This window comes from Pseudomonas sp. NPDC085632 (genome assembly GCF_044541255.1).
GTDB lineage: Bacteria > Pseudomonadota > Gammaproteobacteria > Pseudomonadales > Pseudomonadaceae > Aquipseudomonas.
In genome coordinates this window covers 1-44,681 of the sequence record NZ_JBITSX010000055.1, presented here as the reverse complement: position 1 = coordinate 44,681, position 44,681 = coordinate 1, and the positions used below count along the sequence as shown (strand labels likewise).

The window sequence follows — 44,681 nt, the reverse complement described above, 5'->3', positions numbered from 1 at the left end:
AAAATTTGGCCCGTTCTCGCAAGGAGGACGTGATTTTCTCCCTGCTGAAAAAGCACGCGAAAAGCGGCGAGGAAATCTCCGGTGATGGCGTGCTGGAGATTCTCCAGGACGGCTTCGGCTTCCTGCGCTCCGCTGACGCTTCCTACCTGGCCGGCCCGGACGATATCTACGTCTCGCCAAGCCAGATCCGCCGCTTCAACTTGCGCACCGGTGACACCATCGTTGGCAAGATCCGCCCTCCGAAGGAAGGCGAGCGGTATTTCGCCCTGCTCAAGGTCGACACGATCAACTTCGATCGTCCCGAGAACGCGAAAAACAAGATTCTCTTCGAGAACCTGACCCCGCTGTTCCCGACCGTGCGCATGAAGATGGAAGCCGGTAACGGTTCCACCGAAGACTTGACCGGTCGTGTGATCGACCTGTGCGCCCCGATCGGCAAAGGCCAGCGTGGTCTGATCGTTGCACCGCCGAAAGCCGGTAAAACGATCATGCTGCAAAACATCGCAGCGAACATCGCCCGTAACAACCCTGAAGTTCACCTGATCGTGCTGCTGATCGACGAGCGTCCGGAAGAAGTAACCGAAATGCAGCGCACCGTGCGCGGCGAAGTGGTTGCCTCGACCTTCGACGAGCCGCCGACCCGTCACGTGCAGGTTGCCGAAATGGTGATCGAGAAGGCCAAGCGCCTTGTTGAACACAAGAAAGACGTGGTGATCCTGCTCGACTCCATCACCCGTCTGGCCCGTGCCTACAACACCGTGATCCCGAGCTCCGGCAAGGTTTTGACCGGTGGTGTCGATGCCCACGCCCTTGAGAAGCCAAAACGCTTCTTCGGTGCGGCGCGTAACATCGAAGAAGGCGGCTCTCTGACCATTATCGCCACCGCGCTGGTTGAAACCGGCTCGAAGATGGACGAAGTGATCTACGAAGAGTTCAAGGGTACCGGCAACATGGAACTGCCTCTGGATCGCAAGATCGCCGAGAAGCGCGTGTTCCCGGCCATCAACATCAACCGCTCCGGCACCCGCCGCGAAGAGTTGCTGACGGCCGACGACGAACTGCAGCGTATGTGGATCCTGCGCAAGCTGCTGCACCCGATGGACGAAGTGGCTGCCATCGAGTTCCTGGTCGACAAGCTGAAGACGACCAAGACCAACGACGAGTTCTTCTTGTCGATGAAGCGCAAGTAATACGCAAGCCGCTTGAAAAGAAGCGCCCGAAAGGGCGCTTTTTTTTGCGTCGGATTATTTGTATATGGATTGAAATGTACGCTGCTGATAACTTTCGCGCTTTCCAGGGCTTTGTATCCAGAACGAGAAAGGTTTTTCATGCACACGTTTGGCAATCGCCGTGATATCGACGGATTAAGGGCTCTGGCAGTCATCCCCGTTGTACTGTTTCATTTCGGATTCAGTACGTTCAGCGGCGGTTTTGTCGGCGTCGATGTTTTCTTCGTCATTTCCGGGTTCCTGATCACTTCGATCCTGTTCCGTGAAATCAGCGCGCAGCGCTTCAGCTTTGTGGATTTCTGGGGGCGTCGGGCCCGGCGCATCCTGCCGGCATTGACCGTGATGGTGCTGGTTACACTGGCATTGGGTTGGCTGCTGCTGACGGCGAAGGACCTTGCCGAGCTAGGACGTACGATTCGTTATCAGTCCTTGTTCATTTCCAACATTCTGTTCATGCGCGACCACGGCTACTTCGAACCTGCTTCGGAGCTCAAGCCATTGCTGCATACCTGGTCGCTGGCGGTGGAAGAGCAGTACTACATCTTCTTCCCGTTGATGATGGTGCTGATGATGCGCTACGTCCGTCACTGGCGCTGGATGCTGTTCGCCGTGCTGCTGGTTTCGTTTGGCCTGAACATCGTTTACATCGAGCGCCGACCTGAATTTGCGTTTTTCGCTCTGCCGACCCGCGCCTGGGAGCTGCTCTGCGGTGCCATGTTGGCGGTTATGCCTGTGCCAAAACACGTTGCGCGGCCGTGGCTGCGTGAGTCCGTCGGCGTCGCCGGGTTGGCGGCGGTGTTGTTGGCGGTGTTCAGTTTCGACAAGACCACGGTGTTTCCCGGCTGGGCGGCACTGTTGCCGGTGCTGGGCACAACGGCACTGATCTGGTCAGGTGCACAGGGCACAACGTTGGCCGGGCGCCTGCTGAGCCTGCGGGTGCTGGTGTGGATCGGTCTGCTTTCCTATTCTCTTTACCTTTGGCATTGGCCGGTTTACGTCTATGCCAACGCGATCTCCATTGACGGCATCCAGCCGCTGGAGGCGCTCGGCTGGATGGCATTGGCGTTGGCTCTGGCCTGGCTGAGCTTGCGCTATATCGAGCTGCCTTTTCGTGAGAAACGTGTGTTTGCCAGCCGTAACTCGGTGTTGGTCGGTGGGTTGGTCTCGATCACTGTTCTGGTGATTACCGGCTCGGTGATTCGCTCGGCAGACGGTGTTCCACAGCGTCTGACCGGCAAAGCGCTGGAGTACGCGCAGTCCCGGGAGTGGAAAGCCGGGCAAACCGAATGCATGCAGTTGAGCACGGACAAGGCGCTGGACAAGGTCTGTCGGGTGGGTAGCGATCAAGAGGTCGCCCCGACAAAGATGTTCTGGGGTGACAGTCACACCGCGGCCTTGTTGCCGGCCATTGCAGGCACTGCCGGTCGCGATGCACAGCCGGTCTGGTTGTACAGCCTGACGGCGTGCCCGCCGATTGTCGACGAGCACCTGCGCCAGCAATGCAAAGACTTCAACAAGCGCAACATGGCGCTGGTGCTTGAGCGAGGGATCAAGGACGTGGTCCTGGCGGCGAACTGGAGTCTGTACATTTATGGTCGCGAAGATGGCGACGGCGATAAACAGTTCCTGCTCGATCGCAAAGACAACAGGGCACAAGCCGAACAGCGTCTGGCCGCAGGGCTCAAGGCTCAAGTGGCTGAACTGCGCGCGGCAGGTGTGCAAGTCTGGCTGTTCAAGGAGGTGCCGCTGCAACACAAGAATTACATCGACCGCCTGACCAGCCTGGCGCGCATCGGGCGCTCGGCTGAAGGCCTCGGTCGCCCGCTCAACGAGCATCTGGCGCGCCAGCGGTTCTTCAGTGATTTGTTTGGCGCGATGAGTGCCGCGGATTCTGGTGTGCACGTCATCGATCCAACGCCGCTGATGTGCAAGGAAGGGCTCTGCGCCATCGATGTCGACGGCCACTCGCAGTACAAGGATGCCGACCATCTTTCCGACGTCGGCAGTGCCCGACTGAGCGCGTTGTTTGCGCCGATCCTGCTGGGCACGAGCCACAATTGAGCGATGCCGGACACTGACGGGCTGCTGTTTGCCCGTCAGAGCAGGTAGGATGTACGCCTATTTTGAGGGTGCCATCGTCAATGAAATTCAAGGATCTTCGGGATTTCGTGCAGCAGCTTGAGCAGCGCGGAGAGTTGAAACGCATCCAGATTCCCGTCTCGCCGGTGCTGGAAATGACCGAGGTGTGCGATCGCACGCTGCGGGCCAAGGGCCCGGCGTTGCTGTTCGAAAAGCCCACCGGCTACGACATCCCGGTGCTCGGCAACCTGTTCGGCACCCCTGAACGGGTGGCGATGGGCATGGGCGCCGAGTCGGTCAGCGAACTGCGCGAAATCGGCAAGCTGTTGGCTTTCCTCAAGGAACCGGAGCCGCCGAAGGGCTTGAAGGACGCGTGGTCGAAACTGCCGATCTTCCGCAAGATCATCTCGATGGCGCCGAAAGTCGTCAAGGATGCGGTGTGCCAGGAAGTGGTCATCGAAGGCGACGACGTCGATCTGGCGATGCTGCCGGTGCAGACTTGCTGGCCCGGCGATGTCGGCCCGCTGATCACCTGGGGCCTGACCGTCACCAAAGGCCCGAACAAGGAACGCCAGAACCTCGGTATCTACCGTCAGCAAGTGATCGGCCGCAACAAGGTGATCATGCGCTGGCTCAGCCACCGTGGCGGCGCCCTCGACTTCCGCGAATGGTGCGAGAAGCATCCGGGCCAGCCGTTCCCGGTGTCCGTGGCCCTTGGCGCGGATCCGGCGACCATCCTTGGCGCCGTGACGCCAGTGCCGGACAGCCTGTCCGAATACGCTTTCGCAGGGCTCTTGCGCGGTAACCGCACCGAGCTGGTCAAGTGCCGTGGCAACGACCTGCAAGTGCCGGCCACCGCCGAGATCATCCTCGAAGGCGTGATCCATCCCGGCGAAATGGCCGATGAAGGCCCGTACGGCGACCACACCGGTTACTACAACGAAGTCGACAGCTTCCCGGTGTTCACCGTCGAGCGCATCACCCACCGGATCAAACCGATCTACCACAGCACCTACACCGGCCGTCCGCCGGATGAGCCGGCGATCCTCGGCGTGGCGCTGAACGAAGTGTTCGTGCCGATCCTGCAGAAGCAGTTCCCGGAAATCACTGACTTTTACCTGCCGCCGGAAGGCTGCTCGTACCGCATGGCCATCGTGACCATGAAGAAGTCGTATCCGGGGCATGCCAAGCGCGTGATGCTCGGTGTCTGGTCGTTTTTGCGACAGTTCATGTACACCAAGTTCGTTATCGTTACCGACGACGATATCAACGCCCGCGACTGGAACGACGTGATCTGGGCCATCACCACGCGCATGGACCCCAAGCGCGATACGGTGATGATCGATAACACGCCGATCGACTACCTCGACTTCGCCTCGCCGATCTCCGGCCTGGGTTCGAAAATGGGTCTCGATGCCACCCACAAGTGGCCGGGCGAAACCACTCGCGAGTGGGGCCGCGTGATCGTCAAGGACGACGCCGTCACCCAACGGATCGATGCCCTCTGGAATCAGTTAGGAATAGATTGATGCGTGTAACCCTGCAGCCCTCCGGAGCAGTGCTTGAGATACAGCCCGGTGAGCGGATTCTCGATGGTGCGCGGCGCCTGGGCTACGAATGCCCGCAAAGCTGCCGCAACGGCAATTGTCACGTGTGTGCGGCGCTGCTGGTTGAAGGTAGCGTCGCGCAGGACGGCAAGGTGCACGACCACGGCGAGTTCTACACTTGCATAGCCGAGCCGCTGGAAGACTGCATCCTGCTCTGGGATGGCGTGCTCGCGCTGGGAGAACTGCCGGTGCGCAGCCTGTCGTGTCAGGTCATCGAATGCCGCGACGTCGGTGGCGACACCTGGCGCGTGCGTCTGCGGGCGCCGGCGGGCAAGCCGCCGCGCTATCACGCCGGGCAGTATTTGATGATCGAGCGCGAGAACGGCGAGAAGTCGGCGTTCTCCATGGCCTCGGCACCCCACGGCGGGCGTGATCTGGAAATCCATGTGCTGGCGCGCGAAGCCAGTGCACTGAGCCTGATCGAGCAGCTGCAACGCAACGCGATGGTGCATGTCGAGCTGCCATTCGGTGACACGCATCTGGCCGAGCTGCCGGAAGGGCCGCTGGTGCTGATCGCCGCTGGCACCGGCATGGGCCAGATTCACGCCTTGATCGAACACTGCCGCGCCAACGGCTTCAAACACCCCGTGCATCTGTACTGGGGCGTGCGCCGTCCGGAAGATTTCTATGAGATCGAACACTGGGACGAATGGCTGAAGTTGCCCAACCTGTTCCTGCACAAAGTCGTCAGCGATCAATGTGGCTGGGAAGGGCGCTGCGGCATGCTGCACGAGGCGGTCTGTGAGGACTTCCCTGACCTGAAACCGCTGCACGTCTACGCCAGCGGCTCGCCGGCCATGGTCTACGGCACGCTCGATGCCTTGGTCGAAGCAGGGATGGACGCCCATCAAATGCGCGCGGACGTGTTCGCGTACGCTCCCCGCTCCTGAATCCGTTATAACTCTCTATATAGCCGATCGGTATTTATGTAATTGCATAAATACCGCTAGGTTATATATCAATCAGGCAATCAATTAAGAACTGTGCCATGGCACTCAAATTGCCTTAAAACATATGTGCCTTATTGTTACAGCGGTGCGTTCTATTAAGTAATTCTTCACCCGCGGGGAGCTGAACGCTATTCGCCATGAGCGCCATTGAAAACGTTTTTCTGAATTTGAATTACCCTCCGCGGCTCGATCTTGGGCCGCAGCTGACGCACGAACAACTTATCGCTTCCATGCAATCGACCATGGCACGCCACAAGGGCGGGCCGGTGTGGCTGTTCGCGTATGGTTCGCTGATCTGGCGGCCGGAATGTTCGGCGGTGGAGCGGGTACGCGGACGGGTGCATGGCTACCATCGTGGCTTGTACCTGTGGTCGCACGAGCACCGCGGTACGCCGGAAATGCCCGGTCTGGTATTTGGTCTGGATCGTGGTGGTTCGTGCAGCGGCTTCGCTTATCGCTTGCCGGAAGACAATCTCGACGCTGCGCTGTACGCGTTGTGGAAACGCGAGATGCCGGTGCCATCCTATCGGCCACACTGGCTCAACTGCCGTCTCGCCGACGGTAGCCAGGTGCAGGCCTTGGGATTCGTGTTGGAGCGACACCTGCCCAGCTATGCCGGCAACTTGCCGGATCACGTGCTGAGCCAGGTGTTCGAAAGCGCCAGCGGGCGTTACGGCACCACTCGCGATTATGTCGAGCAGACCGCCCACGCCCTGCGCAGCCACGCCATGCCAGATCGGAATCTGGAGGCGCGGCTCAAGCGCTGTAAATCACAGGCCGATCAAGCGACTGCTTCGCGGCTCTGACTGGCGACTTGCTTGTGCCACAGCGTCGGGGCGAGGAAGGCCATCGACAGCAGGCAAGCGCCCACCAGCAGCACGAAACCGCCATCCCAACCGAAATGGTCCACGGTGTAGCCCATTGCGGCACTGGCCGCGACCGAGCCACCGAGATAACCGAACAGGCCAGTGAAGCCCGCAGCAGTGCCGGCGGCTTTCTTCGGTGCCAGTTCCAGCGCCTGCAGACCAATCAACATTACCGGGCCGTAGATCAGGAAGCCGATCGAGAACAGCGCGATCATGTCGACGGTCGGGTTGCCGGCCGGGTTCAGCCAGTAAACCAGCGTCGCCACGGTCACCAGAGCCATGAACACCATACCGGTCAGGCCACGGTTGCCACGGAAGATCTTGTCCGACATCCAGCCGCACAGCAGCGTGCCCGGGATACCCGCCCACTCGTAGAAGAAATAGGCCCACGAGGTTTTATCAACGGTGAAACCCTTGGCTTCCTTCAAGTAGGTCGGTGCCCAGTCCAGCACGCCGTAGCGCAGCAGGTAGACGAAGACGTTGGCCATGGCGATGTACCAGAGCATTTTGTTGCGCAGCACGTATTTGACGAAGATCTCTTTCGCGCTGAATTCGTCTTCGTGGCTGGCGTCGTAGCCTTCCGGGTAATCGTTCTTGTACTTCTCGATGGGCGGCAGGCCGACCGATTGCGGGGTGTCGCGCATGGTGATGAAGGCAAACACTGCCACGCCCAGCGCTACCGCTGCCGGTACGTAGAACGCCGCGTGCCAGTCGTTGAACAAGCCCATGCCGAGCAGGAACAGCGGGCCGATCAGACCGCCGCCGACGTTATGCGCCACGTTCCATACGGACACCACGCCGCCGCGTTCCTTCTGCGACCACCAGTGCACCATGGTCCGGCCACTTGGCGGCCAGCCCATGCCCTGAGCCCAGCCATTGATGAACAGCAGGATGAACATCATGGTCACGCTGGACGTTGCCCAAGGCGCGAAACCGAAAATGAACATCACCCCGGCCGAGACCAACAGGCCGAACGGCAGGAAGTAGCGCGGGTTGGAACGGTCGGACACCAGGCCCATGAGGAATTTCGACAGGCCGTAGGCGATGGCAATCGCCGACATCGCCAGGCCCAGATCACCGCGGCTGTAGCCTTCGTCGATCAGGTACGGCATGGCCAGGGAAAAGTTTTTGCGCAGCAGGTAATAACCCGCGTAGCCAAAGAAAATACCGGCGAAGATCTGCCAGCGCAGGCGTCGGTAAGTGCTGTCTATTTTTTCTTCAGGCAATGGAGCCTGATGTGCGGCAGGTCGAAAGAAAGCAAACATTCAAGAGCTCCAAATTTCTTGTTTTGACTGCGGATGCGAATGTTACAGTTTCGTTACCGAAAATAGCACCGGTTCGCATCGAGCAAATAGCGGAAAATGTTGGAAGTCGCGCGTTCCTTTACGAACCTGTCGCTCAGCTGTAAGAACAGGGCGTTTTTGTCGCTCTATGAAGGTTGTGTCTTAGACTCACGCTCAGTGAATTAACTGATCGCAGAGATAAACGATGGCTCCGAATGCGCAGGTTATTGCCGAGGTTGTTGATGGTGGCCGTCGTCACCGTTTCGGTGCTGGTGCTGAGTTTCGCCCACGGAGCTGGCGCATCGGGACTGCGCAATACCATCGTACTGATCGTCCGCCATGCGGAAAAACCTGACGTGGGTCGAGAGCTTAACGCGCAGGGCCAGCAACGCGCCGCCGCGTACGCCGACTACTTCACCCCGCTGAAACTGGGTGACGAAACACTCACCCCGCAACGCCTGATCGCCACCGCTGACAGCGCGCAAAGCATCCGGCCCCGGCAAACGCTGATCCCACTGTCACAACGCCTGCAACTGCCCATCGAACAGCCGTTCGCCAATAACGACGTCGACCAACTGGTCAAGCAACTGCGCGCCAGCAATCAGGCGAAAACCGTGCTGATCGCCTGGCACCACGGCCACATCAATAAACTCATCGCCGCATTCGGCGGCAATGGCCCGGCACTGATCGGCCAGCCGAAGTGGCCGGTGGACGTTTATGACTGGCTGATTGTTTTGCGCTTTGATGACAAGGGGCAGTTGATGAAGTCTCATAGTCGGAAGGTTCAGGAACAGTTGATGCCCGGTGACGTTAGCGTCGCAAACGGCAGCTAAACATCCGTCAGAAAAATTACCTGCGACCATTCGCGCATCGGGTTCGCCCGGTTTCCCCGGGGGATCAGGGAAATGTCCTGCATGCAGCGGCGAAGCTGCGCCATTCAGTTAAAAGTCATTGCTCAGTAACCTTTGTGTCGTTGCCGGAGAGGGCAACTCACTAGGGAAGGGCAGGATCATGCGCTGGTTTTTTGCTGGGCTTTTGTTGGTAATCGGCGGTTCTGCGCTGGCATCAGAGGTGTTTTTGATACCGGAAAACAATCCCAAGCCGATTTATCCTCTAGAGCTGCAAAGGGCGGGTGTAACGGGCGAGGTGAAGGTTAGTTTCATCGCCAGTGCGGATGGCTCAGTCAGCGAAGTCAGCATTCGAGAGAGCACTCACCCTGAGTTGGCCGATGCGGTTCGAAACGCGATAGCGCAGTGGCGTTTCAAACCCTGGACGGTTGAAGGGAATAAACCTGAACAGCAGGAAGTCATCGCGCCGATGATTTTCAGGCTCGATCTCGATCAGCCCATTCACGTCAATCAGCAGCTGAAAACCCTGCGATGCCATACGATGAATGAAAATCTCGCCAACATTGCAGAGTATTCATGGATCGATTCAGCGGTGTTTGCACAAATTCGTGCCTATCTTTCGAACGTCTTCCATAAAACCCAGCTGCCGGATGAACAGCGTCTGGCGATAATTGCCAAGATGAATCGGCAGGTTGGGACGATCGTCAGGGCTTGTCGGGAGAGTCCGACGCGCAAACTCATAAGCCTGTTATCGGCGGAGATTCGTGAATTGCTTTGATAACAAAGGCCAGAGCGATCGAACCGGGCATTCTGACCTTCGTCGATAGGTAGCTCAGCGCACTTGCACCACAATCTTGCCCACCGCCTTGCGCTGGCCAAGATCATTGATTGCCTGCGCTGCATTGCTCAGCGGATAGACCTGCGACACCAGCGGTTTCAACTTGCCCTCGGCAAACCAGCCGAATAACTGCTGGAAGTTCGCCGCGTTGTCCTGCGGCTGGCGCTGGGCGAAGGAGCCCCAGAACACCCCGAGCACCGCCGCGCCTTTGAGCAGGGCGAGGTTGACAGGCAGTTCCGGAATCCGACCGCTGGCGAAGCCGACTACCAGCAGGCGGCCGTTCCAGGCGATGGCGCGGATGGCCTGGTCGAACAGATCGCCACCCACCGGGTCGTAGATCACGTCAGCGCCCTGACCATCGGTGAGGCGTTTGATTTCCTCCTTGAGGTTGGCTTCGCTGTAATTGATCAGCTCATCGGCACCGGCAGCTTTGGCCACCGCGAGTTTTTCGGCGCTGCTGGCGGCAGCAATCACGCGTGCGCCCATGGCTTTGCCGATCTCCACGGCGGCCAGACCGACGCCGCCGGAAGCACCGAGCACCAGCAGGGTTTCCCCCGATTGCAGGTTGGCGCGTTGTTTGAGCGCGTGCATCGAAGTGCCGTAGGTCATGCTGAAGGCGGCGGCGATGTTGAAATCCATCGATGGCGGGATCGGCAGGACGTTGTAGCCCGGCACGGCGACTTGTTCGGCGAAGCTGCCCCAGCCGGTCAAGGCCATGACGCGGTCACCGACCTTGAGGTGGCTGACCTTTTCCCCGACTTCGCGCACTACGCCAGCCGCTTCGCCACCCGGCGAGAACGGGAAGGGCGGCTTGAACTGGTACTTGCCCTCGATGATCAGCGTGTCCGGGAAGTTGACCCCGGCGGCGTGCACGTCCAGCAGGATTTCGTTCTTCTTCAGGGCGGGGCTGGCGACGTCTTCCAGCACCAGCGATTCGGCAGGGCCGAAGGCTTTGCACAGCACGGCTTTCATCAGGGCTATTCCTTTGGGAGTGATGGCCGATAAGTGTAGGTGTGTCAGTCAACGGGTCAACGAGCATGCCCGACCCTGATAGTCAGCTATAAGCTTGTGCTTGCGCGGCGGGTCGTTATGCTAGGCCGCAAACCGGATAAGGAGCGAATTGTGAAAGCGTGGATCATGTTGTTGCTGGCCCTGTCTCTGCCTGTGGCAGCGCTGGCCGAAGAAGCCAAAGAAGGCGAGGCGCCGAAGGTTAGCTACATCACCCTGAGCCCGCCGTTCGTAGGTAACTATGGACTCGATGGCACGCCGAAACTCAAAGTCTACAAAGCTGACGTGGCGCTGCGTGTGACGGGCGAAGAGTCGGCGAAACTGGTCAAGGCCAACGAACCGTTGATCCGCAATCAACTGGTGGCGCTGTTTACGCAGCAGACGACTGAGGCGATGGGCAGCATTGAAGGTAAAGAGAAGCTGCGTCAGGAAGCGTTGAAGCAGACCCAGCAAGTGATGAATGACGAGACCGGCAAGCCGGTGGTTGAGGATCTGTTGTTCAACAACCTGATCATTCAGTAACTCTTCTGCTGTCCGGGCGGGCCTCATCGCTGGCAAGCCAGCTCCCACAGTACCTGCGGTGAAACACAATAATGTGATCGCCGCAGAACCTTGTGGGAGCTGGCTTGCCAGCGATTGCATTTTGGCAGGCGCCAATGAATCAGGGTTTCAGCGCAATCACCGCCGCCCATTGCTCCGCCGTAACGGGCATCACCGACAATCGTGAACCCTTCTGCACCAACGGCATCTCCGCCAGCGCCGTCTGCTGCTTCAGATAATCCAGCTTCAGCACTCGGGCAAACGTTTCGACGTGCTCGACATCGATCGCGCTCCAGGCATTTTTCTCCGCTGTAGCCTTCGGATCGAAGTAATGACTTTCCGGCTCCAGTGCGGTGGGATCCGGGTACGCCGCTTCGATTATTTTGCCGATCCCGGCAATTCCCGGCTCCGGGCAGCTGGAATGGTAGAAAAAGAACTCATCGCCCACCGCCATCGCGCGCAGGAAATTGCGCGCCTGATAGTTGCGCACCCCGTCCCAGCGCGCTTTGCCGAGTTTTTCCAGACCTTTGATCGAGAGTTCGTCGGGCTCGGACTTCATCAGCCAATAGGCCATGGTTTTTTGCTCCTGAAACGGTCATTGGGCAGGTTGTCGGGCAATTTTATGACAAACCGACAGTCGGTTGACGTCAGCGTTTGCGCGCAGGTTCACGTTGTCGCAAAATGCCGGCCTTTAAAGCTTGACGCTGCTGCACGGCCTACAAACGGAAACCGCTGCTGTCATCGTGATGATGTGCCTTGAGGGGGGCAATCGATGAAACGCAAACCGGATTTACTATGGACTTTGGTAATTTTGTTTGGCCTGGGCGTCGTGACCACCGGTTACGCGCAGAGCCTGTGGGCCAACAAGGCCGATGCGCCGATCGAAGTCGCGCAACAGGTTCAACAGTCGACTGCCTTCAAGCGCTGAACTGCACGCCCGACGCCGCTGATCTGTGCGGCGTCCTATCCCGCGAAATACCACGCCTTGTCGCTGACCGTGCCTTGTAACGGTACATCCCAGCTCGCCTGCGCCAAACGCTCTACCTTCTGACATTCATGGGCCAGCCCCAGCAACGTCGGTTTGCGCCATTTTTTACGACGGGCCAGATACGCCAGACTGCGATCATAGAAGCCGCCGCCCATCCCCAGTCGTCCGCCGACATCGTCAAACCCTACCAATGGCAACAACACCAGATCCAACGCCCAGACCTTGCGTTGCTGTGCCAGATTGGCCCGTGGCTCGAGAATGCGGAAGCGGTTGGGTTTGAGTTTTTCCCCGGGACGAATGCGCTGGAAAACCATCTTGGTCCGCGGCCAGGCGCTGAGCACCGGCAGGTAGGTCGCTTTGCCACGACGCTGTGCTTCACGCAACAGCAAGCGCGGATCAATTTCACCGTCGGTGGGTAAATACAGAGAGATATGTCTGGCCCGGCGAAAGTGCGGGTCTTGCGCCAGTTGCCGGTACAGGTCTTTGGCGGCCTGGCGTTGCTCGCTTTTGCTCAGTGAGCGGCGTGCCTTGCGCAGCAGGCGGCGGAGTTGCGGGCGGGGCAGCAGCGCGGGTTCAGTCATGGTTCGGCTTCGGCAGGTTGGACGAAAACGTACGCATAAAAAATCCGATGTCGGTTTTCACCGACATCGGATTCGAATCAGGCTCCCCGGATGAACCGCTGTCAACTTAGCCCTTGAACCCGAAAGTTCAAGGTGGAAGATGCAGTAGACTTTAAGGCTTTCCGTCTAGCGGACATGCACACCAGCCCAACGTGCAACTTCCAGGGTAGTGCGAATCGGCTCAGGGACATCGTCAACTGGCAAGCACCCCAGGGAGTGCCGCGAGTATACCGCAAGCGGCCAGTCGAATCAGCCCTTGGTGGTGTTCTGATCGTCGGCGAGCACCAGATCGACACGATCGAGCAAGTCGCGCACCTGTTCACGGGTCGAACCGCTGGCCTGGATATCCGGGCGCTCTTCTTTGTGCAAGAGGTCGTGAGTGATGTTCAGCGCGGCCATCACGGCAATGCGGTCGGCGCCGATGACTTTGCCGCTGCTGCGGATCTCGCGCATCTTGCCATCGAGGTAGCGGGCGGCACTGACCAGATTGCTGCGTTCTTCCTGCGGGCAGATGATCGAATACTCTTTATCGAGGATCTGCACGGTGACGCTATTGCTTGAACTCATGAGTCTTGCTCCAGGGCCTTGAGGCGCGAAATCATCGATTCGACCTTACGCCGGGCGATTTCGTTTTTTTCAATGAGGTGAGCGCGTTCCTCGCGCCAGGTTTTTTCCTGAGCTAGTAAGAGTGCGTTTTGACTCTTTAGTTGCTCGACTCGGCCAATCAGCAGTTCGAGTCTGGCCATCAGCGCTTGCAGGTCGGTGTCTTCCATTGTGTCCACTGGGTCGGAGTCTGTCTGATGGGATAGCTGGCGGACAGCCTTTAATAGTCTTGGCGAGTCTGTCGATGTAGGATACAAGGCCTTCATTCTAGACATAGCGCCGTCTGGCGCCTAGCTGCCCATGACCATTGCGAATTCCCCGTACCAAGCCTTTGCCACCCTGCTGACCTCCAGCGGCCATAACGTCTCGCCTGCCGAACTGCACGGCGTGCTGCTCGGGCGCAGTTGCGCCGGTGCCGGCTTCGACAACGAAGGCTGGCTGATCGACGCCGCCGAACTGCTCGAAGGCGACATCCAGGACAACGTCCGCAACGCCCTGATCGGCCTGCAAGAGATGGTCAAAGGCGAGCTGACCGGCGACGACGTCACTGTCGTTTTGCTGCTGCCGACCGATGACGCGCCGCTGGCCGACCGCGCCGCTGCACTGGGCGAGTGGTGCCAGGGCTTCCTCAGCGGTTTCGGCCTGAACTGCCGCGACAGCAGCATGCTCAGCACTGAAGCCACCGAAGTGCTACAGGATCTGGCAGCGATTTCTCAGGTGCAAGACGCCCTGGAAGAATCCGAAGACGGCGAAACCGACTACATGGAAGTCATGGAATACCTGCGCGTTGCGCCGCTGCTGCTGTTCTCGGAAACCAAGAAAGCCGACGTGCCGCCAGCCGCCAAGCCGTCGCTGCATTAATCGCGTGCCAGGGAAAGCCATCTGCCCATGACCCATATCCCGAAAGCGGAATACAGCCGTCGCCGCAAGGCCCTGATGGCGCAGATGGAACCCAACAGCATCGCGATCCTGCCCGCCGCCGCGGTGGCGATTCGCAACCGCGACGTCGAGCACGTCTACCGTCAGGACAGTGACTTCCAGTACCTCAGCGGTTTTCCCGAGCCGCAAGCTGTCATCGTCCTGATGCCCGGCCGCGAGCACGGCGAGTACGTGCTGTTCTGCCGTGAACGCAACGCCGAACGCGAATTGTGGGACGGCTTGCGCGCAGGGCAAGAGGGCGCGATCCGCGACTTCGGTGCCGACGACGCTTTCCCGATCACCGACATCGACGACATCCTCCCGGGCCTGATCGAAGGTCGCGACCGGGTGTATTCGGCGATGGGCAGCAACCCCGAATTTGATCGTCACCTGATGGACTGGATCAACGTGATCCGCTCCAAGGCGCACCTCGGCGCCCAGCCACCGAACGAATTCGTTGCCCTGGATCATCTGCTGCACGACATGCGCCTGTATAAATCAGCGGCAGAAGTGAAGGTGATGCGCGAAGCCGCACGGATCTCGGCGCAAGCCCACATCCGCGCGATGCAGGCCAGTCGGGCCGGGCTCCACGAGTACAGCCTCGAAGCCGAACTCGATTACGAATTCCGCAAGGGCGGGGCGAAGATGCCGGCCTACGGCTCGATCGTCGCCGCCGGGCGCAACAGCTGCATCCTGCATTACCAGCAGAATGACGCGCTGCTCAAAGACGGTGATCTGGTGTTGATTGACGCCGGTTGCGAGATCGACTGCTACGCCAGCGACATCACTCGCACCTGGCCGGTCAACGGCAAGTTTTCACCCGAGCAGAAAGCGATTTACGAATTGGTGCTGGCCTCGCAGGAAGCTGCGTTCACCGAAATCGCCCCGAACAAGCACTGGAATCAGGCGCACGAAGCCACGGTTCGAGTCATTACCACGGGGCTGGTGAAACTTGGTTTGCTGCAGGGTGAGGTCGACGAGTTGATCGCCAGCGAAGCCTACAAAGCGTTTTACATGCACCGCGCTGGTCACTGGCTGGGCATGGATGTACACGACGTCGGCGAATACAAGGTCGGCGGCGAATGGCGCGTGCTGGAAGTCGGCATGGCGCTGACCGTGGAGCCGGGCATCTACATCGCTCCGGACAATCAGAACGTCGCGAAGAAATGGCGCGGCATTGGCGTGCGCATCGAGGATGACGTGGTCGTGACCAAAACCGGTTGTGAAATCCTCACCCACGGCGTGCCGAAAACCGTCGCTGAAATCGAAGCGCTGATGGCGCAAGCAAGGACACACGCGGCATGAGTCGAGTCAATCTGGCAATTATCGGTGGCGGTCTGGTCGGCGCCAGTCTGGCGTTGGCCTTGCAGGCCGGCGCCAAGGCGCGTGGCTGGAAGATCGTCCTGATCGAGCCATTCGCCCCCGGCGACAGCTGGCAGCCGAGCTATGACGCACGTTCGTCGGCGCTGTCCTTCGGTTCGCGGCAGATTTATCAACGGCTGGGCGTGTGGCAGGAAATCTCCCGCCGCGCCGAGCCGATCAAACAGATTCACGTCTCCGACCGTGGTCGTTTTTCCACCGCGCGCTTGTCGGCGATGGAAGAGGGCGTGCCAGCGCTCGGTTATGTGGTGGAAAACGCCTGGCTCGGCCAGTGCCTTTGGCAGCACCTCGATAAAGACGTGATCACTTGGCGCTGTCCGGCGGAAGTCACGCGCATGGAACCGCTGCCCGATGGCTATCGCCTGACCCTCAACGATGAAACCACCTTGGAATGCGACCTCGCCGTGCTCGCTGATGGCGGTCGCTCCGGTCTGCGCGAACAGTTGGGCATCAACGTGCGCAAACGTCCGTACAACCAGAGCGCGCTGATCGCCAACATCACCCCGAGCGAAGCGCACAACGGCATGGCTTTCGAGCGCTTTACCGACGAAGGGCCGATGGCGCTGCTGCCGTTGCCGGAAAACCGCTGCGCTTTGGTCTGGACCCGTCTGGGTATGGACGCGCAGCGTCTGGCCGATTTGAGCGAGCGCGATTTCCTCAGCGAATTGCAGGGCGTGTTCGGTTATCGCCTCGGCACGCTGAAGCAGGTTGGCGCGCGGCATTTGTATCCGCTGACGCTGGTCGAGGCCGAAGAACAAGTGCGCTCGCATCTGGCCGTGCTCGGCAATGCCGCGCATAGCCTGCACCCGATTGCCGGGCAGGGTTTCAATCTGTCGCTGCGTGACGCCGATGCCTTGGCCGCTGCGCTGCTGGCCAGCGATAAGCCGCTGGGCGACTTCGCCACGTTGCAGGCGTATCGCGAGCGTCAGCGTCTGGATCAGGACCTTACCGTCGGTTTCTCCGATCAGGTCACGCGGCTGTTTGGCAGCACACAACCGCTGGTTTCGTTAGGGCGCAACATCGGTTTGCTCGGTCTCGACCTGTTGCCGCCGGCCAAACGCTGGTTTGCGCGTCAGGCCATGGGGTTGGGAACGCGTCCGGATGCTTAAGTGGTTGACCGCTAAATTCGGCAAGGCGCGATTGATGCGCTGGGTGATGACGTTCTACCCGCCGTACCTCGGCGCTGGTGTTCGGGTTCGGCACATCAGCGATGACTTCCGCGACGTGCAAGTGTCGATGGGCCTCGGCTGGTACAACCGCAATTACGTCGGCACGCAGTTTGGCGGCAGTCTGTACTCGATGGTCGATCCGTTCTTCATGCTGATGCTCATGGAAAACCTCGGATCGAAGTACATCGTCTGGGACAAGGCCGCTGACATCGATTTCATCGCCCCGGGCAAAGGCCCGGTGTTCGCCCGGTTCAGCATCGACGAGACCTTGCTCGCCGAGATCCGCCGGCAGACCGCCAATGGCGACAAGTACCTGCCGCAGTTGCAGGTCGACATTCATGACGGCGCCGGCAACCTCGTGGCGCGGGTCGGTAAAACCCTTTACGTGCGGCTCAAGCCGCAAGCGAGACAGGCCTAAAGCATGGAAATGCGCGCAGATCTGCTGATTGTCGGAGCCGGAATGGTCGGCAGCGCCCTGGCGCTGGCGTTGCAGGACAGCGGGCTGGAAGTGCTGTTGCTCGACGGCAGCCCGCTGAGTGTCAAACCCTTCGACGCCGAAGCTGCGTTTGAACCGCGGGTGAGCGCTTTGTCGGCGGCGAGCCAGCGGATTCTTGAACGCCTCGGCGTGTGGGATGGCATCGCCAAGCGCCGCAGCAGCCCGTACACCGACATGCATGTGTGGGACGGCAGTGGCACCGGGCAGATTCATTTCTCGGCGAGCAGCGTGCATGCCGAAGTGCTTGGCCATATCGTCGAAAACCGCGTGGTCCAGGATGCCTTGCTTGACCGTTTGCACGATTGCGATCTGGGCATGCTCGCCAATGCGCGGCTGGAACAAATGCGTCGTTCGGGCGATGACTGGCTGCTGACGCTGGCCGATGGTCGTCAGTTGCGTGCGCCGCTGGTGATTGCCGCCGACGGTGCCAACTCGGCGGTTCGTCGTCTCACCGGGATGGCCACGCGCGAGTGGGACTACATGCACCACGCCATCGTCACCAGCGTGCGCAGCAGCCAGCCGCACCAGATGACCGCGTGGCAGCGTTTTACCGATCACGGGCCGTTGGCGTTTCTGCCGCTGGAACGTGACGGCCAGCAGAATTGGTGTTCGATCGTCTGGTCGACCACGCCGGGCGAAGCCGAGCGCTTGATGGCGCTGGATGAAGCGGATTTCTGCCGGGAGCTGGAGCGTGCCTTTGAAGGTCGTCTCGGCGGAGTGATCAGTGCTGATCCACGCTTGTGCGTGCCGCTGCGTCAGCGTCATGCCAAGCGTTATGTGGCGGAAGGTCTGGCGCTGATCGGCGATGCGGCGCACACCATTCACCCGTTGGCGGGGCAGGGTGTGAACCTCGGTTTTCTCGATGCGGCGGTGCTGGCGGAAGTGCTGTTGCAAGCAGCCGAACGCGGTGAGCGCTTGGCGGATGTGAAGGTGCTGAGCCGTTACGAGCGTCGGCGCATGCCGCATAACCTTGCGCTGATGGCGGCGATGGAAGGGTTTGAGCGGTTGTTTCAGGCGAATCCGTTGCCGGTGCGTTGGTTGCGTAATGCCGGGTTGAAGCTGGTGGAGCAGATGCCGGAGGCGAAGGCGTTATTTGTGCGTGAAGCTCTCGGGTTGACCGGTGATCTTCCGGCCCTCGCCAAAGCCTGACATATCCATCGAGGCTGATGGCCTATTCGCGAGCAAGCTCGCTCCCACAGTGTTCGGTGTGAAACATCAATGTCAGGTACACCGAAAACCTTGTGGGAGCTGGCTTGCCAGCGATGGCGGCGGCAAAACCAACACTAAAATAAAGCTGTGCAACATCTGGTAACTCCTTCAAAAAGAGTTCGATTGAGGTGGTAAATGTGAGTCCTTATCATTTGGCCCACATTTTCCGACCGAGAGACCACTCCCATGTTGGCACCCAAGCGTCTTCTGACCGCACTGGCCCTGACCCTGATTGGCAGCACCACGGCCCAGGCTGCTGATGAGGTGGTGGTTTACTCGTCGCGCATCGATGAACTGATCAAACCGGTCTTCGATGCCTACACCGCCAAGACCGGGGTGAAGATCAAGTTCATTACCGACAAGGAAGCGCCGCTGATGCAGCGCATCAAGGCCGAGGGTGAAAACGCGACCGCCGACCTGCTGCTCACCGTCGACGCCGGCAACCTCTGGCAGGCCGAGCAAATGGGCATCCTGCAGCCGTTCACCTCGAAAACCATCGACGCCAACATTCCGCTGCAATATCGCTCGTCGACTCATGCCTGGACTGGTCTGAGCCTGCGCGCACGCACCATCGCCTACTCCACCGAACGGGTGAAGCCGGGCGAACTGACCACTTACGAAGCACTGGCCGACAAGAACTGGGAAGGGCGCCTGTGCCTGCGCACGGCGAAGAAGGTCTACAACCAGTCGCTGACCGCGACCATGATCGAAGTCCACGGTGCCGAGAAGACCGAGAAGATCCTCAAGGGCTGGGTTAACAACCTCTCCACCGACGTGTTCTCCGATGACGTTGCGGTGCTCGAAGCGATTAACGCCGGTCAGTGCGACGTCGGCATCGTCAATACTTACTACTACGGTCGCCTGCACAAGCAGAAACCGGAGCTGCCGGTGAAACTGTTCTGGCCGAACCAGGCCGATCGTGGCGTGCACGTGAACCTGTCGGGCATTGGCCTGACCAAGCATGCGCCGCACCCGGAAGCGGCCAAGGCTTTGGTCGAGTGGATGACCACACCTGAAGCGCAGAAGATTTTTGCTGACGTGAACCAGGAATTCCCGGCCAACCCGGCGGTGGCACCTTCGGAAGAAGTGGCGGCGTGGGGCAAGTTCGTGGCCGACACCTTGCCGGTGGAAGTGGCGGGCAAGCGTCAGGCTGAGGCGATCCGGATGATGGATCGGGCGGGTTGGAATTGAGGCTTTTTCGATAAATTTGTCTGCTTCAAGATCCAGCCCCTCACCCCAGCCCTCTCCCCAAGGGAGAGGGGGGAAAGGGAGACGATCTGAGTTGGATTCAAATCCTGAGTTCGACTCGATGTTTCAGGTCGGCGTAAATCGACGGAGCACCTCGGTCAGTCCCCTCTCCCTTTGGGAGAGGGTTAGGGTGAGGGCAACAATCCCAACCTGAAACACCCAAGCCAAGAACACCCCACTCCCTCCAGAGATTCAAAAGTGGCCCACCCCGCCCAACGCCGCTGGTACCCCATCGTCTTCGCCATCGCCGCGCTGGTGCTGTTGCCCCTGAGTGTTCTGCTGCTGTCCTGGCAGACCATCGATCAACAAATCTGGTCGCACCTGTGGGAAACCCAGATGCCACGCCTGCTGGGCAATACGCTGACGCTGGTCGTTGGCGTCGGCGTCGGCGTAACACTGCTTGGCGTCAGCCTCGCCTGGCTCACCAGCCTCTGCGAATTCCCAGGGCGACGCTGGCTCGACTGGGCGCTGATGCTGCCGTTCGCCATCCCCGCGTACGTGCTGGCTTTCGTCTTCGTCGGCCTGCTCGATTTCTCCGGCCCCGTGCAAACCTTGCTGCGTGAATGGTTCGGCACAGGCCTGCGCCTGCCCCGTGTGCGCTCCACCGGCGGGGTGATCATCGTGCTGGTGCTGGTCTTCTATCCCTATGTTTATCTGCTGGCGCGCACCGCGTTTCTCGCGCAGGGCAAAGGTCTGATGGAAGCCGCGCGAGTACTCGGCCAATCGCCGTGGCAAGCCTTCTGGCGGGTGGCGTTGCCAATGGCGCGTCCTGCGATTGGCGCCGGCGTAGCATTGGCGCTGATGGAAACCCTGGCGGATTTCGGCGCGGTGTCGGTGTTCAACTTCGACACCTTCACCACGGCGATCTACAAGACCTGGTACGGCTTCTTCAGCCTGTCCAGCGCGGCGCAACTGGCCAGCCTGCTGCTGCTGGTGGTGATGTTGGTGCTGTACGGTGAACGTCGTGCGCGTGGCGCCAACCGGGCGAGCAACGAGCGGCCTCGGGTCAAAGCGCTGTACCACCTGCGTGGGTTCAAGGCTTTCGCCGCGATGAGCTGGTGCGGATTGGTCTTCGCCTGCGCTTTCGTCATTCCGATGTTGCAATTGGTCGTGTGGTTCTGGCAGCGCGGACGTTTCGATCTCGATGAGCGCTACGCCGGGCTGATCCTGCACACCCTGTATCTGGGCGGCATGGCCGCGTTGATTACCGTCAGCGTTGCTTTGTTGCTGGCGTTTGCCCGGCGCTTGGCACCCACGCAGGCGATCAACGCCGGCGTCGGCCTGGCCAACCTCGGTTACGCCTTGCCGGGTTCGGTGCTGGCGGTATCGATCATGCTGGCGTTCAGTTACCTGGATCGCGAGCTGGTGATTCCGCTTTCCGGCTGGCTCGGTGGCGCCGGTAAACCGTTACTGCTTGGCAGCCTGGCGGCGTTGTTGATGGCCTATCTGGTGCGCTTTATCGCTGTCGCGTACGGCCCGCTGGAAAACAGCTTGGCGCGTATACGGCCATCTTTGCCCGAAGCAGCACGTAGCCTCGGTGTCAGTGGGCCGCGACTGTTTTTCAAAGTGTATCTGCCACTGTTGCTGCCCGGCACGTTGAGCGCGGCGTTGCTGGTATTCGTCGATGTGCTCAAGGAAATGCCCGCGACCCTGCTGATGCGCCCGTTTGGCTGGGACACGCTGGCGGTGCGCATCTTTGAAATGACCAGCGAAGGCGAGTGGGCACGGGCGTCATTGCCGGCGTTGACTCTGGTTCTGGTCGGCTTGTTGCCGGTCATCGGACTGATTCGCCGCTCTGCGCACCGAAACACTTAGTCGTCAGTCCTGAATCATGCGGCTACAATGCGCGGCATTCGGTGCGGTTAGTCTGACAGACCTGTTCGCTGGAATCGGCTGGGAGCCTTCTATTTAAAGGCTTTCACCTGTACAGCGGCTGTCCGCACCTTCGCCACGCCCGGAAGGAGAAACCCATGGGACAGCGTACGCCTCTGTATGACCTGCATCTCGCCTTAGGCGCGAAGATGGTCGATTTTGGCGGTTGGGACATGCCCCTGCATTATGGCTCGCAGGTCGAGGAGCACCATGAGGTGCGCCGCGATTGCGGGGTGTTCGATGTATCCCACATGACCGTGATCGATGTCACCGGCCCCCAGGCCAAGGCCTGGCTGCAGCATTTGCTGGCCAATGATGTCGACCGCCTGCACCGCCCCGGCCGTGCGTTGTACAGCACCATGCTCAATGAGCGCGGCGGCATCGTCGACGACATGATCGTCTACCGCCTCGACGACGCTTATCGTCTGGTGTTTAACGCCTCCACCCGCGATCAGGATCTGGCCTGGATGAATGCGCAGCTCGGCAGTTATGACGTGCAACTGCACGAGCGCTCCGAGCTGGCGATGCTTGCCATTCAAGGCCCGCAGGCCCGACACAAGATTGCCGAACTGGTGACCCAGTCCCGTGCCACGCTGATCCAGCACCTCAAACCCTTCGAAGGCTACACCGATGGCGACTGGTTTATCGCCCGCACCGGTTACACCGGTGAAGATGGTCTGGAAATCTGTCTGCCAGCCAATCAGGCGCCGGGTTTCTTCAACGACCTGGTCGGTGCCGGGATTTCCCCGATCGGCCTCGGTGCCCGCGACACCCTGCGCGTTGAAGCCGGGATGAACCTGTACGGTCAGGACATTCATCAGGACGTTTCGCCGCTGGCCTCGAACATGGTCTGGAGCATTGCCTGGGAGCCGGCCACGCGCCAGTTCATCGGCCGCGCCGCGCTGGAAGCAGAAAAAGCCGCCGGCGTTGCGCACAAACTGGTCGGGCTGGTACTGGAAGAACGCGGTGTTTTGCGCGCTCATCAAGTGGTTCGTATCGCTGATGTTGGCGAAGGGGAGATCACCAGTGGTAGTTTCTCTCCTACGCTAAGCAAATCGATTGCCTTGGCGCGTGTTCCGATGGCCACCGCCGACCGCGCCGAAGTGGAAATCCGTGGCAAGTGGTACCCGGTACGGGTGGTCAAACCGACCTTCGTACGCCATGGCAAAACTTTGATCTAACCTTTTTCCGGCGGGCATGACCGCTGACCCAATTCCCGAGGACACCGAAGATGAGCAATATCCCCGCTGAACTGCGTTTTGCCGAAAGTCATGAATGGGCCCGCCTGGAAGCCGACGGCACCGTCACCGTGGGCATCAGCGATCACGCGCAGGAAGCGCTGGGCGATGTGGTGTTCGTCGAGCTGACCGAAGTGGGCAAAGTCTTCGCCGCTGAAGATCAGGCCGGTGTGGTCGAGTCGGTGAAAGCTGCTTCCGACATTTATTCGCCGATCAGCGGTGAAGTCATCGCGATCAACGAAGAGCTGGGTGGCTCGCCCGAGCTGCTGAACTCGGACCCGTACGGCGCGTGGATCTTCAAGCTCAAGCCAAGCGACAAGGCTGAGCTGGACAAGCTGCTGGATGCCGGCGCTTACAAGGCTGCCATCGGCGAGTAAGCATTAAGCAACACCGCAAAGCCCCGACCTGTCGGGGCTTTTTCATGGGCGATGAAAAATCCAATGTGGGAGCGAGCTTGCTCGCGAAGGCGGTTTTACATTCAACATCTTCAGCGACTGACACACCGCTTTCGCGAGCAAGCTCGCTCCCCCAGGGTCAGTGTTGATCTTGAAAATTTAGCCGTGGCTGGGCTGCTATGCTGGTTTGACCGTGTTGCATTGACGCCGAGCGCCAGCCAAGAGAGAGCCCGTCATGTCCCAGTTGCCGTCCCTGAGCCAGTTACGCGACCCCGATGCCTTCCTGCGCCGTCACCTCGGCCCCGACGCTGCCGAACAACAGGCGATGCTCGACAGTCTCGGCCTTGGCAGCCGGGTCGAGTTGATCGAGCAGACTGTACCGCCGGGCATTCGCTTCAACCGCGCGCTCGATTTACCCTCCGCGCTGGATGAACAAGCGGCATTGGCCAAGCTGCGCGGTTATGCCGAGCAGAACCAGGTCTGGACCAGCCTGATCGGCATGGGCTATCACGGCACCCTCACACCGACCGTCATCTTGCGCAACGTGCTGGAAAATCCCGGCTGGTACACCGCGTACACGCCGTATCAACCGGAGATTGCGCAGGGCCGGCTCGAAGCGCTGCTGAATTTCCAGCAACTGACCATCGACCTCACAGGCCTGGAACTGGCCAACGCGTCTTTGCTCGATGAGGCCACCGCGGCGGCGGAAGCCATGGCATTGGCCAAGCGCGTCGCCAAGTCGAAGAGCAATCTGTTTTTCGTCGATGAGAACTGTCATCCACAGACCATTTCCGTGGTGCAGACCCGTGCTGAAGGTTTCGGCTTCGAGCTGATCATCGACGCTGTGGATAACCTGAAACAGCATCAGGTGTTCGGCGCGCTGCTGCAGTATCCAGACACCCACGGTGAAATTCGCGATCTGCGACCATTGATCGATCACTTGCACGCGCAACAGGCGCTGGCCTGCGTCGCCACGGATTTACTGAGTTTGTTGTTGCTGACGCCGCCGGGCGAATTAGGCGCCGATGTGGTGTTTGGTTCATCGCAACGCTTCGGCGTACCGATGGGGTATGGCGGCCCGCATGCGGCGTTCTTTGCCAGTCGCGAGGAATTCAAACGGGCGATTCCGGGGCGGATCATCGGTGTGTCGAAAGATGCCCGGGGGAACGTGGCGCTGCGCATGGCGTTGCAAACCCGCGAGCAGCATATCCGCCGCGAAAAGGCTAATTCGAACATCTGCACGGCTCAAGTGTTGCTGGCCAATATCGCCAGTTGCTATGCGGTGTATCACGGGCCGGAAGGCTTGAAGCGTATCGCCCAGCGCGTGCATCGCCTGACCTGCATTCTGGCGGCAGGGCTTGAGCGCAAAGGCATCAGCAGGGTCAATGTGCAGTTCTTCGACACGCTGACGCTGGACGTTGGCGGTGCGCAAACGGCGATCATTGAAAGTGCTCAGGCTGCGCAGATCAACCTGAGGATTCTGGGGCGCGGTCGGGTGGGTTTGAGTCTCGATGAGACGTGCGATGAGATCACCGTGGCGAAATTGCTCGATGTGCTACTCGGTGCCGATCATGGGTTGAACGTCGAGAAACTTGACGCCGAGATCCTCGTATCGGGGATCCCGGATAACCTCCAGCGCAAAACACCTTACCTGCGCCACCCGGTATTCAACGCCCACCACAGCGAAACCGAGATGCTGCGCTATCTCAAGCAACTGGAGAACAAGGATCTGGCGCTCAACCAGTCAATGATTCCGCTGGGCTCGTGCACCATGAAACTCAACGCCACCAGCGAAATGATCCCGATCACCTGGCCGCAATTCGCCAACCTGCATCCGTTCGTGCCCCGCGAGCAGGCGGTCGGTTACACCTTGATGATCGAAGAACTGGAGCGCTGGCTGTGCGCAATCACCGGGTTTGATGCGATCTGCATGCAGCCCAACTCCGGCGCCCAAGGGGAGTACGCCGGGCTGCTGGCGATCCGCAAGTATCACGAGAGCCGTCAGCAGGGCGCGCGGGATATCTGTCTGATTCCGTCCTCGGCCCATGGCACCAATCCGGCTTCGGCGCAGATGGCCGGAATGCGCGTGGTGATCGTCGAATGCGACGAGGCGGGCAACGTCGATCTGGAAGATTTGAAGTCGAAAGCCGCCGAGGCTGGGGATAAGTTGTCATGCCTGATGGCGACTTATCCGTCGACCCATGGTGTGTACGAGGAGGGCATCAGCGAGATCTGCGAGGTTATCCACAAGCACGGCGGCCAGGTGTACATGGACGGTGCCAACCTCAATGCGCAGGTCGGCCTGGCGCGGCCGGCGGACATTGGCGCCGACGTGTCGCACATGAACTTGCACAAGACCTTCTGCATTCCCCATGGTGGCGGCGGGCCGGGCATGGGGCCGATCGGGATTCGTGCCCATCTGGCGCCGTTCGTCGCCAATCACCCGGTGGTGCCGATCGACGGGCCGCTGGCGCAGAACGGCGCGGTCAGTGCGGCGCCGTGGGGCAGCGCGAGTATTTTGCCGATCAGTTGGATGTACATCGCCATGATGGGGCCGCAACTGGCGGACGCCAGCGAGGTGGCGATCCTCGCGGCGAATTACCTGGCGCAACATTTATCCGGTGCGTTCCCGGTGTTGTATACCGGGCGTAACGGGCGCGTAGCCCACGAATGCATTCTCGACCTGCGACCGTTGAAGGCGCAGACCGGCATCAGTGAGGAAGACGTTGCCAAGCGTCTGATGGATTACGGCTTCCATGCACCGACCATGTCATTCCCGGTGCCGGGGACGTTGATGGTCGAACCGACCGAGAGTGAATCCAAGGCTGAGCTGGATCGGTTTATCGGCGCGATGTTGAGCATTCGTGCGGAAATCACCGAAGTGCAGAACGGCAACTGGCCGGCCGAGGACAACCCGTTGAAACGGGCGCCGCATACCCTGGCGGATGTCACCGGGGTGTGGGAGCGGCCGTACAGCATCGAGCAGGGCATCACCCCGGATGCACACACCAAGGCACATAAATATTGGCCGGCGGTGAATCGGGTGGACAATGTTTACGGTGATCGCAACCTGTATTGCGCGTGCGTGCCGGTGGACGATTACCGCTGAAGATCAAAAGATCGCAGCCTGCGGCAGCTCCTACATGGGAACGCATTCACATGTAGGAGCTGCCGCAGGCTGCGATCTTTTGCTTTTGAGTTACTCGGAAGCTACAGCGTTCTTCGCCAGAATCGCATTGGCCAATTCCATGTCCGTCGCCTGCAGGCCCGGATTGTCGGCGCGGACTTTCTGCATCGCCGCTTCCAGATACGGCCCGCGAATGCCCCCGTCACTGGCGACGAAGCTGCCGGCATCGTCCTGGGCGGCGATGATCAGCTTGTGATCCTTGAAGGTCAGGTAAGTCGAACCGGTAGTCGCACCGGACGAAATGACGTTACGCCAAAAGCTGTCCGCCATGGCCGAACCAACGGGAAGGGACAGCAAGGCCAGCGTGGCGACAGCAAGTTTGAGACGCATGATGAGATGACTCCTGGGGGGTTAACTAGGGCCTTGGATCGCCATTTCCCCGATCCGGTTCCGTGGCGCCTTATTTCTGCTCGCTCTGCGGCGTCACCCTTAGCACTTCCTCAACCGTCGTCAGCCCCGCGGCGACTTTTTGCGCACCGGACAGACGCAAACTGCGCATGCCTTCCTTGAACGCCTGTCGGCGAATCGCCGTGAGGTCGGTGTCCGGGGTGATGAAGGCCTTGAGGCTGTCGCTCAGTTGCATGATTTCGTAGACCCCGGCGCGGCCGCGATAGCCGGTGTCGCGGCATTCCACGCAACCGATGGCACGTTGCGCGTTGCCCGGCAGCGGTGCTTGCCACGGACGGGTCAGGGTTTGCCAGTCTTCGTCTTCGAGCGTCAGCGGCGCCTTGCAATGCGGGCACAAGGTGCGCACCAGACGTTGGGCCATGACCCCGAGCACGGTGGCTTTGATCAGGTAGTGCGGCACGCCGAGTTCGAGCAAACGGCTGATCGCGCTAGGGGCGTCGTTGGTGTGCAAGGTCGACAACACCAGGTGCCCGGTGAGTGCCGCCTGAATCGCCATTTCAGCGGTTTCCAGATCGCGAATCTCGCCGATCATGATGATGTCCGGGTCTTGCCGCATCAGTGCGCGCACCCCGGCGGCAAAGCTCAGGTCGATGTTGTGCTGCACCTGCATCTGGTTGAACGCCGGTTCGACCATTTCGATCGGGTCTTCGATGGTGCAGAGGTTGACCTCCGGCGTCGCCAGTTTTTTCAGCGTGGTGTACAGCGTGGTGGTCTTGCCCGAACCGGTCGGCCCGGTGACCAGAATGATGCCATTGGGCTGGCGGGTCATGTCCTGCCAGCGGCGCAAATCGTCAGCACTGAAGCCCAGTTGATCGAAATCCTTGAGCAGCACTTCCGGGTCGAAGATCCGCATGACCATTTTTTCACCGAACGCCGTCGGCAGCGTTGATAACCGCAACTCGACTTCACCGCCGTCCGGGGTCTTGGTCTTGACCCGGCCGTCCTGGGGTTTGCGCTTCTCGGCGACGTTCATCCGCCCGAGGCTTTTCAGGCGACTGACGATCGCCATGGTCACCTGCGGCGGGAATTGATAGACGTTGTGCAGCACACCGTCGATGCGAAAACGCACGGTGCCTTGCTCGCGTCGCGGTTCGATGTGGATATCACTGGCACGCTGCTGGAAGGCGTACTGGAACAGCCAGTCGACGATGTTGACGATGTGCGCGTCGTTGGCGTCCGGCTCTTGATCGCTGGCGCCGAGGTTGAGCAGTTGTTCGAAGTTGCCTAGGTTGCCGCCCTGAGCGTCGGCATTGCTGGCGCCGCTGACCGACTTCGCCAGGCGGAAAAACTCGACACTGAAACGCTGGATGTCCGCCGGGTTGGCCACCACCCGTTTGATCGGCAGCTTCAAGACATGGGTGAGATCCGCCTCCCAAGCAGTGACGTAAGGCTGGGCACTGGCCACGGTGACCGAGTCACGATCGACCGCCACGGCGAGAATCTTGTGCCGTTGCGCAAAGGCGTAGGACATCAGCGGCGTAATCGCGGCGACGTTGATTTTCAGCGGGTCGATACGCAGATACGGCTGACCGGCCTGTTGCGCCAGCCACAGGGTCAGGCTTTCCAGGTCGAGGTGTTTGCCTGGACGGCTAAGGTCGTCGAGTTGCTGGCTGGCGATAAATTCCAGCGGGTGCATCTGGCCGTTCGCGGCGTGACGACGGCGCGCATTCAACGCCTGCTCCGCCGCGTCCTGGCAGATAAAACCCTGGGCGACCAGTTCACGCAGTACATCATTGAGTTCCAGCCAGCGGTCCTGAGTGGCGAGTTGAACGGACATGCGGGCTTCCTTTTAAACGACTGTGCGCAAAAGGATAGTCGCGGCCCGGTAGACCGTTGGGCCACTACCCGACGAAGGCGTTGCCGGATTTGTCAGCCGGCCGCTTGCGTCCGCGCATCCCAAGCGCTGTCGGCGTGTTGCAGATTCACCGAGCAGACGCTGATCAGGTTACGAAGTTTTTCCGCGATCACTTGCGCGCGATGCCAGCTCAACCCGCCCATGACGAGGTCGATGGACAGCAGATCGTCCATGCGCTGCACATTGACCTGCTCGGGCGTGAGGAACTGCAACGCGAACAGATTCAACACCCGCACCAGCAGATCCGGCTCGGCTTCGGCGAGGATTTGATATTGCGCCAGGCAATGGGCGGTGCTGACGTTCCAGACATCGGCGCGAGTGGGCGGGGTGGTGACGGCTTCAAGGTGCGGCATGGCGAGTCTCCAAAATCTCTGGAGGAATTTTTACATTCGGTGCCGGGTATTTCTTGGCTATGATCGGCGTTATTGGCGAATGATCGACTCGATTAATTTGCATAATATTCGATTAGAGGTTTTTTTATGCACAGCGAGCTGGACAGCTACGACCGCAAGATACTCGCCCTGCTGCAAGAGGACGCTTCACTGTCCAGTGCGCAGATCGCCGAACAGGTGGGCCTGTCGCAATCGCCGTGCTGGCGGCGGATTCAGCGGATGAAAGAAGAAGGGATCATTCGCGGCCAGGTGACCTTGCTCGATCGCAAGAAAATTGGCCTGAACACGCAGATCTTTGCCGAGATCAAACTCAACGCGCACGGGCGTTCGAACTTCACTGAGTTCACCGAGGCGATTCGCGGGTTTCCGGAGGTGCTGGAGTGTTACGTGCTGATGGGCGCAGTGGATTTTCTGTTGCGCATTGTCGCGGCGGACATCGAGGCGTATGAGCGGTTTTTCTTTGAAAAGCTGTCGCTGGTGCCGGGGATACAGGAAGTGAATTCGATTGTGGCGTTGTCGGAGATCAAATCCACCACGAGTTTGCCTGTATTGCCTTAAAGCAAAAGATCGCAGCCTGCGGCAGCTCCTACAGGGTGTACACCTGTCCCATGTAGGAGCTGCCGCAGGCTGCGATCTTTTTAGCGGTGTTACATGCGCAGGAGCATTTTCCATGCGCGATTCTGGTAAACCGCAATCGCCTGCTGCTTGCGCGCATCGAGCAGTTCGTCAGTGATCGTCGGCTCGTTGGCCAGTTGCGCCAGCTTGTTCAGCTCGCCATAGAGGCGATCCATTTCCGGGATCTCCAGTATGTTGCGCGCGTGGTGCAGCCAGACCTGAATACGTTCGATACGCGGCAGTTGTTCAGCCAGATCTTCCGGCTGCTGCTGATAACGCTGCAATTGCAGGGCTGTGGCTTCTTCGCCCAAGGTCCGCGGCAACCAGCTGTGCAACTGCGCGCCGCCCTGACGATTACCACGTACGTTACGATCGGCGGTCCAGGTGCGAGCCAGCAACCAACGCGAAGTGTTCAGCGAGAACGAGCCCCAGCGCGGGTCTTCGAGTTCTTCGAGGAACTGCTCCGGCGCGGCTTTGCGTACGTCTTCGTCTTCGATGCCGGCCTGCACCAATGGGCGCCAGTCTTCCAGCAACGCATCCAGGGCAACGCGCAGATCATGGGTCGACTGACGCGGTGCGGCCTGGCCGAGGCTGCTGAGCAGGGCGCGCAGTTCCGCGAGGTTCTCGACCCAGTCGAGCAACAGGCGCCAGTGGCCATTGAAACGGTACTGTTCAGCCAGACGCTGGCTGCTGCCGAGCAAATGCCAGCTCAGTGCGGCGAAGGCGTCGTCGAGTTGGGTTTCCGCGGTCAACTCCGGCGCCGGCAGGCTCAGCGAGTAGCTGTTGGCGTCGTACAGACGATAACCGCGCTCAGCCTTGCTGATGTCGCACGGCATCAGGGCCAGGGTTTCAGCCAGTTCGGCAGCCAGCTCCAGCAGCGCAGCAGGCTCGCCTTCGCGCAATTCCAGTTCCAGCTCGCAGATTTCTTCTTTTTGCTTGCCGACGACAACGTGGCCCAGATCCAGCGCGGCTTCGATGACCACTTTGCTCTTGCCACGGCCCCAGGCGATTTCCGCACGTTCGCGGACGAAATCGGTGGTGAAGATCGGCTTGAGGGTTTTCTTGTCCAGCTCGGCCAGCGACTCGGGCCAGCATTCGCCGTCGAGTTTCTTCACGTCGAGCTTGGCTTTCGGCAACTTCCAGTCGTATTCGTTACGCTCGGACAGACCGGCAACGCTCTGGCCACGGGTCTTGAGGGTCTGAATCACTTCGTCACCGTCCTTGCGCAGGCGCAGGGCGACTTTGGCCTGGGCCAGATCGCGTTCGGGGGTGTCGAAGTACTGGTTCATCAACTCACGGCGTTCCCAGCCACTTTTGTTGCGTTTTTTCAGTAACGGGTGCTCGCGCAGGGCAGCGAGGGTTTCGCGGCTGACGCGGAGTTTGATTTCGGTTTCTTTCTGCATGGCCGGAAAATCCAGGATCGGGAGCGCAGCCGGGGAATATGTGGCTGCCAAGGCCGTGCAGTGTACAGGACTGATTCGTCCTACGCCCTGCGGCGGTTTATTCCTGACGCCGGATGGTTCTATGATGGACCTCAAATCGGGAGTTGGAGTCAGCGATGCCTTTGCCGTCCATGCAAGACCAGTTCGCTGCGCTGATCGCCGCGCCATCGGTCAGCTGTACCCAACCGAACCTTGATCAGTCCAATCGCGCGGTGATCGATCTGCTCGCCGGTTGGCTGGGTGACCTGGGGTTCAGCTGCGATATCCAGCAGGTCAGCCCGGGCAAATTCAACCTGCTCGCCAGTTTCGGCAGCGGCCCCGGCGGGCTGGTGCTGGCCGGCCACAGCGACACCGTGCCGTACGACGATGCGTTGTGGCAGACCGATCCGCTGAAGCTCACCGAAGTCGATGGCCGCTGGGTCGGCCTGGGCAGCTGCGACATGAAGGGTTTCTTCGCGCTGATCATCGAAGCGGTGCTACCGCTGCTTGAGCAACCGTTCAAGCAACCGTTGCTGATCCTCGCCACCTGTGATGAAGAAAGCTCGATGTCCGGCGCCCGCGCACTGGCTGAAGCCGGGCGTCCACTGGGCCGCGCAGCGGTAATCGGTGAGCCGACCGGCCTGAAGCCGATCCGCATGCACAAAGGCATCATGATGGAGCGCATCGACATTCTCGGGCAGAGCGGCCACTCGTCGGATCCGCGCTTGGGCCACAGCGCCCTCGAAGCCATGCACGATGCGATCGGCGAACTGCGCGGCCTGCGCCTGCTATGGCAGCGTGAATTCAACAATCCGCAGTTCAGCGTGCCGCAGCCGACGATGAACTTCGGTTGCATCCATGGCGGCGATAATCCCAATCGCATCTGCGGTCAGTGTTCGCTGGAGTTTGATCTGCGACCGCTGCCCGGCATGGACCCGAAAGTCCTGCGCGCGGAGATTCTGCGCAAGCTCAACCCGGTGGCCGAGCGGCATCAGGTGAAGATCGATTACAAACCGTTGTTCCCGGAAGTGCCGTCGTTCGAGCAGGCTGAAGACGCCGAACTGGTGCGCATCGCCGAAAAGCTCACCGGTCACAGTGCCGAAGCAGTAGCCTTCGGCACCGAAGCGCCTTATCTTCAGCGCCTCGGTTGCGAAACCATCGTCCTCGGCCCCGGCGACATCGCCTGTGCGCATCAGCCCGGCGAGTACCTTGAAATGTCACGTTTGCAGCCTACCGTGCATCTATTACGGCAACTGATTGAACATTACTGCCTGAAGAATTGAACGCCTCCCTTGTAGGGGCTGCCGAAGGCTGCGATCTTTTGATTTTGTTTTGAAGATCAAGATCAAAAGATCGCAGCCTGCGGCAGCTCCTACAGGGGTGGTCGGTAAATTAGTGGGAATCCAACCCGTATTCATGAGGAGAGCGCGCGTGTCGCCAAGCCTGTTCCGACGATAACCATCAGCCCGCTGTGCGTTTTCCGTTTCGCCCCTTTTTAGGCTGCTATTTATTACAGGCCCAGGTTCATGCCCGAATACGTTAACTGGCTTCGTCACGCGTCCCCTTACATCAATGCCCACCGCGACTGCACCTTCGTCGTCATGCTGCCCGGCGACGGCGTGGAGCATCCGAATTTCGGCAACATCGTTCACGACATCGTTCTGCTGCACAGCCTTGGCGTGCGTCTGGTGCTGGTGCACGGTTCGCGCCCGCAGATCGAGACCCGCCTCGCCGCGCGCGGCCTGACCCCGCATTACCATCACGGCATGCGCATCACCGATGCTGCAACGCTGGAATGCGTGATCGATGCGGTCGGTCAGTTGCGCATCGCCATCGAAGCGCGTCTGTCGATGGACATGGCGTCGTCGCCGATGCAGGGCTCGCGTCTGCGCGTGGCCAGCGGCAACCTCGTTACCGCGCGGCCGATCGGCGTGCTCGAAGGCGTCGACTATCACCACACCGGCGAAGTGCGCCGGGTCGACCGCAAAGGCATCAATCGTCTGCTCGATGAACGCTCGATCGTGCTGCTTTCGCCGCTGGGCTACTCGCCGACCGGTGAAATCTTCAACCTTGCCTGCGAAGACGTTGCCACTCGCGCCGCCATCGACCTGGGTGCCGACAAGCTGTTGCTGTTCGGCGCTGACCTCGGCCTGATCGACGAAAACGGCAAACTGGTACGCGAACTGCGCCCGCAGCAGGTGCCGGCGCATTTGCAGCGCCTGGGCAGCAACTATCAGGCGGAACTGCTGGATGCCGCCGCCGAAGCCTGCCGTGGCGGCGTGGCGCGCAGTCATATCGTCAGCTACGCCGAAGACGGCGCGCTGCTGACTGAACTGTTCACCCGTGACGGTGGCGGTACGCTGGTGGCGCAAGAGCAATTCGAACTGGTGCGTGAGGCGGCGATTGAAGACGTCGGCGGCTTGTTGGATTTGATCAGCCCGCTGGAAGAGCAGGGGATTCTGGTGCGTCGCTCGCGCGAAGTGCTGGAGCGCGAGATCGAGCAGTTCAGCGTGGTCGAACGTGAGGGCATGATCATCGCCTGTGCGGCGTTGTATCAGATTGCCGATTCCGATGCCGGCGAGCTGGCGTGCCTGGCGGTGAATCCGGAGTACCGCCATGGCGGTCGCGGTGATGAACTGCTGGAGCGCATCGAAACCCGGGCACGGGCGCAGGGTTTGAAGACCTTGTTCGTTCTCACCACGCGTACTGCGCACTGGTTCCGTGAGCGTGGGTTCGAGCCGAGCAGCGTTGAGCGTCTGCCGGCAGCGCGGGCGTCGCTGTACAACTTTCAGCGCAACTCGAAGATCTTCGAAAAAACCCTCTGACCCGGTGACGATCGTTCCCACGCTCTGCGTGGGAACGCCTCATCGGACGCTCCGCGTTCGGCTTTCGATGGGACGCGGAGCGTCCCGGGCTGAATTCCCACGCGGAGCGTGGGAACGATCAATCGCAGCCTTCGGCAGCTCCTACAGGGATTGGGTTTATTCAGTGATGAATTTCGCGCTGACGTACGGCGAATAATCCGGCAGCACCGTTTCAACCTTGCCCTGTTCCTTCAAAAACTTCGCCGTCTCGCCAATCGCTTTCGCCGTGCCGCCCTCCAGCAGCGCCGTGGTTTGCTGCGCCTTGGCATCCGGGAACGCCGATCCCGCGAGCAATTCCGGTACATCGGCGGCATTGGCACCGGTCAATTTGGCGATTTTCTGCACCGGCTCCGAGTCAGCCGTCCAGCTGTCTTTATGCGCCGCGTAATCGGCAAATGAATCCAGCGTGACCTTGGCGAACTTCGCGACAACGTCAGGATGCTTGTCAGCGAAATCCTTACGCGCGACCCAGACTTCGAATGTTGGGGCGCCCCACTGACCGACCTGCGCTGCATCGGTGAGGGTCTTGCCGGTCTTGCGGATTTCCCCAAGCGCCGGTGACCAGACAAACGCACCATCTATATCCCCACGCTTCCACGCGGCAGCGATTTCTGCGGGTTGCAGGTTAACCACTTTGACTTTCGAGGCGTCCAGGCCCCAATGCTTGAGTGCGCCGAGCAGGCTGTAGTGGGAGGTGGAAACGAAGGGTGTGGCGATGGTTTTGCCGACCAGATCCTGCGGTGTGTTGATGCCGCTGCCGTTGCGCACCACCAGGGCTTCGGCGGCATTGATCTGTGCCGAAACGATGAAGGCCACAATCGGCAGGTTACGCGAAGCGGCGGCCGCCAACGGGCTGGAGCCGAGGTTGCCGATCTGCACGTCTCCGGACGCAATGGCTGTCACAACTTCCGGGCCGCTGTTGAAGCGGCGCCAGTCGATTTTCTCGCCGATGGTTTTCTCGTAGACGCCGTCGGCCTGGGGGACTTTGCTTGGGTCGATACCGGTTTGATAACCGACGGTGAGGTTGGCGGCATGGACAGAAAAAGAAAACAGTGCTGACACACAAACTGTAACAAATTGACTAGATAGTGCGCGTTTGGCCATCATGGCGTCGCCTTTTCGATAGGGTTTGACGAATTGCGGTTGCGCCAAAGCTAATCGATATAAAAAAAGGCTAACAAATACCATTTAGGAATGAGCTTAGTCGCCGATACGCTGTATCCCGGCGAAGATGGCAAGATACTGGCCATATTCCGAAATGATATGAAAAAGAATGAATAAATTCTTTTTGGGTTTATCAGGAAATCTTTACTCTGCACGGACCAAATCACTGCGATTAGACCTTGGTCGTAGACACACAAGGTTACGATTGACTTGTCAGTCACGGTCTGGCGCTAATCGCGCATCTTAGGACCCAGGGCATCAGACCCCGGGCCAGGAACACAAGAATTAGAAACGAGAGGAGCTTTACATGAACAAGTCCACCTTGGCCCTGGCTGTGGCCGTAGGGGTTATGGCGCAGCAGGCAGGCGCCGCCGGTTTCATCGAAGACAGCAAAGCTACTTTGGGGCTGCGTAACTTCTATATCAACAACGATAACCGTGACTCCGGTGCTCACTCTACCCAGAGCAAAGCTGAAGAATGGGGTCAAGGCTTCGATCTGCGCTTCATCTCCGGTTACACCCAAGGCACCGTCGGCTTCGGTATCGATGCTATCGGCCTGTTGGGCGTGCGTCTGGATTCGGGCGGCGGCACCAACGGTGTAGGTAACTACGGCGGCACCATCTTCCCAAGCGAGCACAATGGTGATGCCGTTGACAGCTTCTCCAGCCTGGGCCTGACTGCAAAAGCCAAAATCTCTCAGACCGAGTTGAAGTTGGGCACTCTGCAGCCAAAACTGCCGGTTATCGTGACCAACGATGGCCGTCTGCTGCCGCAAACCTGGCAGGGTGGTCAGATCACCTCCGGCGAAATCAAGGACCTGACTCTTGTCGGCGGTCAGATCGAAGCCGTGAAAGGTCGTAACTCCAGCAACAACGAAAACCTGTCCATTGGCGGTGCATCTGCACGTGTTGCCAACAGCAACAAGTTCATCTACGCCGGTGGTGACTACAAAATCACCAAGGACCTGACTGCCCAGTATTACTACGGCAACCTTGAAGACTTCTACAAACAGCACTTCCTGGGTCTGGTTCACAACTGGGCAATCGGCCCAGGCGTGTTGAAATCTGATTTCCGTTACTTCAACAGCTCGGATGATGGTGCTAACTCCAACACTCCGGCTTACTACAGCAACGGTAATTACACTGGTCAGGCAAGCGGTAAAGGTAAGGTCGACAATAATCTGTACAGCGGCCTGTTCCTGTATACCGTTGCCGGGCACACCTTCGGTGGTGGCTATCAGGTTTCCAACGGCAGCAGCGACTTCCCTTGGCTGAACCAGGGTGACGGTTCGTCGAACTACACTATCACCGACATGCAGATCCAGAAGTTCGGCCGTGCAGGCGAGCGCACCTGGCAAGCACGCTACTCGTATGACTTCGCCAAAGTCGGCGTTCCTGGCCTGACAGCTGGTCTGGTTTACTTGCGTGGCGACAATATCGACACCGTGGGTTCCAATGGGCGTGAGAACGGCAACGGTAACTCCGAGTGGGAACGCGACCTGACCATCGGTTACGTCGTACCAGAAGGCCCGCTGAAAAACGTTGGCTTTATGTGGAAAAACGCTATGTGGCGCAACGACATCCCAGGTCAGCGTGACCAGGACGAAAACCGCCTGATCGTCAGCTACTCGATCCCGCTGCTGTAATAGCGCGCTTCGATTCGTTGATGTAAAAAAAGCCCCGTCCGGCATCGCGCCGGACGGGGCTTTTGCGTTTTCGAGTCAGGCTCACCCCCGTAAGCCCTCCCCGAAATTCCCCTCTTTACAGCAACTCAAGGCCTTCTCGAACCTTGCGACCGATGTTCGTCGGGATGCCGCCGGGCGTCCAGTGAACAGATGTTTAATATTCACTTATGATCTAGATGTCTCATTATTTATTCTTTTTCACGATGGCAAATCCCGGGCTACAGTTGAGGTCTCGAACAACTCATAAGGAGCAGCATCATGAGCCTCAGACTCGGCGACATCGCCCCCGATTTCGAACAGGATTCCAGCGCCGGCAAGATTCGTTTTCACGAATGGCTGGGCGATAGCTGGGGCGTGCTGTTTTCCCACCCGGCGGACTTCACCCCGGTGTGCACCACTGAGCTGGGTTTCACCGCCAAGCTCAAGGATGAGTTCAGCAAACGCGGCGTCAAAGCCATCGCGCTGTCGGTCGACCCGGTGGACTCGCACCACAAGTGGATCGAAGACATCAACGAAACCCAGAACACCATCGTCAACTTCCCGATCCTGGCCGATGCCGATCGCAAGGTCTCCGATCTGTATGACCTGATCCACCCGAACGCCAACGACACGCTGACCGTGCGTTCGCTGTTCGTGATCGATCCGAACAAGAAGATTCGCCTGACCATCACCTATCCAGCGAGCACCGGGCGCAACTTCCACGAGATTCTGCGGGTGATCGATTCGCTGCAGCTCACCGACAACTACAAGGTGGCCACCCCGGCCAACTGGCAGGACGGTGATGAGGTGGTGATCGTGCCTTCGTTGAAAGATGAGGAAGAGATCAAGCAGCGCTTTCCCAAGGGTTATCGCGCCGTGAAGCCTTACTTGCGCCTGACGCCGCAGCCGAACAAGTGATCTTCTTGGGCAGGTCGTTCCCACCCTCAGCGTGGGAATGCCGCCCGTGACGCTCTGCGTCACAGTGGACGCGGAGCGTCCATGGATTCATTCCCACGCAGAGCGTGGGAACGATCAGCGTGTAGCCACAAAGCAGGGGATTTCAGGCCGTTTCGACGGCCTTTTTTTTCGCCCGCAGTTTGTGGAAATGTATATCTCCAAAACGCATAACCAAATGAATAAATATGATTTATGGATATATAAATCAGCTGGTAAGGTCACTCCCATCGAAGCGAGATCGCAACCCGCGAATCGCCTGTAACGCTTAAGGAATTGTCTCGATGCTGGTCGTCTCACTCGGTGGCAGTCCCAGCCTGCGCTCCCGTTCCGGGGTGCTGCTGGAACGCTCGCAACGCTGGTTGCAGGCGCAAGGCGTGGAAGTGGTGAGTTATCAGGTGCGCGACTTTCCCGCTGAAGACCTGCTCCACGCCCGCTTCGACAGCCCGAAGGTGCTCGACCTGCTGCAACAGATTGAAAACGCCGACGGCCTGCTGATCGCCACACCGGTTTACAAAGCGTCGTTTTCCGGCGCGTTGAAGACCCTGCTCGATCTGCTCCCGGAGCGCGCCTTGAACCACAAGATTGTCTTGCCGATGGCCACGGGCGGCAGCATCGCCCACATGCTGGTGGTCGATTACGCCCTCAAACCGGTGCTGTCGGCATTGAAGGCCCAGGAAATGCTCCAGGGGATTTTCGCCGAGGACAGCCAGATCGCTTACGGCGAAGGCAGTGCTGCGGCGCAACTGGCTCCGGCGCTCGAGCAGCGTCTGCATGAAGCGCTGGATCAGTTTGTCGGCGCCATGGCCCGTCGGCCGAAACCGCTGGAACCGGGCCTGTTGAACGAACGTTTATTGAGTGCTCGCTGGAGCATTTAAGCCTCATCGAAATTTGAAGTACTCGCCTTACTCGCCCGCTAACGGGCAAGCAGGTGCAGCCAAAACCCAACAGCAAAAAGGAGAGCGCTATGCGCACTGTATTTTTGCGTCGTGGTCTGGTCGCTCTGTTTGCTGCGGCTGTCACCTTCGGCGCCATCACTCAAGCTCAAGCCGAGACTCTTCGGATCGGTTATCAGAAGTACGGCACGCTGGTGCTGCTCAAAGCCAAGGGCACGCTGGAAAAACGTCTGGCCGCCCAAGGCGTCGACGTGCAATGGACTGAATTCCCAGGCGGCCCGCAGCTGCTGGAAGGCCTGAACGTCGGCTCGATCGACTTCGGCGTCACCGGCGAAACCCCGCCAGTCTTCGCTCAGGCTGCTGGCGCTGATCTGCTCTACGTCGCCTACGAACCACCTGCGCCGAACAGCGAAGCGATCCTCGTGCCGAAAGACTCGCCGATCAAATCGGTGGCCGATCTCAAGGGCAAGAAAGTCGCCCTGAACAAAGGCTCCAACGTTCACTACCTGCTGGTGCGTGCGCTGGAAGATGCCGGCCTCAAATACACCGACATTCAAACCGTATTCCTGCCGCCGGCCGATGCCCGCGCCGCGTTCGAACGTGGCAGCGTCGACGCCTGGGTCATCTGGGATCCGTACCAGGCGGCCGCCGAGAAGCAACTGCAAGCGCACACCCTGCGCGACGGCAAAGGCATCGTCGACAACCACCAGTTCTATCTCGCGACCAAGCCATACGCAGAGAAAAATCCTCAGGTGATCAAGACCCTCGTTGAGGAAGTTCGCGCAGTCGGCGAATGGTCGAAAGCCAACCCTGAAGACGTGACCCAACAGGTTGCGCCACTGCTCGGCTTGCCAGCGGACATCACCCTGACCTCGGTGAAACGCCAGGGTTACGGCGCGCTATTCCTTTCCCCGGAAGTGGTCGCCGCGCAGCAGAAAATCGCTGACACGTTCTTCCAGCTCAAGCTGATTCCCAAGCCGCTGAGCATCAAGGACGTGATCTGGACACCACCGGCCGCTGTGGCTAAAGCGCAGTAATTCGAATTCCTAAGGAGACCACTCCATGAGCCTCAATATCTTCTGGTTCCTGCCCACCCACGGCGACGGCCATTACCTTGGCACCGCCGAAGGCGCGCGCGCCGTCGACCACGGTTATCTGCAACAGGTCGCGCAAGCTGCGGATCGTCTGGGCTTCGGCGGTGTGCTGATTCCTACTGGCCGCTCTTGCGAAGATTCGTGGCTGGTGGCGGCGTCGCTGATCCCGGTGACCCAGCGCCTGAAGTTCCTCGTTGCCCTGCGTCCCGGGATCATTTCCCCGACGGTCGCGGCGCGGCAGGCAGCCACGCTGGATCGTCTGTCCGGCGGTCGTGCGCTGTTCAATCTGGTGACTGGCGGTGACCCGGAAGAATTGGCCGGCGACGGTCTGTTCCTCAGCCACGAAGAGCGTTATCAGGCTTCGGTGGAATTCACCCGCATCTGGCGTCGTGTGCTGGAAGGCGAAACCGTTGATTACGACGGTCAGCACATCAGCGTGAAGGGCGCGAAATTGCTCTATCCGCCGATCCAGCAACCGCGTCCGCCGCTGTATTTCGGTGGCTCGTCGGAAGCGGCGCAGGACTTGGCTGCCGAACAAGTAGAAATGGTCCTGACCTGGGGCGAGCCGCCAGCAGCAGTGGCCGAGAAGATTGCCCAAGTCCGGGCCAAAGCCGCCAAGCTTGGCCGCACCGTACGCTTCGGTATTCGACTGCACGTTATCGTCCGTGAAACCAACGCTGAAGCGTGGCAAGCGGCGGATCGTTTGATCTCGCATCTGGATGACGACACCATCGCTCGTGCTCAAGCTTCGCTGGCGCGCTTCGATTCGGTTGGCCAGCAACGCATGGCCGCGCTGCATGGCGGCAGTCGTGACAACCTCGAAGTCAGCCCGAACCTCTGGGCCGGCGTCGGTCTGGTGCGCGGTGGTGCCGGTACGGCGCTGGTCGGCGATGGCCCAACCGTCGCGGCACGCGTTAAGGAATACGCCGATCTGGGCATCGACACCTTCATCTTCTCCGGCTATCCACACCTTGAAGAGTCGTATCGCGTCGCCGAATTGCTGTTCCCGCACCTCGACATCGAGCGTCCGGAACTGCCGAAAAGCGCCGGTTATGTCAGCCCGTTCGGCGAGATGGTCGCCAACGACATTCTTCCCAAAGCCGCGTCGCAGAGCTGAGGCGCGCCATGAAGAAAATCATCCACAGCCTCGCGCCCTGGGCGTTGCCGGTGTTGTTGCTGGCGGTGTGGCAGTTGTCGGTGTCGGCGGGTTGGTTGTCGACACGGATTCTGCCGGCACCGGTGGCGGTGATCGAAGCCGGCGTTAGCCTGGTGCGCAGCGGCGAAATCTGGACGCACCTAGCCATCAGCGGCTGGCGCGCGGCACTCGGTTTCACCATCGGCGGCAGCATCGGTCTGGTCTTGGGTTTCATCACCGGCCTGTCGAAATGGGGCGAACGCCTGCTCGACAGCTCGGTGCAGATGATCCGCAACGTGCCGCACCTGGCGCTGATTCCGCTGGTGATCCTGTGGTTCGGAATCGATGAGTCGGCGAAGATTTTTCTGGTGGCACTGGGTACGTTGTTCCCGATCTACCTCAACACGTATCACGGCATTCGCAACGTCGACCCGGCGCTGGTGGAGATGGCGCGCAGTTATGGCTTGAGCGGTTTCAGCCTGTTCTGGCAGGTGATTCTGCCGGGCGCGCTGCCTTCGATTCTGGTCGGCGTGCGCTTCGCCCTGGGCTTTATGTGGTTGACGCTGATCGTCGCCGAAACCATCTCGGCGAGCTCGGGCATCGGCTATCTGGCGATGAACGCTCGTGAGTTCTTGCAGACCGACGTGGTGGTGCTGGCGATCCTGCTTTACGCGGTGCTTGGCAAACTCGCCGACCTCGCGGCCCGTGGACTTGAACGTGTGTGGTTGCGCTGGCACCCGGCTTATCAGGTTGCCAAAGGAGGTGCGGCATGACTGCTCAACAACCTCCACGCCTGCTGCGCGGGATCCCGCTGGCGGTGCGCAACCTGCAGAAAACCTTCGGCGCGCGGCAGGTGCTGCGTGACATCGATCTGCATATTCCGGCGGGGCAATTCGTCGCGGTGGTCGGGCGCAGTGGCTGCGGCAAAAGTACTTTGCTGCGCTTGCTCGCCGGCCTCGATCAACCGACTGGCGGCGACTTGCTCGCAGGTTCGGCGCCGCTCAGCGATGCGCGGGAAGACACCCGGTTGATGTTCCAGGAAGCGCGGCTGCTGCCGTGGAAGAAGATCATCGACAACGTTGGCTTGGGCCTCAAAGGCAACTGGCGTCCCAAGGCGCTCGAAGCGCTGGACGCGGTGGGTCTGGCGGATCGTGCCAATGAGTGGCCGGCAGCGTTATCTGGCGGACAGAAGCAGCGTGTTGCGCTGGCACGGGCGCTGATCCACCAACCGCGTCTGCTGTTGCTCGACGAACCGCTCGGCGCGCTGGACGCGCTGACCCGCATTGAAATGCAGCAACTGATCGAACGTCTTTGGCAGCAACATGGCTTCACCGTGCTGTTGGTGACCCACGACGTCAGTGAAGCGGTGGCGATTGCCGACCGGGTGATTCTGATCGAGGACGGCGAAGTCGGCCTCGATCTGCATGTCGAACTGCCGCGGCCGCGAGTGCGTGGTTCGCACAGACTGGCAGCGCTGGAAACCGAAGTGCTTAACCGTGTTCTCTCCCTGCCCGGCGAACCGCCGGCGCCGGAACCTGTTTCACCACTGCCTACGCAACTGCGTTGGGCTCAATAACTCAAGCAAACGACAGGAATCATTGCCATGACTATCAAAGCCATCAACGTCCGTAACCAGTTCAAAGGCTCGATCAAGGAAATCGTCCTCGGCGACGTGCTGTCGGAAATCGACGTGCAGACCGCTTCGGGCATCGTCACTTCGGTGATCACCACCCGTTCGGTCAAGGAGCTGGAACTGGTCGTGGGCAGCGAAGTGATCGCCTTTGTGAAATCCACCGAGGTGTCGATCGCCAAGTTGTAAGCCAGTGAGTAAAAAACAACCCCGGAGGGCGTGAGCCCTTCGGGGTTTTTGTGCCTGGGTTGAAATCGGCGGCGCGGCCATCGCTGGCAAGCCAGCTCCCACAGGGTTATTTGTCGGTCACAAAACCCTTGTGGGAGCTGTCTTGCCAGCGATGAGGCCAGTCAGATCACCAATGATCTCTTGGGTAGATACGGCGGCAAATACAGCCCAATGTAAGCATCAAACACCCGCATCCCTTCCTCGGCCATGCGCGGCGTGATCTGCCCGTGCTGCTGTACCGAGCGCGCATACACCCGGTCACCCAGCTCCATCGCCAGGGCAAATACATCGACATCCTCCGGCAGCCTCGGCAACTCGAAATGATGATCGAACAGTTTGTGCATCAGGTCACCCAGTTCGATGTCGTGCTGACGGTCAGCCTGAGTGACTTCGGTCAGACCATGCTGCGCGAGGATCAGCTGCCGTGCGGCGGCGTCTTCGTCGTAGATCTCCAGCATCCGTTGTTCGACCAACCGCGACAGGTCGCGCCAGTCACGCAGCGCTTCATGGTCGATCGGCGCTTGCAGGCAGGCACGGAACGCAGCGTGTACATCCGCCGTCAGTGCTTCGAGCAATGCCGGGACGCTGGCGAAGAAGTGGTACACGGAGGAGGGCGGAATCTGCGCACGTTCGGCGACGCTGTAGATCGACAGGCTTGCCACACCCTCGGCGGCCAGCAGCGTGCGCGCGGCGTCGAGTATCGAGTCGATGCGCGCCTGGCTGCGGGCACGGGGTTTGCGGACGGGGGCGGGTCGCGTCATGGAAGTCTCCTGCGGGGCAGCGGGCATTGTACGAGCCGGTTCCTTTGTTGTCTTGTCGGCCGCCATCGCTGGCAGGCCAGCTCCCACACAGATCTGTGTCGAACACAAAACTGAGTGCACAACAGAAACCTCTGGGAGCTGGCCTGCCGGCGATCCGCCACAGGCGGCCATTAATTACGGTCTTGGATTTGTCCAAGTCATAAAAAAACGCCGCTGGCTGCAAGAGCCGACGGCGTTCTGTTTGGCGCTACAACCGCTTAAACGGTATGCAGATACCAGTTGTACTCAAGGTCGGAGATGGAGTGTTCGAACTCCTCCAGCTCACTTTCCTTGCAGGCGACGAAGATATCGATGTACTTCGGATCGATGTACTTGGCCATCACCTCGCTGTCGTCCAGCTCGCGCAGGGCATCGCGCAAGTTGTTCGGCAGGCTTTGCTCGTTCTGCTCGTAGCTGTTGCCTTCGACTGGCGCGCCCGGCTCGATCTTGTTGGTCAGACCGTGGTGCACGCCGGCCAGAACCGAAGCCATCAGCAGGTACGGGTTGGCGTCGGCACCGGCTACACGATGCTCGATACGCACGGCATCGGACGAGCCGGTCGGTACGCGAATCGCCACGGTGCGGTTGTCGAGGCCCCAGCACGGCGAGTTCGGCACGTAGAACTGTGCGCCGAAACGACGGTAGGAGTTGACGTTCGGGCAGAGGAAAGCCATCTGCGCGGGCAGGGTCTCGAGCACACCGCCGATCGCGTGACGCAGCGCGGCGTTCTGCTCGGGATCCTCGCTGGCAAAAATGTTTTTGCCTTCTTTATCCAGAATCGAAATGTGTACGTGCAGACCATTACCTGCCTGGCCCGGATAAGGCTTGGCCATGAAGGTGGTGTCCATTTCATGGTCGTAGGCAATGTTCTTGATCAGACGCTTGAGCAGTACCGCGTAGTCGCACGCCTTGATCGGGTCGGCGACGTGATGCAGGTTCACTTCGAACTGCGCCGGGGCACTGTCCTTGACCATGGCGTCGGCCGGGATGC

General features: G+C 59.9%; 43 protein-coding genes and 1 other RNA gene. 30 read left to right on the top strand and 14 right to left on the bottom strand.

Annotated elements, in window-relative coordinates:
• From rho to ACIF4X_RS25415, 5 genes are all read left to right on the top strand, one after another.
• Positions 1-1,190 (top strand): transcription termination factor Rho (gene rho / locus ACIF4X_RS25435; RefSeq protein WP_397484193.1); only part of this gene is annotated, 1,190 nt, incomplete at its 5' end.
• Between the two features lie 138 nt (positions 1,191-1,328).
• On the top strand, positions 1,329-3,290 hold the full coding sequence (locus ACIF4X_RS25430; RefSeq protein ID WP_397484192.1) for an acyltransferase family protein: 1,962 nt from the start codon (positions 1,329-1,331) through the stop codon (positions 3,288-3,290).
• An 80-nt stretch (positions 3,291-3,370) separates the two neighbouring features.
• Positions 3,371-4,837, top strand: a complete 1,467-nt coding sequence (gene ubiD / locus ACIF4X_RS25425; protein ID WP_397484191.1) for a 4-hydroxy-3-polyprenylbenzoate decarboxylase — start codon at positions 3,371-3,373, stop codon at positions 4,835-4,837.
• Positions 4,837-5,805, top strand: coding sequence for a CDP-6-deoxy-delta-3,4-glucoseen reductase (locus ACIF4X_RS25420; protein ID WP_397484190.1), 969 nt, complete (start codon positions 4,837-4,839; stop codon positions 5,803-5,805). The genes ubiD and ACIF4X_RS25420 overlap by 1 nt, the downstream gene beginning before the upstream one ends.
• A 197-nt stretch (positions 5,806-6,002) precedes the next feature.
• Positions 6,003-6,671 (top strand): gamma-glutamylcyclotransferase, encoded by a 669-nt coding sequence (locus ACIF4X_RS25415; RefSeq protein WP_397484189.1) that lies wholly within the window; start codon positions 6,003-6,005, stop codon positions 6,669-6,671.
• Here the strand turns inward: ACIF4X_RS25415 and glpT are convergent.
• Positions 6,647-7,996 (bottom strand): glycerol-3-phosphate transporter, encoded by a 1,350-nt coding sequence (gene glpT / locus ACIF4X_RS25410; protein WP_007911178.1) that lies wholly within the window; start codon positions 7,994-7,996, stop codon positions 6,647-6,649. The genes ACIF4X_RS25415 and glpT overlap by 25 nt on opposite strands.
• A gap of 260 nt (positions 7,997-8,256) precedes the next feature.
• Here glpT and ACIF4X_RS25405 point away from each other — a divergent pair, with 260 nt between their 5' ends.
• Entirely contained in the window at positions 8,257-8,847 is a 591-nt protein-coding gene (locus ACIF4X_RS25405; RefSeq protein WP_397484195.1) for a flagellar basal body-associated protein FliL, read from the top strand.
• Between the two features lie 178 nt (positions 8,848-9,025).
• On the top strand, positions 9,026-9,640 hold the full coding sequence (locus tag ACIF4X_RS25400) for an energy transducer TonB (RefSeq protein WP_397484188.1): 615 nt from the start codon (positions 9,026-9,028) through the stop codon (positions 9,638-9,640).
• A 54-nt stretch (positions 9,641-9,694) separates the two neighbouring features.
• On the opposite strand, the gene ACIF4X_RS25395 is transcribed toward ACIF4X_RS25400, so the two are convergent.
• Positions 9,695-10,672 (bottom strand): NADPH:quinone oxidoreductase family protein, encoded by a 978-nt coding sequence (locus ACIF4X_RS25395; protein WP_397484187.1) that lies wholly within the window; start codon positions 10,670-10,672, stop codon positions 9,695-9,697.
• A 150-nt stretch (positions 10,673-10,822) separates the two neighbouring features.
• Here ACIF4X_RS25395 and ACIF4X_RS25390 point away from each other — a divergent pair, with 150 nt between their 5' ends.
• Positions 10,823-11,230 carry a flagellar basal body-associated protein FliL gene (locus tag ACIF4X_RS25390; protein ID WP_034151993.1) on the top strand — a complete coding sequence of 136 codons (408 nt, stop codon included), beginning with the start codon at positions 10,823-10,825 and terminating at the stop codon, positions 11,228-11,230.
• A 139-nt stretch (positions 11,231-11,369) separates the two neighbouring features.
• On the opposite strand, the gene ACIF4X_RS25385 is transcribed toward ACIF4X_RS25390, so the two are convergent.
• On the bottom strand, positions 11,370-11,822 hold the full coding sequence (locus ACIF4X_RS25385; protein ID WP_206414486.1) for an EVE domain-containing protein: 453 nt from the start codon (positions 11,820-11,822) through the stop codon (positions 11,370-11,372).
• Between the two features lie 198 nt (positions 11,823-12,020).
• Between ACIF4X_RS25385 and ACIF4X_RS25380 the strand changes: the two genes are divergently transcribed.
• Positions 12,021-12,176, top strand: a complete 156-nt coding sequence (locus tag ACIF4X_RS25380) for a hypothetical protein (protein ID WP_007911192.1) — start codon at positions 12,021-12,023, stop codon at positions 12,174-12,176.
• A gap of 35 nt (positions 12,177-12,211) precedes the next feature.
• Here ACIF4X_RS25380 and ACIF4X_RS25375 read toward each other — a convergent pair whose 3' ends face one another.
• The 4 genes from ACIF4X_RS25375 to ACIF4X_RS25360 form a co-directional block, all read right to left on the bottom strand.
• Complete coding sequence (locus ACIF4X_RS25375; RefSeq protein WP_397484186.1) at positions 12,212-12,817, bottom strand: 5-formyltetrahydrofolate cyclo-ligase; 606 nt, start codon at positions 12,815-12,817, stop codon at positions 12,212-12,214.
• Positions 12,818-12,896: 79 nt separating this feature from the next.
• A non-coding RNA gene (gene ssrS / locus ACIF4X_RS25370) (6S RNA) lies at positions 12,897-13,075 on the bottom strand.
• Positions 13,076-13,105: 30 nt separating this feature from the next.
• Positions 13,106-13,423 carry a cell division protein ZapA gene (locus ACIF4X_RS25365; RefSeq protein WP_034151990.1) on the bottom strand — a complete coding sequence of 106 codons (318 nt, stop codon included), beginning with the start codon at positions 13,421-13,423 and terminating at the stop codon, positions 13,106-13,108.
• Positions 13,420-13,629 (bottom strand): TIGR02449 family protein, encoded by a 210-nt coding sequence (locus tag ACIF4X_RS25360; protein WP_007911197.1) that lies wholly within the window; start codon positions 13,627-13,629, stop codon positions 13,420-13,422. Before ACIF4X_RS25360 ends, ACIF4X_RS25365 begins: the two co-directional genes overlap by 4 nt.
• A gap of 130 nt (positions 13,630-13,759) precedes the next feature.
• Here ACIF4X_RS25360 and ACIF4X_RS25355 point away from each other — a divergent pair, with 130 nt between their 5' ends.
• The 10 genes from ACIF4X_RS25355 (at position 13,760) to gcvP (ending at position 26,493) form a co-directional block, all read left to right on the top strand.
• Positions 13,760-14,320 (top strand): YecA family protein, encoded by a 561-nt coding sequence (locus tag ACIF4X_RS25355; protein WP_007911199.1) that lies wholly within the window; start codon positions 13,760-13,762, stop codon positions 14,318-14,320.
• A gap of 27 nt (positions 14,321-14,347) precedes the next feature.
• Positions 14,348-15,682, top strand: coding sequence for a Xaa-Pro aminopeptidase (pepP, locus tag ACIF4X_RS25350; RefSeq protein WP_397484185.1), 1,335 nt, complete (start codon positions 14,348-14,350; stop codon positions 15,680-15,682).
• Positions 15,679-16,866, top strand: coding sequence for a 2-octaprenyl-6-methoxyphenyl hydroxylase (gene ubiH / locus ACIF4X_RS25345; protein ID WP_105704624.1), 1,188 nt, complete (start codon positions 15,679-15,681; stop codon positions 16,864-16,866). Before pepP ends, ubiH begins: the two co-directional genes overlap by 4 nt.
• Positions 16,859-17,344, top strand: a complete 486-nt coding sequence (locus ACIF4X_RS25340) for a DUF4442 domain-containing protein (RefSeq protein WP_397484184.1) — start codon at positions 16,859-16,861, stop codon at positions 17,342-17,344. Before ubiH ends, ACIF4X_RS25340 begins: the two co-directional genes overlap by 8 nt.
• 9 nt (positions 17,345-17,353) lie before the next feature.
• Positions 17,354-18,571: a 2-octaprenyl-3-methyl-6-methoxy-1,4-benzoquinol hydroxylase gene (locus ACIF4X_RS25335; RefSeq protein WP_397484194.1), complete on the top strand. Its 1,218-nt coding sequence runs from the start codon at positions 17,354-17,356 to the stop codon at positions 18,569-18,571.
• Positions 18,572-18,817: 246 nt separating this feature from the next.
• Positions 18,818-19,822, top strand: a complete 1,005-nt coding sequence (locus ACIF4X_RS25330; protein ID WP_024014737.1) for an extracellular solute-binding protein — start codon at positions 18,818-18,820, stop codon at positions 19,820-19,822.
• Positions 19,823-20,077: 255 nt separating this feature from the next.
• On the top strand, positions 20,078-21,694 hold the full coding sequence (locus tag ACIF4X_RS25325; protein ID WP_397484183.1) for an ABC transporter permease: 1,617 nt from the start codon (positions 20,078-20,080) through the stop codon (positions 21,692-21,694).
• A 155-nt stretch (positions 21,695-21,849) separates the two neighbouring features.
• Positions 21,850-22,932: a glycine cleavage system aminomethyltransferase GcvT gene (gene gcvT, locus ACIF4X_RS25320; RefSeq protein WP_397484182.1), complete on the top strand. Its 1,083-nt coding sequence runs from the start codon at positions 21,850-21,852 to the stop codon at positions 22,930-22,932.
• A 50-nt stretch (positions 22,933-22,982) separates the two neighbouring features.
• Positions 22,983-23,366, top strand: coding sequence for a glycine cleavage system protein GcvH (gene gcvH / locus ACIF4X_RS25315; protein ID WP_095049398.1), 384 nt, complete (start codon positions 22,983-22,985; stop codon positions 23,364-23,366).
• Between the two features lie 253 nt (positions 23,367-23,619).
• Positions 23,620-26,493 carry an aminomethyl-transferring glycine dehydrogenase gene (gene gcvP, locus ACIF4X_RS25310; RefSeq protein ID WP_397484181.1) on the top strand — a complete coding sequence of 958 codons (2,874 nt, stop codon included), beginning with the start codon at positions 23,620-23,622 and terminating at the stop codon, positions 26,491-26,493.
• A 90-nt stretch (positions 26,494-26,583) separates the two neighbouring features.
• Here gcvP and ACIF4X_RS25305 read toward each other — a convergent pair whose 3' ends face one another.
• The 3 genes from ACIF4X_RS25305 to ACIF4X_RS25295 all read right to left on the bottom strand — a co-directional run bounded on the left by ACIF4X_RS25305 (position 26,584) and on the right by ACIF4X_RS25295 (position 29,187).
• Positions 26,584-26,904 (bottom strand): DUF2388 domain-containing protein, encoded by a 321-nt coding sequence (locus ACIF4X_RS25305; RefSeq protein ID WP_171057234.1) that lies wholly within the window; start codon positions 26,902-26,904, stop codon positions 26,584-26,586.
• Positions 26,905-26,971: 67 nt separating this feature from the next.
• A complete protein-coding gene (locus ACIF4X_RS25300) occupies positions 26,972-28,756 on the bottom strand; it encodes a GspE/PulE family protein (RefSeq protein ID WP_397484180.1) in 1,785 nt (594 codons plus the stop codon).
• Between the two features lie 92 nt (positions 28,757-28,848).
• Positions 28,849-29,187, bottom strand: a complete 339-nt coding sequence (locus tag ACIF4X_RS25295) for a hypothetical protein (RefSeq protein ID WP_397484178.1) — start codon at positions 29,185-29,187, stop codon at positions 28,849-28,851.
• A 126-nt stretch (positions 29,188-29,313) separates the two neighbouring features.
• Between ACIF4X_RS25295 and ACIF4X_RS25290 the strand changes: the two genes are divergently transcribed.
• Positions 29,314-29,784, top strand: a complete 471-nt coding sequence (locus tag ACIF4X_RS25290) for an Lrp/AsnC family transcriptional regulator (protein ID WP_397484177.1) — start codon at positions 29,314-29,316, stop codon at positions 29,782-29,784.
• Between the two features lie 89 nt (positions 29,785-29,873).
• Here ACIF4X_RS25290 and ACIF4X_RS25285 read toward each other — a convergent pair whose 3' ends face one another.
• Complete coding sequence (locus ACIF4X_RS25285; protein ID WP_397484176.1) at positions 29,874-31,244, bottom strand: inorganic triphosphatase; 1,371 nt, start codon at positions 31,242-31,244, stop codon at positions 29,874-29,876.
• A gap of 155 nt (positions 31,245-31,399) precedes the next feature.
• Between ACIF4X_RS25285 and argE the strand changes: the two genes are divergently transcribed.
• On the top strand, positions 31,400-32,545 hold the full coding sequence (gene argE / locus ACIF4X_RS25280) for an acetylornithine deacetylase (RefSeq protein ID WP_397484175.1): 1,146 nt from the start codon (positions 31,400-31,402) through the stop codon (positions 32,543-32,545).
• Positions 32,546-32,788: 243 nt separating this feature from the next.
• Positions 32,789-34,087: an amino-acid N-acetyltransferase gene (gene argA, locus ACIF4X_RS25275; protein WP_007913824.1), complete on the top strand. Its 1,299-nt coding sequence runs from the start codon at positions 32,789-32,791 to the stop codon at positions 34,085-34,087.
• A gap of 156 nt (positions 34,088-34,243) precedes the next feature.
• Here argA and tauA read toward each other — a convergent pair whose 3' ends face one another.
• Positions 34,244-35,233, bottom strand: a complete 990-nt coding sequence (tauA, locus tag ACIF4X_RS25270) for a taurine ABC transporter substrate-binding protein (protein WP_397484174.1) — start codon at positions 35,231-35,233, stop codon at positions 34,244-34,246.
• A 364-nt stretch (positions 35,234-35,597) separates the two neighbouring features.
• On the opposite strand from tauA, the gene ACIF4X_RS25265 reads away from it, so the two are divergent.
• From ACIF4X_RS25265 to ACIF4X_RS25230, 8 genes are all read left to right on the top strand, one after another.
• Positions 35,598-36,935, top strand: a complete 1,338-nt coding sequence (locus ACIF4X_RS25265; RefSeq protein ID WP_397484173.1) for an OprD family porin — start codon at positions 35,598-35,600, stop codon at positions 36,933-36,935.
• A 297-nt stretch (positions 36,936-37,232) separates the two neighbouring features.
• Complete coding sequence (locus ACIF4X_RS25260) at positions 37,233-37,871, top strand: peroxiredoxin (protein WP_064116336.1); 639 nt, start codon at positions 37,233-37,235, stop codon at positions 37,869-37,871.
• A 320-nt stretch (positions 37,872-38,191) separates the two neighbouring features.
• Positions 38,192-38,785 (top strand): NADPH-dependent FMN reductase, encoded by a 594-nt coding sequence (ssuE, locus tag ACIF4X_RS25255; protein ID WP_007913832.1) that lies wholly within the window; start codon positions 38,192-38,194, stop codon positions 38,783-38,785.
• 89 nt (positions 38,786-38,874) lie between these two features.
• Positions 38,875-39,840, top strand: a complete 966-nt coding sequence (locus ACIF4X_RS25250; RefSeq protein WP_397484172.1) for a sulfonate ABC transporter substrate-binding protein — start codon at positions 38,875-38,877, stop codon at positions 39,838-39,840.
• Between the two features lie 25 nt (positions 39,841-39,865).
• On the top strand, positions 39,866-41,014 hold the full coding sequence (gene ssuD / locus ACIF4X_RS25245; protein WP_018928626.1) for an FMNH2-dependent alkanesulfonate monooxygenase: 1,149 nt from the start codon (positions 39,866-39,868) through the stop codon (positions 41,012-41,014).
• A gap of 8 nt (positions 41,015-41,022) precedes the next feature.
• Positions 41,023-41,805 (top strand): aliphatic sulfonate ABC transporter permease SsuC, encoded by a 783-nt coding sequence (gene ssuC, locus ACIF4X_RS25240; protein ID WP_003229260.1) that lies wholly within the window; start codon positions 41,023-41,025, stop codon positions 41,803-41,805.
• Positions 41,802-42,608: an aliphatic sulfonates ABC transporter ATP-binding protein gene (gene ssuB / locus ACIF4X_RS25235; RefSeq protein WP_007913838.1), complete on the top strand. Its 807-nt coding sequence runs from the start codon at positions 41,802-41,804 to the stop codon at positions 42,606-42,608. The genes ssuC and ssuB overlap by 4 nt, the downstream gene beginning before the upstream one ends.
• 27 nt (positions 42,609-42,635) lie before the next feature.
• Positions 42,636-42,851: a molybdopterin-binding protein gene (locus tag ACIF4X_RS25230; protein ID WP_003229256.1), complete on the top strand. Its 216-nt coding sequence runs from the start codon at positions 42,636-42,638 to the stop codon at positions 42,849-42,851.
• A gap of 161 nt (positions 42,852-43,012) precedes the next feature.
• On the opposite strand, the gene ACIF4X_RS25225 is transcribed toward ACIF4X_RS25230, so the two are convergent.
• Both ACIF4X_RS25225 and ACIF4X_RS25220 read right to left on the bottom strand, forming a co-directional pair.
• Positions 43,013-43,651: a TetR/AcrR family transcriptional regulator gene (locus ACIF4X_RS25225; protein WP_102901388.1), complete on the bottom strand. Its 639-nt coding sequence runs from the start codon at positions 43,649-43,651 to the stop codon at positions 43,013-43,015.
• 257 nt (positions 43,652-43,908) lie between these two features.
• On the bottom strand, positions 43,909-44,681 hold a 773-nt coding region (locus ACIF4X_RS25220; protein ID WP_397484171.1), incomplete at its 5' end, for a glutamine synthetase family protein.

Excerpts from the sequence above, each read along its gene's own strand:
- ACIF4X_RS25430 (WP_397484192.1), top strand. The coding sequence starts at position 1,329 with ATGCACACGTTTGGCAATCGCCGTGATATCGACGGATTAAGGGCTCTG.
- ubiD (WP_397484191.1), top strand. The coding sequence starts at position 3,371 with ATGAAATTCAAGGATCTTCGGGATTTCGTGCAGCAGCTTGAGCAGCGC.
- ACIF4X_RS25420 (WP_397484190.1), top strand. The coding sequence starts at position 4,837 with ATGCGTGTAACCCTGCAGCCCTCCGGAGCAGTGCTTGAGATACAGCCC.
- ACIF4X_RS25415 (WP_397484189.1), top strand. The coding sequence starts at position 6,003 with ATGAGCGCCATTGAAAACGTTTTTCTGAATTTGAATTACCCTCCGCGG.
- glpT (WP_007911178.1), bottom strand. The coding sequence starts at position 7,996 with ATGTTTGCTTTCTTTCGACCTGCCGCACATCAGGCTCCATTGCCTGAA.
- ACIF4X_RS25405 (WP_397484195.1), top strand. The coding sequence starts at position 8,257 with ATGGTGGCCGTCGTCACCGTTTCGGTGCTGGTGCTGAGTTTCGCCCAC.
- ACIF4X_RS25400 (WP_397484188.1), top strand. The coding sequence starts at position 9,026 with ATGCGCTGGTTTTTTGCTGGGCTTTTGTTGGTAATCGGCGGTTCTGCG.
- ACIF4X_RS25395 (WP_397484187.1), bottom strand. The coding sequence starts at position 10,672 with ATGAAAGCCGTGCTGTGCAAAGCCTTCGGCCCTGCCGAATCGCTGGTG.
- ACIF4X_RS25385 (WP_206414486.1), bottom strand. The coding sequence starts at position 11,822 with ATGGCCTATTGGCTGATGAAGTCCGAGCCCGACGAACTCTCGATCAAA.
- ACIF4X_RS25380 (WP_007911192.1), top strand. The coding sequence starts at position 12,021 with ATGAAACGCAAACCGGATTTACTATGGACTTTGGTAATTTTGTTTGGC.
- ACIF4X_RS25375 (WP_397484186.1), bottom strand. The coding sequence starts at position 12,817 with ATGACTGAACCCGCGCTGCTGCCCCGCCCGCAACTCCGCCGCCTGCTG.
- ACIF4X_RS25365 (WP_034151990.1), bottom strand. The coding sequence starts at position 13,423 with ATGAGTTCAAGCAATAGCGTCACCGTGCAGATCCTCGATAAAGAGTAT.
- ACIF4X_RS25360 (WP_007911197.1), bottom strand. The coding sequence starts at position 13,629 with ATGGAAGACACCGACCTGCAAGCGCTGATGGCCAGACTCGAACTGCTG.
- ACIF4X_RS25355 (WP_007911199.1), top strand. The coding sequence starts at position 13,760 with ATGACCATTGCGAATTCCCCGTACCAAGCCTTTGCCACCCTGCTGACC.
- pepP (WP_397484185.1), top strand. The coding sequence starts at position 14,348 with ATGACCCATATCCCGAAAGCGGAATACAGCCGTCGCCGCAAGGCCCTG.
- ubiH (WP_105704624.1), top strand. The coding sequence starts at position 15,679 with ATGAGTCGAGTCAATCTGGCAATTATCGGTGGCGGTCTGGTCGGCGCC.
- ACIF4X_RS25340 (WP_397484184.1), top strand. The coding sequence starts at position 16,859 with ATGCTTAAGTGGTTGACCGCTAAATTCGGCAAGGCGCGATTGATGCGC.
- ACIF4X_RS25335 (WP_397484194.1), top strand. The coding sequence starts at position 17,354 with ATGCGCGCAGATCTGCTGATTGTCGGAGCCGGAATGGTCGGCAGCGCC.
- ACIF4X_RS25330 (WP_024014737.1), top strand. The coding sequence starts at position 18,818 with ATGTTGGCACCCAAGCGTCTTCTGACCGCACTGGCCCTGACCCTGATT.
- gcvT (WP_397484182.1), top strand. The coding sequence starts at position 21,850 with ATGGGACAGCGTACGCCTCTGTATGACCTGCATCTCGCCTTAGGCGCG.
- gcvH (WP_095049398.1), top strand. The coding sequence starts at position 22,983 with ATGAGCAATATCCCCGCTGAACTGCGTTTTGCCGAAAGTCATGAATGG.
- gcvP (WP_397484181.1), top strand. The coding sequence starts at position 23,620 with ATGTCCCAGTTGCCGTCCCTGAGCCAGTTACGCGACCCCGATGCCTTC.
- ACIF4X_RS25300 (WP_397484180.1), bottom strand. The coding sequence starts at position 28,756 with ATGTCCGTTCAACTCGCCACTCAGGACCGCTGGCTGGAACTCAATGAT.
- ACIF4X_RS25295 (WP_397484178.1), bottom strand. The coding sequence starts at position 29,187 with ATGCCGCACCTTGAAGCCGTCACCACCCCGCCCACTCGCGCCGATGTC.
- ACIF4X_RS25290 (WP_397484177.1), top strand. The coding sequence starts at position 29,314 with ATGCACAGCGAGCTGGACAGCTACGACCGCAAGATACTCGCCCTGCTG.
- ACIF4X_RS25285 (WP_397484176.1), bottom strand. The coding sequence starts at position 31,244 with ATGCAGAAAGAAACCGAAATCAAACTCCGCGTCAGCCGCGAAACCCTC.
- argE (WP_397484175.1), top strand. The coding sequence starts at position 31,400 with ATGCCTTTGCCGTCCATGCAAGACCAGTTCGCTGCGCTGATCGCCGCG.
- argA (WP_007913824.1), top strand. The coding sequence starts at position 32,789 with ATGCCCGAATACGTTAACTGGCTTCGTCACGCGTCCCCTTACATCAAT.
- tauA (WP_397484174.1), bottom strand. The coding sequence starts at position 35,233 with ATGATGGCCAAACGCGCACTATCTAGTCAATTTGTTACAGTTTGTGTG.
- ACIF4X_RS25265 (WP_397484173.1), top strand. The coding sequence starts at position 35,598 with ATGAACAAGTCCACCTTGGCCCTGGCTGTGGCCGTAGGGGTTATGGCG.
- ACIF4X_RS25260 (WP_064116336.1), top strand. The coding sequence starts at position 37,233 with ATGAGCCTCAGACTCGGCGACATCGCCCCCGATTTCGAACAGGATTCC.
- ssuE (WP_007913832.1), top strand. The coding sequence starts at position 38,192 with ATGCTGGTCGTCTCACTCGGTGGCAGTCCCAGCCTGCGCTCCCGTTCC.
- ACIF4X_RS25250 (WP_397484172.1), top strand. The coding sequence starts at position 38,875 with ATGCGCACTGTATTTTTGCGTCGTGGTCTGGTCGCTCTGTTTGCTGCG.
- ssuD (WP_018928626.1), top strand. The coding sequence starts at position 39,866 with ATGAGCCTCAATATCTTCTGGTTCCTGCCCACCCACGGCGACGGCCAT.
- ssuC (WP_003229260.1), top strand. The coding sequence starts at position 41,023 with ATGAAGAAAATCATCCACAGCCTCGCGCCCTGGGCGTTGCCGGTGTTG.
- ssuB (WP_007913838.1), top strand. The coding sequence starts at position 41,802 with ATGACTGCTCAACAACCTCCACGCCTGCTGCGCGGGATCCCGCTGGCG.
- ACIF4X_RS25230 (WP_003229256.1), top strand. The coding sequence starts at position 42,636 with ATGACTATCAAAGCCATCAACGTCCGTAACCAGTTCAAAGGCTCGATC.
- ACIF4X_RS25225 (WP_102901388.1), bottom strand. The coding sequence starts at position 43,651 with ATGACGCGACCCGCCCCCGTCCGCAAACCCCGTGCCCGCAGCCAGGCG.